At 62.1% G+C, this 57,671-nt stretch carries 43 protein-coding genes and 8 pseudogenes (1 of these 51 running past the window's edge); 25 read left to right on the forward strand and 26 right to left on the reverse strand.

What is annotated here, in order from left to right:
* Positions 1-149: 149 nt before the first annotated feature.
* On the forward strand, positions 150-533 hold the full coding sequence (locus NLN62_RS51140) for a hypothetical protein (protein ID WP_254114267.1): 384 nt from the start codon (positions 150-152) through the stop codon (positions 531-533).
* Positions 534-574: 41 nt separating this feature from the next.
* A pseudogene (locus tag NLN62_RS51145) lies at positions 575-994 on the forward strand (hypothetical protein); the annotation flags it as partial.
* A 66-nt stretch (positions 995-1,060) separates the two neighbouring features.
* Here the strand turns inward: NLN62_RS51145 and NLN62_RS51150 are convergent.
* Complete coding sequence (locus NLN62_RS51150) at positions 1,061-1,411, reverse strand: hypothetical protein (RefSeq protein WP_254114268.1); 351 nt, start codon at positions 1,409-1,411, stop codon at positions 1,061-1,063.
* A gap of 92 nt (positions 1,412-1,503) precedes the next feature.
* Between NLN62_RS51150 and NLN62_RS51155 the strand changes: the two genes are divergently transcribed.
* Both NLN62_RS51155 and NLN62_RS51160 read left to right on the forward strand, forming a co-directional pair.
* A complete protein-coding gene (locus NLN62_RS51155; RefSeq protein WP_254114269.1) occupies positions 1,504-2,082 on the forward strand; it encodes a hypothetical protein in 579 nt (192 codons plus the stop codon).
* 127 nt (positions 2,083-2,209) lie between these two features.
* Positions 2,210-3,553: a hypothetical protein gene (locus NLN62_RS51160; protein WP_371933185.1), complete on the forward strand. Its 1,344-nt coding sequence runs from the start codon at positions 2,210-2,212 to the stop codon at positions 3,551-3,553.
* An 8-nt stretch (positions 3,554-3,561) separates the two neighbouring features.
* Here NLN62_RS51160 and NLN62_RS51165 read toward each other — a convergent pair whose 3' ends face one another.
* The 7 genes from NLN62_RS51165 to NLN62_RS51195 form a co-directional block, all read right to left on the reverse strand.
* A complete protein-coding gene (locus NLN62_RS51165; RefSeq protein ID WP_254114271.1) occupies positions 3,562-4,257 on the reverse strand; it encodes a hypothetical protein in 696 nt (231 codons plus the stop codon).
* Entirely contained in the window at positions 4,254-5,852 is a 1,599-nt protein-coding gene (locus tag NLN62_RS51170) for an adenylosuccinate synthetase (protein ID WP_254114272.1), read from the reverse strand. Before NLN62_RS51170 ends, NLN62_RS51165 begins: the two co-directional genes overlap by 4 nt.
* 217 nt (positions 5,853-6,069) lie before the next feature.
* Entirely contained in the window at positions 6,070-6,930 is an 861-nt protein-coding gene (locus NLN62_RS51175; RefSeq protein WP_254114273.1) for an Abi family protein, read from the reverse strand.
* Positions 6,931-7,155: 225 nt separating this feature from the next.
* Positions 7,156-8,496 carry a hypothetical protein gene (locus tag NLN62_RS51180; protein ID WP_254114274.1) on the reverse strand — a complete coding sequence of 447 codons (1,341 nt, stop codon included), beginning with the start codon at positions 8,494-8,496 and terminating at the stop codon, positions 7,156-7,158.
* The gene (locus tag NLN62_RS51185) at positions 8,493-8,921 is read right to left on the reverse strand and encodes a Mov34/MPN/PAD-1 family protein (RefSeq protein WP_254114275.1); all 429 of its coding nucleotides are present in this window, start codon (positions 8,919-8,921) and stop codon (positions 8,493-8,495) included. Before NLN62_RS51185 ends, NLN62_RS51180 begins: the two co-directional genes overlap by 4 nt.
* Positions 8,905-9,423 (reverse strand): hypothetical protein, encoded by a 519-nt coding sequence (locus NLN62_RS51190; protein ID WP_254114276.1) that lies wholly within the window; start codon positions 9,421-9,423, stop codon positions 8,905-8,907. The genes NLN62_RS51185 and NLN62_RS51190 overlap by 17 nt, the downstream gene beginning before the upstream one ends.
* Positions 9,424-9,426: 3 nt before the next feature.
* On the reverse strand, positions 9,427-9,927 hold the full coding sequence (locus tag NLN62_RS51195; RefSeq protein WP_254114277.1) for a hypothetical protein: 501 nt from the start codon (positions 9,925-9,927) through the stop codon (positions 9,427-9,429).
* 206 nt (positions 9,928-10,133) lie between these two features.
* On the opposite strand from NLN62_RS51195, the gene NLN62_RS51200 reads away from it, so the two are divergent.
* The 3 genes from NLN62_RS51200 to NLN62_RS51210 all read left to right on the forward strand — a co-directional run bounded on the left by NLN62_RS51200 (position 10,134) and on the right by NLN62_RS51210 (position 12,725).
* Entirely contained in the window at positions 10,134-10,430 is a 297-nt protein-coding gene (locus tag NLN62_RS51200; RefSeq protein ID WP_254114278.1) for a hypothetical protein, read from the forward strand.
* A gap of 185 nt (positions 10,431-10,615) precedes the next feature.
* Positions 10,616-11,575 (forward strand): ImmA/IrrE family metallo-endopeptidase, encoded by a 960-nt coding sequence (locus NLN62_RS51205; protein ID WP_254114279.1) that lies wholly within the window; start codon positions 10,616-10,618, stop codon positions 11,573-11,575.
* 148 nt (positions 11,576-11,723) lie between these two features.
* Positions 11,724-12,725 carry a phospholipase D-like domain-containing protein gene (locus NLN62_RS51210; protein WP_256576124.1) on the forward strand — a complete coding sequence of 334 codons (1,002 nt, stop codon included), beginning with the start codon at positions 11,724-11,726 and terminating at the stop codon, positions 12,723-12,725.
* A 298-nt stretch (positions 12,726-13,023) separates the two neighbouring features.
* On the opposite strand, the gene NLN62_RS51215 is transcribed toward NLN62_RS51210, so the two are convergent.
* Positions 13,024-16,419, reverse strand: a complete 3,396-nt coding sequence (locus tag NLN62_RS51215) for a TM0106 family RecB-like putative nuclease (protein WP_254114281.1) — start codon at positions 16,417-16,419, stop codon at positions 13,024-13,026.
* A gap of 139 nt (positions 16,420-16,558) precedes the next feature.
* Here NLN62_RS51215 and NLN62_RS51220 point away from each other — a divergent pair, with 139 nt between their 5' ends.
* The 4 genes from NLN62_RS51220 to NLN62_RS51235 are packed head-to-tail and all read left to right on the forward strand — an operon-like array spanning position 16,559 to position 26,659.
* On the forward strand, positions 16,559-18,385 hold the full coding sequence (locus NLN62_RS51220) for an AAA family ATPase (RefSeq protein ID WP_371933195.1): 1,827 nt from the start codon (positions 16,559-16,561) through the stop codon (positions 18,383-18,385).
* A gap of 2 nt (positions 18,386-18,387) precedes the next feature.
* Positions 18,388-19,050: a 4Fe-4S single cluster domain-containing protein gene (locus tag NLN62_RS51225; protein ID WP_254114283.1), complete on the forward strand. Its 663-nt coding sequence runs from the start codon at positions 18,388-18,390 to the stop codon at positions 19,048-19,050.
* A gap of 2 nt (positions 19,051-19,052) precedes the next feature.
* Positions 19,053-25,310, forward strand: coding sequence for an AAA domain-containing protein (locus NLN62_RS51230; protein WP_254114284.1), 6,258 nt, complete (start codon positions 19,053-19,055; stop codon positions 25,308-25,310).
* Positions 25,307-26,659, forward strand: a complete 1,353-nt coding sequence (locus tag NLN62_RS51235; protein ID WP_254114285.1) for a hypothetical protein — start codon at positions 25,307-25,309, stop codon at positions 26,657-26,659. Before NLN62_RS51230 ends, NLN62_RS51235 begins: the two co-directional genes overlap by 4 nt.
* Positions 26,660-26,803: 144 nt before the next feature.
* Here NLN62_RS51235 and NLN62_RS51240 read toward each other — a convergent pair whose 3' ends face one another.
* From NLN62_RS51240 to NLN62_RS51260, 5 genes and pseudogenes are all read right to left on the reverse strand, one after another.
* Complete coding sequence (locus tag NLN62_RS51240; protein ID WP_254114286.1) at positions 26,804-28,144, reverse strand: type II toxin-antitoxin system HipA family toxin; 1,341 nt, start codon at positions 28,142-28,144, stop codon at positions 26,804-26,806.
* Positions 28,128-28,487: a helix-turn-helix domain-containing protein gene (locus NLN62_RS51245; RefSeq protein WP_254114287.1), complete on the reverse strand. Its 360-nt coding sequence runs from the start codon at positions 28,485-28,487 to the stop codon at positions 28,128-28,130. Before NLN62_RS51245 ends, NLN62_RS51240 begins: the two co-directional genes overlap by 17 nt.
* A gap of 334 nt (positions 28,488-28,821) precedes the next feature.
* On the reverse strand, positions 28,822-30,924 hold the full coding sequence (locus NLN62_RS51250; protein ID WP_254114288.1) for a metallophosphoesterase: 2,103 nt from the start codon (positions 30,922-30,924) through the stop codon (positions 28,822-28,824).
* A gap of 194 nt (positions 30,925-31,118) precedes the next feature.
* Positions 31,119-31,463, reverse strand: a complete 345-nt coding sequence (locus NLN62_RS51255; protein WP_254114391.1) for a hypothetical protein — start codon at positions 31,461-31,463, stop codon at positions 31,119-31,121.
* Positions 31,464-31,651: 188 nt separating this feature from the next.
* Positions 31,652-31,753: pseudogene (locus NLN62_RS51260) on the reverse strand (ATP-binding protein); the annotation flags it as partial.
* Between the two features lie 511 nt (positions 31,754-32,264).
* Between NLN62_RS51260 and NLN62_RS51265 the strand changes: the two are divergent.
* On the forward strand, positions 32,265-34,367 hold the full coding sequence (locus NLN62_RS51265; protein WP_254114289.1) for a recombinase family protein: 2,103 nt from the start codon (positions 32,265-32,267) through the stop codon (positions 34,365-34,367).
* A 15-nt stretch (positions 34,368-34,382) separates the two neighbouring features.
* On the opposite strand, the pseudogene istB reads toward NLN62_RS51265, so the two are convergent.
* The 7 genes and pseudogenes from istB to NLN62_RS51300 all read right to left on the reverse strand — a co-directional run.
* Positions 34,383-35,009: pseudogene (gene istB / locus NLN62_RS51270) on the reverse strand (IS21-like element helper ATPase IstB); the annotation flags it as partial.
* Positions 34,906-36,508: pseudogene (gene istA, locus NLN62_RS51275) on the reverse strand (IS21 family transposase). The pseudogenes istB and istA, both read right to left, overlap by 104 nt.
* Positions 36,509-36,600: 92 nt before the next feature.
* Positions 36,601-38,808 (reverse strand): AAA family ATPase, encoded by a 2,208-nt coding sequence (locus tag NLN62_RS51280; RefSeq protein ID WP_254114291.1) that lies wholly within the window; start codon positions 38,806-38,808, stop codon positions 36,601-36,603.
* 692 nt (positions 38,809-39,500) lie between these two features.
* Positions 39,501-40,733, reverse strand: coding sequence for a plasmid replication protein RepC (repC, locus tag NLN62_RS51285; protein ID WP_254114292.1), 1,233 nt, complete (start codon positions 40,731-40,733; stop codon positions 39,501-39,503).
* A 156-nt stretch (positions 40,734-40,889) separates the two neighbouring features.
* On the reverse strand, positions 40,890-41,888 hold the full coding sequence (gene repB, locus NLN62_RS51290; protein WP_254114293.1) for a plasmid partitioning protein RepB: 999 nt from the start codon (positions 41,886-41,888) through the stop codon (positions 40,890-40,892).
* A 79-nt stretch (positions 41,889-41,967) separates the two neighbouring features.
* Positions 41,968-43,161: a plasmid partitioning protein RepA gene (gene repA / locus NLN62_RS51295; protein ID WP_254114294.1), complete on the reverse strand. Its 1,194-nt coding sequence runs from the start codon at positions 43,159-43,161 to the stop codon at positions 41,968-41,970.
* Between the two features lie 485 nt (positions 43,162-43,646).
* Positions 43,647-43,835 (reverse strand): annotated as a pseudogene (locus NLN62_RS51300) (transposase); the annotation flags it as partial.
* A gap of 154 nt (positions 43,836-43,989) precedes the next feature.
* On the opposite strand from NLN62_RS51300, the gene NLN62_RS51305 reads away from it, so the two are divergent.
* The 4 genes from NLN62_RS51305 to NLN62_RS51320 all read left to right on the forward strand — a co-directional run bounded on the left by NLN62_RS51305 (position 43,990) and on the right by NLN62_RS51320 (position 45,806).
* Positions 43,990-44,235: a transposase family protein gene (locus NLN62_RS51305; RefSeq protein ID WP_254114295.1), complete on the forward strand. Its 246-nt coding sequence runs from the start codon at positions 43,990-43,992 to the stop codon at positions 44,233-44,235.
* A gap of 59 nt (positions 44,236-44,294) precedes the next feature.
* Complete coding sequence (locus tag NLN62_RS51310) at positions 44,295-44,720, forward strand: hypothetical protein (protein ID WP_254114296.1); 426 nt, start codon at positions 44,295-44,297, stop codon at positions 44,718-44,720.
* A gap of 451 nt (positions 44,721-45,171) precedes the next feature.
* A complete protein-coding gene (locus NLN62_RS51315) occupies positions 45,172-45,405 on the forward strand; it encodes an AbrB/MazE/SpoVT family DNA-binding domain-containing protein (protein ID WP_247313977.1) in 234 nt (77 codons plus the stop codon).
* Entirely contained in the window at positions 45,402-45,806 is a 405-nt protein-coding gene (locus NLN62_RS51320; RefSeq protein ID WP_254114297.1) for a type II toxin-antitoxin system VapC family toxin, read from the forward strand. Before NLN62_RS51315 ends, NLN62_RS51320 begins: the two co-directional genes overlap by 4 nt.
* 66 nt (positions 45,807-45,872) lie before the next feature.
* Here NLN62_RS51320 and NLN62_RS51325 read toward each other — a convergent pair whose 3' ends face one another.
* Genes NLN62_RS51325 through NLN62_RS51335 form a run of 3 tightly spaced genes read right to left on the reverse strand, consistent with a single transcriptional unit; the run spans position 45,873 to position 47,631 of the window.
* A complete protein-coding gene (locus NLN62_RS51325) occupies positions 45,873-46,973 on the reverse strand; it encodes a tyrosine-type recombinase/integrase (protein ID WP_254114298.1) in 1,101 nt (366 codons plus the stop codon).
* A complete protein-coding gene (locus NLN62_RS51330) occupies positions 46,970-47,377 on the reverse strand; it encodes a type II toxin-antitoxin system VapC family toxin (RefSeq protein ID WP_254114299.1) in 408 nt (135 codons plus the stop codon). Before NLN62_RS51330 ends, NLN62_RS51325 begins: the two co-directional genes overlap by 4 nt.
* On the reverse strand, positions 47,377-47,631 hold the full coding sequence (locus NLN62_RS51335) for a type II toxin-antitoxin system Phd/YefM family antitoxin (protein WP_254106533.1): 255 nt from the start codon (positions 47,629-47,631) through the stop codon (positions 47,377-47,379). Before NLN62_RS51335 ends, NLN62_RS51330 begins: the two co-directional genes overlap by 1 nt.
* A 303-nt stretch (positions 47,632-47,934) precedes the next feature.
* On the opposite strand from NLN62_RS51335, the gene NLN62_RS51340 reads away from it, so the two are divergent.
* Positions 47,935-48,213, forward strand: a complete 279-nt coding sequence (locus NLN62_RS51340; RefSeq protein ID WP_254114300.1) for a DUF1778 domain-containing protein — start codon at positions 47,935-47,937, stop codon at positions 48,211-48,213.
* Complete coding sequence (locus NLN62_RS51345) at positions 48,210-48,737, forward strand: GNAT family N-acetyltransferase (protein ID WP_254114301.1); 528 nt, start codon at positions 48,210-48,212, stop codon at positions 48,735-48,737. The genes NLN62_RS51340 and NLN62_RS51345 overlap by 4 nt, the downstream gene beginning before the upstream one ends.
* 371 nt (positions 48,738-49,108) lie before the next feature.
* On the opposite strand, the pseudogene NLN62_RS51350 reads toward NLN62_RS51345, so the two are convergent.
* Positions 49,109-49,624 (reverse strand): annotated as a pseudogene (locus tag NLN62_RS51350) (recombinase family protein); the annotation flags it as partial.
* Positions 49,625-50,167: 543 nt separating this feature from the next.
* On the opposite strand from NLN62_RS51350, the gene NLN62_RS51355 reads away from it, so the two are divergent.
* The 7 genes and pseudogenes from NLN62_RS51355 to NLN62_RS51380 all read left to right on the forward strand — a co-directional run bounded on the left by NLN62_RS51355 (position 50,168) and on the right by NLN62_RS51380 (position 56,896).
* Entirely contained in the window at positions 50,168-51,808 is a 1,641-nt protein-coding gene (locus tag NLN62_RS51355) for a Mu transposase C-terminal domain-containing protein (protein ID WP_254114302.1), read from the forward strand.
* Entirely contained in the window at positions 51,799-52,740 is a 942-nt protein-coding gene (locus NLN62_RS51360; RefSeq protein WP_254114383.1) for a TniB family NTP-binding protein, read from the forward strand. The genes NLN62_RS51355 and NLN62_RS51360 overlap by 10 nt, the downstream gene beginning before the upstream one ends.
* Positions 52,737-53,111 (forward strand): annotated as a pseudogene (locus NLN62_RS53865) (TniQ family protein); the annotation flags it as partial. The gene NLN62_RS51360 and the pseudogene NLN62_RS53865, both read left to right, overlap by 4 nt.
* A 96-nt stretch (positions 53,112-53,207) precedes the next feature.
* Positions 53,208-54,275 carry a hypothetical protein gene (locus NLN62_RS51365; protein WP_254114303.1) on the forward strand — a complete coding sequence of 356 codons (1,068 nt, stop codon included), beginning with the start codon at positions 53,208-53,210 and terminating at the stop codon, positions 54,273-54,275.
* Positions 54,276-54,301: 26 nt separating this feature from the next.
* Positions 54,302-55,243 (forward strand): DUF1403 family protein, encoded by a 942-nt coding sequence (locus NLN62_RS51370; protein WP_254114384.1) that lies wholly within the window; start codon positions 54,302-54,304, stop codon positions 55,241-55,243.
* A 1-nt stretch (position 55,244) separates the two neighbouring features.
* Positions 55,245-55,937, forward strand: a complete 693-nt coding sequence (locus tag NLN62_RS51375) for an SMC-Scp complex subunit ScpB (RefSeq protein ID WP_254114304.1) — start codon at positions 55,245-55,247, stop codon at positions 55,935-55,937.
* Between the two features lie 476 nt (positions 55,938-56,413).
* Complete coding sequence (locus NLN62_RS51380; protein WP_254114305.1) at positions 56,414-56,896, forward strand: DUF433 domain-containing protein; 483 nt, start codon at positions 56,414-56,416, stop codon at positions 56,894-56,896.
* Between the two features lie 374 nt (positions 56,897-57,270).
* Here NLN62_RS51380 and NLN62_RS51385 read toward each other — a convergent pair.
* Positions 57,271-57,671, reverse strand: a pseudogene (locus NLN62_RS51385) (ATP-dependent RecD-like DNA helicase); its annotated part runs 343 nt beyond the window's last position; the annotation flags it as partial.

The following is a 57,671-nucleotide window of genomic DNA, read 5'->3' on the forward strand; positions in this document are numbered from 1 at the left end:
TTAGGCACTGTCGGCAATTTATTGAGGCCCGCGTAATATTGATTATGAATATTGCGTGGAGTGCTTACAAATTGCGCCTTGAAAACTTGAGTTGATGACAATTGAGTTCGCGGCCATTATTGGCCTTTCAAGATTCTCCGGCGGCAACCATGGAAAAGAAGCGCGGGTTAACGCCAGGCGATCCTCATCGAACTCCAATTCTGCCAAGCGACTTAGAGGGATCGCTACGGCACTTAGATGAAGCCACCTTTGCACGTCTGTTGGCCGGTGTATTGCAGGAAGCAAAGCGCAGAAGTATTTCCTGGTCCAACCCGATAGAAAAGAAGATCCCGGCAACTTCACAAGTCGATACTTCTTCTTCCCAAAAAGGTGACTCGGCATCTGATTCATCAGGCTTGTCTCTACGACAAGGACAAATAAATGCTATCCGTGCTGCATTTAAAGCGGGAATAAAAATTCCAACAATTGCACGTCAGTTCCGCCTACCACAGTCTACTGTAAGGCAGGTTGTTGCGTCCCAGCACCAATCTTAAATTCCCACAGTCGCGAGGGCTGGATTGTTCGCGATTGCAGACAGACGCTGGTCACCTCGCGCCTGCAACGGGACCTCACCGACTCCTCGACACAACGCAATATCGGCGTCGCCTTCGGACACTCGCTGCTTGCCCTGGACAATCTGCAGCGCGGGCTCAGCGAGATCTCCGTCGCGGAGACGGTGCTCGCTGCCGACCTCGATGCGAATTGGGAGGTGCTCGCGGAGGCGATTCAGACGGTCGTACGTGCCGAGATCGTAGCCGGTCGCTCGCACATCACCGACCCCTACGCCCTGCTGAGGGACCTGACCCGCGGTCGTCGCGTAGGCGCAGCCGAGTTGGCGGAATTCGTGCGCGGTCTCGATATCGGGGAAGCCGCGAAGACTCGCCTCCTGGCCCTCACGCCTGCGAGATACACCGGATTGGCGTCCGCCATCGTCGACGAGCTCGGACGCAAATAGCCCGGGCCCTCGCGCAGCCCGATCAAGCCTATCGGCTTGCCGATCGCCTTCCGCGGCGCCGTACCGTCAGGTTCTGCGGCGCCGGCCTTTCGTCCGCCGCGAACGGTCGAGGGAGGACAACGCCTCCTGAAGCAAATGCAACAATTCTGTTGCAAATGAAACATCGATCGGCGGCCGCTCGCCGCTGCCCAGGCGATCGAGACCCTGCCCGATCAGCTTCGCGTTCGCATCCGTCACGGGGCGCCCGGCCAGTGCCCTGGTGACCAGCGAGCGCTTCAGGTCCAGCCTGCGTGAGAGTTCCCGCAAGCTCCAGTGAGGACGCTCGCCGGCGAACTCCCGCAGCCGCGCGATAGCGGGGTGATCGACCTTTCCTCGGGGCATGACCGCATTGTGAGAGGAGGGGGAGAACACCTCCATTTGCGACATTTTTGTTTTATATGCAACAACCATTGATATAGGCTGCGGACGATGGCGCTGCGTTGCGCGCCGATTTATATTGACGGGGTCCGATGTCCTGGAAGAAGAGCGCGATGGTCGCAGTCAAGGTCGAAGTGGGACCGTCGATCATGCTCCATAGCGGCGCATGGTTCGATTTCGCCTCGCCGCATACCAGCGACTTCACGGCCGAGGACATCGCCCATGGACTCGCGCACATCTGCCGGTATTCCGGCCAATGCAGCATGTTCTACTCGGTGGCCGAACACAGCCTGCTGGTGAGCGACGTCGCCGAAGGATCCGAATTCGAAGCGCTTCTGCACGACTCGGCCGAGGCCTTCATCGGCGACATCACGCGCCCGCTCAAGCAGATGCTTCCCGACTTCAAGCGGATCGAAGCCGCGGTCCAGGATGCCGTCCTGAAGCGGTTCGGCATCGCATCCCCGCTTCCTCCTCAGATCAAAGAAGCCGACCTGCGGGTGCTCGCGGCGGAGCAAAGGCAGATCATGCCGCCGGGAACGGACGGATGGCTTGCCGGGCTGACCATACAGCCGGCCCCGATCGTGGTCCGGCACCTTCAACCGGAAACCGCCAAGCGGATGTGGCTCGATCGGTTCGAGACCCTGCGGCGAGAGAGGATTGTCAAGGGATAATCCCAGGTCCGGTGAAACGCGGTGATATTTCTCCGGAACGGCTGGAGCGCGCGGCCGTTTGCGCCTTTATGCCGAAGCTGGACGCGTAACAGGGGCCGGGTCGATGTCATTGCGTAAGGACGTTTCGTTGGACGAGCTCGCCCGCGTCGGGAATGTCGCGCAGTTCGTGAGCTTCTCCCCCGATGCGAACCGACCGCGTCAGGAATTCTGCCGCATCGCGGGTTTCGACGCCAACCACAAGTTCCCGACTTTGCCGGACGCGCTCCGCAGCCTGATCGAGCAAAGTCCCGACGGGACGATAAACCTCCGCAGCTTCACGCCAGACAGTCCGAGGAGCCGCGACTTCCATTACGGCCTGTCCGATCTGACGAAGGCGGAAGCGCTGGTCCGAAGCATGTCGGCCGAGGGTCTCTTCGTCATCGCGAACGAAACGGTCGACGTGTCCGATGGCGGCGTATCCGGCGTCATCCAGGGCGGCGTGGCCGAGTTCGCGCCCGACGATACGCCACGCTGCGTCGAAAAGGGCGGCACGGCGTCGCTCCCGCTGGACTGGGCGCTCGCCCTGATCGAGACGGTGTACGGCATCCCGGTCGAAACGGTCGACGCCGGTCGCGGGCGACTCGAGTTCAGTATTCATCCCAAGCCGCGTGGCTGGCGACGGACTCACACCCTGATGTGGGAGTACGAAGGATCGGACAGCGCGCCCGCCATGGCGGCCGTCAAATGGCCGAACCGCTTCAGCCGATTGATCGGCGACAAGACGTTCGGTCTGTTGATCGCCCACGCCATGGGCCTGCCCATTCCTCGGACGACCTGCATTTCGCGGCGCATCGCACCGTTCACGTTCGGCGAAGCGACCTCGTCGAAGGAAGTGTGGACCCGCACGTGCCCGCGCGAGCAGGAGCCCGGCAGATTCACTACCATCAAGGGCTGGCTCGATCCGTTCCGCCTGCTCAACGCGGAGGACCCGAGCGGCGAAGCGATCTCGGCGGTTCTCTCCCAGGCCGCAGTCCCTGCTACTTTCGCCGGCGCCGCCATCACGGATGCGCGTGGTGAAGTCATCGTCGAAGGCGCCGCCGGCGAAGGCGATCGCTTCATGCTCGGCCAGAAGGTGCCGGAACGCCTGCCGCCAAGCGTGGTGGGCGATGTCGAGGCGATCTATCACCGGACGAAGGAACGGCTTGGACCAGTGCGGTTCGAGTGGGTCCACGACGGCAAGCGCGTCTGGATCGTCCAGCTTCACAAGGGCGCCACGGATAGCGCGGCGTCCACGCTCGTTCCGGGCGAAGCCGACCGCTGGGAGACGTTCGACGTGTCGAGCGGCCTGGAAGAACTGCGCAATCTGCTGCACCGCCTGCCGTCTGGCGTCGGCGTCCGCATCCGCGGAGAGGTAGGCTTGACGTCGCATGTGGCCGACTTGCTGCGCAAGCATCGGCGCCCCGCGCGTCTGACCGAGACCTCGGCGGCGTAGGCCGCCGCCTACGGTCCCTCGCCGGGATCGCTGCCTTTGCGCCTCCAAAGCTCTTTCCTCTCGCCTTTGAAGATGCGATGCGCCGCCAGAGCGTGAGCTTCGATGTCGGGCACGCCACCCATCACGGTCAACTCGACCACCGCGTCCTTGATCGGCTTCTTCAGCTTCTTGCGGCGGACGGCGAAGGGAAAGTCGGCGATAGCCATGAACGTGCTGCGTCCTCTCGGCACCGGATTGTAGATCGTGGCGCCGCTGTTGATCGGACTGAGCGTGATGGCATCGCGATGTGCGGCGACCAGGCTCGCCGTATCCAGCGTGATGACGGTCTGCGGTTTGTCGCGATAGGCCCGGGCACCGAGGAGTCCTTGAAGCCGATCCTTGGAGAGCCAGAAGAATACCCGCGCGTTCAACGTTTCGAACCACTCTTCGGGCGTCGTGCCGTCCGTCAGGCACTTCTCAAGCGCGGAGCGGGTCATCGGCTTCTGGTCGCGAACCATGGCCACCGGCAAGCCGTCCCGCGATATCTTGACCGATTCCGGTCGGCGCTCAGATTCCAGCCTGCGTCGTTCCTCGCCCTCGAGTTCGTAGAGGTCGAGCAGCGCAGTCGTCGACAGCAGGCCGTGGCGGGCGACCGACTCCCAACTCGCGTCTTCCGCCATGTGGTACAGACGCGGATAATTCTCCAGCAGCTCTTCTTCCGTCACTGCCAATCCCTTCGATCAATGACGCCAAACTTGGCGAACCGCGTCGATATCAGCGACACCGGTGCGTTCGCAACCGCCTCGACGGAAGCGATGAACCGGCGCGTTTCGTCCGTGAGCTGATCGAAAGTCTGGGCCTTGCGGTTGTCGATGCTGATGTAGTCCGAAAAAGACAACGCGATGTCGGTCGCCCCGTTGAGGATCGACGAACGACGAAGCTGTTCGAAATCGAACTCGGCGATCCGCCGCTTGTTTCCCGACACCGACCCGACTTCGGTGTCCTCGATCTCCTTCACGGGCACGCCCGACCGTTTCGATATCGTTTCGAAATCGAGCAAGATCCCCATGGGGCCCGACTCGCCGCCGACCCGGATCGGATATCGCCTCATGACCATGACGACCCTGCGCACGCGCGACGGAGCTATTCCGGCGTCTGCGAGACAGCCGGCCGCCGTCGTCTCGCGCGCAGTGACGTTCGGGTAATGACCATGATGGATGCTCAGATCGGTGCCTTGCGTGCCCTCGAGCATCACGCGCGTCCCTGAGGAATACGCCTTCTCGAGCTCTCGCCCGACCGAGCCGACGAACGGCAGCAGGTCGGGATGATGCTTGGCCAACCGGACGGGTCCGCCCAACATCGGCTCTTTCCCTCGATTCAATATCTTACGGGCCAGCGCAGAGCCGGCGCCCGACTTTGTCGAACCGATCGTTCCGAGACCGCCTTCTTGGCTTTCGAACGCCACATCGGCGTCTTCGATCACCATGGCCTGCTCGTCGATGACGATGCGGCGTGCGGCGTCGCACTGGGCGATCTCGCGAAGAATGCGCGTGGGCGAGATCGTCGATCCCGCAGCGATCAATATTTTCGCATCCGGATTGGACTGGGTACCGGACGGCAACTGCCTGTAATTGTACTCGGGTTCCGCGACCTTGTGGCCGGCATTGGGGCCGCCCACCCTCACCAGGATGCCGTAATCCGTAGCGATATGAGCGCAGATATGCCCTTTGCCTTCGCTCCCGTACTGGCCGCTCACGATGACGTCGACGAGCGGAACGGCCTTGCCCGGGAAGAGTTCGAGCCCAGCCACCGCCAAGGCAAGCAGCGACGCGGGCTCCTGATTGTGATTTTCGACGACCCTGTCGGCCGTGTCGCCCAGCGACCAGACGCCGGACTCGGTCGGATCAGCTCTGACCTGGTCGTACGTCATGCCGGTGTCGGCGAAAGAGCCGCGATCTTCGTAGCGCTTCTTGACCACCTCGAACGGTGCGGTAACATGCACGTGGACGAGCTGATCGCCGTATGTCTCGCGGAGGTGCGCGACCTGCCGGGCGGTCCTGACCGCATCGACCAGGATCACGTCCTTGCCTTGGTGCTCGGCGACGTATGGAGCTATGCCGTCGCGGACCCAGCGGCCGTCGGTGTCCACGTCCAACTGCTTGCCTGCCTCGATCAACGCATCGCGCTCGTTCGGGCAACCACTATCCAACAACAAAGTTCGCGTCGAAATCCGATGGGAACTGAATCTACGAAGTAGCTCATCAGCGAACGCCGACTTGCCGACCGCAACCGGTCCCGAGATCGCAATGATGTAACGCACGCATAAACCTCTGATTGAAATGCCTCGCGCAAGGTAAGTGTTGCGTGCCGCCCTTGTCCACACCGAACCGATCTTCCCGACGAAGTATCAAGGAATCTGAGCGGCCGAAGCCGCGGCAGCGGTGCGCCGCGTTACCGCCCAGCGCTGCAGGATGCAGAACCGATTTGGACGGCCGAACGGACTTCGCCGCCCTCGGCCCGGTGCGCGGCCGACCAGATCAGCTTTTCCAGATCGCGCGCGTCTTCCAATCTCGAGGAAAACCCATTTTATCGATGGGAGTGTCGGGAAACTCGTCGATCAGGTCCTTCAACCTCTGAGCCCAGTTCGATGGTCCCGAGCATTTGTCGAGCATGATCTTGAGGCTCACTGCCTGGGCATACGTCCGGTCGTTCGGATTCAGGTCGGCATCGTACTGCCTGATGGTCGTGGGCTTCAGCGTGTAAACGCGATTCCAGATGCGGCTGTGATGCGCGCAGAGGTTTCGCAAGTAGGAGAGCGAAAGGCACCAGGACTTCAGTGCAGGCTCCTGGAGTCCGATCAGCCACGCGACCGACTTCGAATTCGCCAAGTTGAGATTTCTGACCAAGTTCGCGAGGCTACCGAAAGATATCGCTTCGACGATCATCCACGACGGCGGCATGTCCGGCTCGTCGTAGCTCGCGTAGTAGTGAGCGATGTGCACCGCCCTCTTCCGGGGATCGGAATGTCCGATCTCGTCCCTCAGCTTCTGCAGAAGCTCGGCATGGTTCGTCGAAGCAGCAAAATGCTTCGGATCTAGAAACCAGTGAGAGTCATGCTTGATCCCAAGGGACTCGGTGAGGGCCGAGCGGATCGCGACCTCGATGCGATCGATGGCGTCAAGGAAGATTACGCGAAGCTTCCGGTCAAAGGAGTAGAGAGTCGCAATCTGATCGAACGTGGTTCCAGCCTCGAACCTGTGTGTTCCATCCGTCGATTGGAATGGCCGCATGTACGCTGACAGTCGGTAATAGCCTATGTGTCTGAGCGACATCTGGGCCGCCGCCCGGTCCGGAATCGACAGGCCGCGGCCTTCCAAGAGGGCCAATTGGTCGGGCACCGACAGCGCCGGCTTCGTAAACGTTCGCGACTGTCCGGACAAAAGAAAACCCCCCTGGTGCGCATCGTTGAGAGGCGTGGGGGGTGTTGATGCGTCTTACTTACTGATTCGATCGAATGTAGTCAAGGCGTCCCACAACTCGAGGTTAACAGATTGTGGCGACACACTGCAACCGGCCTAAGACCCTCAATCCACTTGGATTTTGCGCGTCGTTGGGGTGCCATGCTACCTCGCAGTCGTTTCCCGCCTGGCCCGTACGAACGGAAGGACCCCGGGTCTGGCCAACCTATGGCGGCGGCCGGCAGCGCGACGACAGTTCCTCAACGCCACGTCGGCGAGATCGACGAAGGTGCCGTCGCCGACGGCCCGGCAGGCTTGCGCCACCTGGATCGCGGCCGCGACGACCGCTGTCGACGGCACGCCGAGACTGCGGCCGGCGATCATCAACGCCCCGCAGCGATCGATGCAACCGGCGTCGACGAGCTCTTGGAGCGCCGGGACGAGCGGAACGTCCAAGTGGCCGTCCTGCTGGGGCCAAGCCTGCTCGGGCGAGCGCCTTCCGGGGAAGCCGTGGAGGCGAATGTCGAAGATCTCCGAGGGCGTGGCACCGAGGCCGGCATCGACGACGAGATCGAAGTTCGAACCAGCTGCGGCGCGCCGAGCCGCGAGATTGTCGACGCCGACGAGCGCCAGCCCGGGCTCGTCCGCCGAGCGGTTGGTGCCATCGACGAACCTGCTTTCGATGACCGTGGTGCCGAAGCCACGCGCCTCCGCCCACGTCGCCACGTTGCGGGCCTTCTTGCGGCCGATCCAGTCCGGCCTGGTCAACAACTGGATGGCGAGATTGCCGACTTCGGACTTGTCCGCGTCCTGAAGAAACAGGGAGACCATGCCCGGATCGGCATACGGGAGAAGTCCAATCGTCCACAGCGCGGCCTGACCGAGATTGCCGAGCCCCAACATCCAGTACGCCGCGGGCAGGTAGGCGAGATCGATGCCGGCGGCGTCTTCGCAGCCCGGCGACAGCGCCGACAATCTCGAAGTCCTACGACAGGCGAGCTTGTCGCCGAGCACGACACTGCGGAAGACCTCGCCGATGCCCATGGCGGCCGCCATCACGCCGCCGATTTCGTTGCCGGCCGGTGGCGGATCGGCCGGGGTCTCGATGCCGACGAGGCCTGCCCAGCCATCGGCCCAGCATAGCGCCCCGCCCTGCATGCGCCGGCGCTCGGTACCGACGTGTAAGGCGACGGCGTGCGCGGGCGCACCCGTAGAACGGCAGCCCGCGAGTTCGAGATGGCGACGGAGGGGCCATCTGCCGAATTGCCCGACCACGGTGGTGTCACCGAAATCGGAGCCGAGATAGACGCCGCCGGGGAACATCCGCAGGCCGCATTCCGCCGCGGTCAGCAGCGCCGCCTGGATCCAAGGCACGCCAGTCACGTCATCGGCGGTCAGAACAAGCGCGGCCTGATCGAGCCTTCGCCGCGCCTCGTCGTAGCTGATATTGCCGTCGCCGCGCATGAGCAGTTGCGCCAGGCGATCATCTTCGATCGAGAGGTTCATGCGAACCTCCTGACCGCGAAGTACCCACCGGCATCGTTGCTGCGATCGGCCCACTGCCGCCGTCCGCGATATTCATAGATGCCGATTTCGCCCGGCAGGTACGTCCGATCCGCGAAGTTCGGCACGATGATCGCGACGTGCCCGACTTCCGGGATCATCGGGTTGTCGCGATCGGTCTGGCTCTGACCGATACCGCCGGGATGGGTGTGGACGTCGGCGACGACCTCCAGTCCTTCGCGGCGGCAGAGATCCCAGACGACGTCCATCTTCGAACCGTCGAACAGGATCGCACCCCGCAACGCGTGCGGATCGACATCGTCGTACGGCAGAAACGCTTCGATCGTCCTCAGGCCGTCGACCCGACGGCCGAGAAGGAAGCCACCGCTCTCGCGATGACCCCGGCCGCGCTTACGCAGCAGTGCCAACGTTTTCAGCCACAAACTCCTGCGGCAGTTCAAGCGCCGCGGCGGGAAGACTAGCGCCCGAATATTCCGTAGAATCGAGAAGGCCATGTACGGTCTCCAGCAGAAACACGATCGTCTTGTCGGCAGCCCAGCACAGTTCCTGGTACTGACCGGGCCAATGGCTCCGCGCCAGCCGGTCGACAGGGTGATAGAGGCACGGCGTCGACCAATGGGCGAACGAGACCATCGTTCCGCCCTGCTTGTTCTTGGGCCGGTGCGCATCGGCGAGTGCTTGGTTGTCGCGGCCGTGCCAAAGCTGCGAGGTCGGCGCCGTCGCCGGGTATCCGTTGCAGTCCGAGCGCAGCAGGAAACCAGTCGGGCCGCCCAGACGAACCGGTGCTGCGACGAAGAACATCGCGATCTGGAACTTGATGCCGAGCAATGCCCAGCGACCCCGGCGCACGCCGACCTTGAAGGTCGGCGATGCGAGATCGCGCATGAGCGCGTTGTGATCGGGTCCCATGGTCTAGCCCTGCGGCTTCACCTTGAAGACGAGATCGAGGACGATCGACTTCTCGCCGCGAGCCGCCTGGCCCAGATGCGAGTCCGGCGGCAGCACCTGGCCGTCGTGCTTCAGCTGGAAGTCGATCGGATCCTCGGTCGGTGCAAGCTCGCCGACCGCCCACCGCGTCACCTTCGCGGCCGTCGCCGATGGACGGAAGGGATGCTCGACGTGACGGCCCTGGTAGCGGACCGTGGTCGCGATCTTGCCCGGCTTGGCGACGTGAAGCGGCGCGAATTCGACCGACAGATGCTCGATCAGGACCGAGTCGTGGCCGAGCGGCTCTTCGGCGTCCTCGACGTAGACCTCGAGCAGGCCTTCGATCCCCGTCTTGGTGACGGCGATCTCGACGAACTCCTTCACGGTGGTAGCGGGACCGATCTCCGCGTCGTGATGGCCGGCCAGGCCCTCCGCCGCGAACACGACGGTGACCCGCTCGATATCCACTTCGACATACTGAGACATTTGCAGCTCCATTGCTCACGGGCTGTCGCCCGCACGAATGCTCCGGATCCGCGCGCGGGAGGGCGGAGCCAAACCCCTTGGCCCGCGCGATTCGGCGTGTTAGTCCCACATCTGGGAACGCTGATTCTCATATGCCACGGCACGGGTTCGGATGCAATAGCACGTCCCACATTTGGGAACCATTTTCGGTGGGGCCGTCGTTCGCCATGAAGCTGATGGGAATATCGAAGTTGGCCGAACTCGCGCGAAATGCACGCGACGTCCTCGACGGCGCGATACCGGCGCTCGTCGCAGAGCTGGAGACAGGTACGTGGCAGTCGACGGAAGAAATGGCGGAATTCTTTCCCGCCGCGGTCGTCGACGGCATGAAGGTCCTGATTCGGCTCGGCGCCGGCTACCGGGTCGACCTTCTGGCCGACTGCGAAGCACAAATGATTCTCATCGAATATGCGGGTTCGGAAACCGGGGCACGCGCTGACAAGACAGGGAGCAAAGCGGCATGACAATCCGCCCAATTCGCACCAATGAGGACTATCAGGCCGCGCTAAAGCGAGCCAAGGCGCTGTTCGGGAAGAGCGGTCAGAGCGAGCTCGATGAGCGGGAGGTGCTGCAGGCGCTCATCGAGAAATGGGAGAGATCTCAACACTCCATCGAGGCAGCGACGCCGGCGCAGGCGATCAAGTTCCGTATGCAGCAGACCGGCCTGTCGCAACGCGATCTGATTCCGTATCTCGGGAGCAAATCGCGCGTGTCGGAAATACTCAACGGACAGCGGCAACCCACAGTCGACCAGATCCGGGCTCTACATCAACACCTCGGGATACCCGTCACTTCGCTCATCGGCTCGTTCAAGCATGAGCCTGCGGCCGGTCCTTCCAGCAGTTCGATGGCGGCCGAGGAGGCCCTTCGCAAGCTTGGCGTGATAAAGTCGAAGGAGAACCTTGCCGGCTTCGTGTCGCGCTCGAAGGTCTCCGCTCCGGCCGTCGCCATGCTGCGCAAGACAAAAACCGAGCGCACCAACGCAAAGACGGATCTAGCTGCACTCGAGGCATGGTGCGCGGCCGCCTTGGGGCGTGCGGAAAAGGTCGCCATCAAAAAGATCAAGATCAGCGATCCGAAGAAGGCGGCGCGTCAACTGGCTCAGTTGAGCGCATTGCCCGACTGGCAAGACCAGATCGTGGCAGCGCTACATGGTATGGGAATCATTCTGATCATCCTGGAGCATCTACCGGGAACATTTCTCGACGGCGCCGCGATGTGCCGCAGCGACGGCGTTCCAGTGATCGCTCTGACCTTGCGGCACGACCGATTGGACAATTTTTGGTTCACGTTGTTGCACGAATTCGCACACGTCGTTTGCCACCTGAGCCCCGATCGGCAGCTGATACTCGACGATCTCGACGTGGCCAGCTCCGAAACCATCGAAGCCGAGGCGGATGCGTTCGCGCGCAATGCGCTCATCCCTCCCACGATCTGGAAGCAAATCGTCGAGGACAGCAGCACGGAGGAGATCATCGATGCGGCCGAGAAAGCCGGAGTTCATCCGGCGATTGCCGCGGGCCGCTGGCGGTTCGAGCATTCGGACTATCGCCGGTTCTCGAAGCTGATCGGTCGAGGCGAAGTCAAATCCATTCTCAAATCAGCCTAGGCATGCTGCCGACGAGCGGTCGCCGGTCCTTGACCACGATGCGACATTTCGCGCATCGCATCTTGCCGGCAACGACGAAGTCGCGAGCCTTCGTACCTGGGTCCACAAGTCCACGTTTCCCGGAAGGCGAAACAACGGAGTCGAACCGATGCCTCCCCTTCACGGTGCTTCGATCCAGCAGGCCATCAAGGAGGCAGCATCCGCTTCGAGAACGGTGCGTATCGCCGCGCCATTCTGGGGCGCGGACGCGATAAAGCGATTGGGACTCGAACGTAGCGGGAAAATCGGAGGCAAACCGGCGTTCCGTCTCCTTTGCAATCTCGAGAGCGGAGCTTGCAATCCCGCGCCGATCAGTACGCTGAGATCCGCATTGAAGTGGGGAGCCAAGAGCAACCCGCGACTGCATGCGAAGGTCTATATCTTCGACGAGGTCGCGATTGTCGGTTCTGCGAATCCTTCCGCGGATGGGCTTGCGTTGGAGGGCATGGAAGCGGCTTCCTGGCACGAGGTGTGCGCTCGAACCAAGGATCGTAAGGAAATCGCCGCGCTCGCCGCCTGGTTCGACAAGCTTTACGGCGATCCGGAATCTGTTGGCGTCAACAAGAAGATGCTCGCGGCCGCAGAGGAGCTGTGGAGACGGAGACGCCGCGACAGCGCCGAAATCAAGACCATGGCTGCGCGCTCGTTGAAGGCTATGGCGAGCGCCTCCGACGGCAAGATCGTCAAGGAGAATACGCATATCTGGATCTACAGCCAGGATAAGGTTTCGGACGAGTCCACCGCGCATAACTCGCAGCTTCGTACGACTCATGGGAGCATCTCGGACGTGCCGTACGAAGTGGAGAGCGACCCTCGGAAGTACGGGTTCGACCGGATCATCGACTGCTTTTACCGGAAGAGCGGGAGCAAGCTGGAATGCGATCCGGCGCAATACCGAATCTACCCGAGCCTGACGAAATTCATCGATAGCGGTTCCAGCAAGGGACTTTGGACGCTTCCGAATTCGAGGATCGGAATCGCATCGCCCGGTGGCAAGTTGCTCGATCAAGCATCCAAGCAGTGGCTTCGGACAATGGTCCGACGGAAATTGCTCGATGCGATGGAGGACTGGGGCGGCACGCTAGGCGAGCTCATCGAGCAGACTTCGTAGCGCCGCGTGGTCAGCATTAACCACTAATTAACCGGTGGAGAGTGCTACACTCAAGTGCTACACTGTCGAAAGTCGGCCGTTCTCGAGCCCCTTGATTTTGAAGGACTTTTTCGTCGCCGACATTTGGTGGCGGAGAGAGTGGGACTCTCACCCAGCGAACCAGCCCCTCAAGAAAGCACTTTAAAATAAGGCTTTTTGCAACGGCCGGCGAAGGCTGTGTACCACCCGTGTGTACCACCTTTGGGCAAAAAAAACGAACTTTTTCGAGAGAAAAGAGCATTTCTGCCTACGATCCCCTTCACAGCACCGAGGCCAGCTCGGCGTAGCGACAGAACGCATTCGCGAGCTGCATCTGGCGAGGGGTCCGACACTCGGCCTCGAACAGGCGCGGCGAGGCAACCACGATGCAGACGCACTTCGCTCGCGAAACCGCGACGTTCAGTCGGTTGGCGCTGTACAGGAATTCCATTCCGCGTGGCGCATCCGCATGACTGGAGGTCGCCATGGAATAGATGACGATTGGCGCCTCTTTTCCTTGAAACTTGTCCACGGTTCCGATTTCTGCGCCGGGAATGCGCTCCTGCAATTCGAAAACTTGCGCGTTGTACGGCGCGATAATCAGGATGTCGGCGAGCGTGAGAGGAGATTCCTTTCCCTTGCGATCAACCCAGGTCGCGCCGGATCCCGTGATATCGGCAACTAGGTCGCGTATCGCATCGGCCTCCTCGGGAGACGAACTTTGATTCCCCTCATGGCGGACTGGAAGATATCGAAGGCCCGAGCCGTTTAGTGCGGAATTGATTTTCAACTCCTGCCGTTCCAGCCCTGCCAGAGACTTCAAGCGACCTTCGTAGAACAATTCCGAATTGAAGGCGCAGATGAGCGGGTGAAGCCGCCACGTCTCATCGAGGAAGAGACCTCGGTCGGCCGGAATGGTGGCATGATTTCCGAGGACGTGATCGAGAGCGGAAACGCCGACGCCATCAGGATGGCTTCCCTGAATGGGCTGCTCCAACTGACGCGGATCTCCTAATAGCACCACACTTTCTGCGGCTTGCGAGACCGCCAAGACGTTCGCCAGGGCCATTTGCGCGGCTTCGTCGATGACCAACACGTCGACGCTCAGACGAGCGTCCGGCCGAGCCCAGAAATACGACGTTCCTCCACCTACGGCACACGTCGTTCCAAGCGCATCGAGAGCCTGCTTGTTGTCCTTCACGAACTGCAAACCGGCGAGGTTCGCTTCCTTCTTTTCGTCGACCTTCTGAACGCACTGGATCGGGAGACCTTCCTCGGCTGCCGCGATCAGCACCGCGTTAAGCAGGTTTCGCACCACCGCGTGGCTGTTCGCGGTGATTCCCACTCGCTTCCCGGCCCGTACCAGTGAGCAAATCATACGAGCACCGGTAAAGGTCTTGCCGGCCCCAGGCGGCCCTTGAACGGGGAAGACGGTTAGGTCAAGCGCGAGCGCTACCCGTCGGGCGCGTTCAAGCATCGACTCGCCCTCGACCGCCAAGCTTTCTCCACGCAGCCGCGGTGCGATCGACATGAGAAGATCGCGTGCGGCACGGTGTTCGCCAGATCCCTCCATTCCGTTCTCCGCCACGTGCTGTCCGAGGCGAAAAAGGGATTCGGGGCGCCCGTCACGATCAATGGATTTATGAGCGAAAACGGCTTCCGGATGGAATGCCGCGGTGTCGCCGCGCTTCTTGATGTCGATCGTCCGATCTTCATGCGAAATGGCGACGACGCTACCGAATTTCTGCCCGCCAACGCTCCTGAGCTCGCTGTCGGGCCGAAGATCGGTATCTTGAAGGACGAAGCTGTACCTATGAACCGGCACCTTTGCGGTGCCACCGGCCGCTTCCTCGAACGTAAGCCCGGATAGACCGGCGCGTTCGTGGAGAAGATCCTCCGCGGAAAGATCACGTAGCCGAAAGAATTCCCACCAAACGGCCTTCTTCTCCCGGCCGTGAAAGTCCAGCATGAATGCCAGCAGCCAGCGGGCCTGCTGCTCGACCGTCCGTTCGGCGACGTCATCCGGAATGCCTTCCGTAAGCCGACCGACGAGCGCTGCCACCCTCTTCTGCCAATCGCCGAGTTTTTCGCTGACCTCCGCGGGCTTTGGAACGGGCCGCTCGATCACTTCGCCGCTGGCAATGAGACTGGCACGCAGCGCTTCGAGCCACTCCCGCAGCGCGGCCGTCGAGTCGCAGTCATCCTTGTTGTAGCCGCGGATCGCGTCCTTGTCCGCATCGGGAATGCCGGCGGCATCCGCCATTTCGAGGCGCGCCTGAATCCTGGCCATCACCGCCCCGACGTCCTCCAGCGGAACGCTGCGGGTAAACGAGTACAAGGGCTCCAGTTTCTTGATCGAATAGCTCTCCACGCTGGCGCGAATCCCGTGGCGGACGACGGCGAACAGATCGACAAAGATCTCGGCACGCAAAAGGTTGTCGACTTCATTCTCGCGCGAGGCGTAACGGCCCATGAGGCGCTTCATGGTGGCCGGTTCGTACGGCGCGAAATGGTAGATGTGCAGGTCGGGGTAGGATTTGAGGCGCTCTGTCACGAAGTCGACGAAGCGCTCGAATGCGGCCCGCTCTTCCCGCCGGTCCGAAGCCCAGTCGCCGACGTAGGTCGGCTTCCCTTCGTGATCGAGGAACGAGTAGCCGAACAGGAATTCCAGGCCGCCTTCCCCAACAAAAAGATCACCCTCGAAATCGAAGAAGATGTCGCCCCGAGACGGCGCGGGAAGCCGTGACAGGCCGAAGCCTGCGATCGGCGGTAGCGCCTCGTACTTCATCGAGCCGCTCGTTCTGCCTTCGACCTGAATTCTCGCCTGCTCGCGTACCTTTTCGTAGCTTTTGGCAGCTCCGCGTTCCGGCCTCCATTCCAGGGGGATGGGCATGGCGGCGAGCGCGGCCGTGGTGCCGACTCCGCGTCTGGTCAATTCTCCGATCTGCGACTTGCTGATGCCGGCCACCAGCGACAAGTGGTCGTCCCGCCGCCTTCGATCGTCGCAATCGCGGCGCCACCGGCAAATGTCGCAATGTTCGATCGGTTCGGGATAGGCGGCGCCGGCGCCGTTGGTGATCGCCGTTTCGAGGCTGGATCGCACATGCCGGTAGTAGGCTGAGTAGTCGGCGATACGGTAGGTTTCCGGCTCAAAATTCGTACCCGGGGTTACGACGTGGGCCGCAGTCGGCTCGACACCCTGCATCGCGGAAAGCATGTCCGAATACAGCGATATCTGCAGAACCGTATTCCCCTTCGTTTCGCGCGCGAGCTTCGTATCGGTAACTTCGTACGACCAGGCGCCGAACCGACTCGGCGTTTCCACGCGGCGGAGCACGTCGGCCCGGCCGTTCCAAGTCCCCGATTGCAATGCTCCTTGAACGATGACCGCATCGCCGCGGGTCATGGCTTCCAAGGTCGCCGAAATGGACTTGGGATCGAGCCCTACTCCATCGATCACCGTCACGGCCATGCCGAGCGTCTTCAGGTGATCGATGAAGGCTTGTTCGTGCGCGGCACCACGCTCGGCAAGGGTCTCGAGAACCGGGTCCCAGACCTTGGGCTTCTGGAGCTCGCCCTTGGCCACCTTGAGGTCGAGTTCCGTCAAATACGTACAGTTCAGGTGCCCGACCAGATCGGTCGAACTCAGGTGCAAATTCCCACCGACGTTCTGCATTCCCCACCACAATGCCGTTCGCCGGCGACCCTACTCGGCCGTCTAGCGTGCGCCCATTATGCCATTTTCCTAGGCGATCGGGCTCGAAAGAGGCGAGTAATCTACTATAGTCGCGCAAAGAGTGTGGACGGGGGTTGAGCTGGTGGGGGCTGGTACGGTCGAGAAGGCGAGATGGCTGCGCGATTTGCTCCGGTTTCTGCCCTTGCGAAGCCAATTCGTCCTGTCGGGCAATACCAGGGATCTCCAGATCCATGAGGCCGCGCCCGGCCAGTTTACATCCGTGTCCCTGACCAGAGCCCTGCCGGACGCGCTGAAGGACGCCGGCTATGGCCGGATCGCGAGCTTCGATCTGTTGAACGGCTTTCGAGCTTTCGAACCGTCCGACGATACCTTTCTGACGCATCTTGGACTGTCGCCCGCGAACGGAACCGCTGCCGGCGGTATCGATCTGTTGGCCTCGGCCCTTGAACGACATGTTCCATCCGACGGCCCGCCCTCGGCCCTCATCATCGACTTCGCGTCGCGCTTGATTACGCGCAGCGAGGCCCTCTCTCCTGCCGAACATCAGCTATTTTCGCGCGCATTGATCCTTTCCCATTCTGCGCGCGCGCGGCCGGCCGGCGATCGTCGTCAGCCATTCTTCAACACGGTCATCTGGATCGTGGACAAGGAAGGAGACCTTCCCGACTGGTTCCTGATCGGCAATCCACGTATTCGGCACATACCGATCGGTCGGCCCGACCACCTGGCCAGGCGGACCATGATCAGCTCGTTGATGCGGGGACTGCCCGGCGCTCAAAATGCCGCGCCGGCCGACCTGGAGAAGTCGACCAATGGATTCGTCGACGAGACTGAAGGACTCCTGCTTCTCGACCTCAGCGCGATCGCACAGCTCTCCCGAAGCGAAAACGTGTCGTTCGATCGCATCTCCGATGCGGTCCGGCGGTTCAAGGTCGGCGTCACCGAAGACCCGTGGCGCAAAATAAGCCACGACAAGATCAGCTCGGCGGACGAGTTCGTAAGGCGCCGCGTGAAGGGACAGGCGCACGCCGTCACTCACATGCTCGACATCGTGAAACGCGCAGTCACCGGCATCGGGCAATCGCCGAGGGGAGGCCGACCGAGGGGCGTCGCCTTCCTTGCCGGCCCCACCGGGGTCGGCAAGACGGAACTCGCGAAGACCATCACTAGCCTGCTCTTCGGCGACGACAGCGCGTACATCCGCTTCGACATGTCCGAGTTCAGCGCCGAGCATTCCGATCAGCGCTTGATCGGTGCCCCACCCGGCTACGTTGGATACGACGTCGGTGGCGAGCTCACGAACGCGATCCGGGAAAAGCCATTTAGCGTCGTCCTTTTCGACGAGATCGAGAAGGCCCACCCGCGAATCCTCGATAAATTCCTTCAGATCCTGGACGACGGCGTTCTCACCTCCGGACGAGGGGACCGCGTCTACTTCTCCGAAGCGTTCATCGTCTTCACGTCCAATCTCGGTATCTACACTCCCGGCCCAACGGGCGAGCGGATCGCGAACGTGACGCCCGAGGAGACGTTCGATGCGGTCAAGCGGAAGGTCCGCACCGAGATCGAAAAACACTTCAAGCAGGTGCTCAACCGTCCGGAAATCCTGAATCGCATCGGCGAGAACGTGATCGTCTTCGATTTCATTCGCGGAGATGTCGCCAACGAAATCTTCGATCAGATGGTGGACAACCTGCTGAACGACGTCAAATCGCTAGGCTACGACGTGACACTGTCGGAGCAGGCCCGCGCGACGCTGCGTGGTCTGTGTCTCGCGGATCTTTCGAACGGCGGCCGCGGCATCCGCAATCAGGTCGAAGCCCATCTCATCAACCCGCTTTCGCGCGGTCTATTCGATAGCGGCGCAGAAGCAGGAAGCCGATTTCGGGTTCTGGAAGTGCAAACCGGGGCATCGTCGACGCTTCGGCTCGAAAGCGAGCCCTAGAGATGACGGCTCGCATCTCGGTATCGCGCATCCATTTTCCCGTGACGACTTTAGGACCCGGACGAAGGCTCGGCATTTGGCTTCAGGGTTGCTCCATCCGTTGTCCGGGCTGCATTTCCATGGACACATGGGCCGAAGGACGAGGAAACACGACGGTCGAAGAAGTCGTCAATTCGGTCATTCCGTGGATATCGAAGGCCGACGGCATCACCATCTCCGGAGGCGAGCCTTTCGATCAGCCCGACGCTTTGTTCGAACTAACGGCACGAATTAGGTCGAAGACCGAGGCCGACGTACTCGTCTTCACCGGATATCCGTGGGCATCCATTCGCGACATGGTCGGCACGTCCCCTGCTACGATCGATGCCCTCGTTACGGGGCCGTTCGACTTCGAGGAAAAGCAGACACTCGCCCTGCGTGGAAGCGACAATCAGGAACTTCACTTCATCACGGAAAAAGGCCGCGCCCGGTTCGCCAGCTTCGAGCGCCTGGCCGACGAACGGGACCGGTCCATCGACGTCATGTTCGACGAAAACGGCGACGTCTGGTTTGCCGGGATACCCGCGCGCAATGATTTTCGCAGACTGCAGGAATTACTCGAAAGCAATGGATCGACACTCGACACCTCCGAGGACAAGCGCATTCTTCCCATGCGGACTCGCTAGGCATGATTAGACTTTGCCCGAACTGCCAAACCGAGCGTCCCGTCACCGAGTTCTTTTGCGAAGGCACGGTCGACGGTCACAATTGCGGATGGGACCTGTCATCGATCGACCCCACGCCACCTGGCACGTCGCAACCTGGGCCTGTCCCTCCGGGACCGACGCCATCCAATCCGACCTGCCGCAACGGGCACGTCAATTCGCCGGGCGACCTCATCTGCAGCACCTGCGGGGAAATTCTCGACGAACCTGCACCACCCGTACCGCTGCCCGAACCAGATCCCGAGCCGTCGCCGGTCGAGACCATCATCGACGGCTGGCGTCTTCTCGACAGGATCAAGTCGTCGAGTACCGTTCGCGAACGATACACTGCCGTGCAGGACACCAGCGGACGTCGCGGGGTGCTTACGCTATTTGCGGCCGCATCGGAGCCGGACGGAGCGATCTACGATCTGCTGCGAAGACTTCCGCGCGACCACGTCGCCGAAATAATCGCCACCGGTCGATGGTGCGAGCGCGCTTATGAAGTCGTCGAGGAATTTCCGGGCGGCACTATCGCGGATCTGTCGCTGGACGCGGGCGATCGGACGGCATTGGAGAGGTTCATCGGCGAACTGGCCCGAGCCGTACATTCGCTGACCGAGGCAGGCCTGCGCCACAGAGACCTTCGTCCTTCCACCATCTTCGTCCGCTCCCGGGATCCACTCGACCTCGCTATCGGCAGCTTCGGCTCCGCACGACTTTCGGAATTCGATCTCGATATCGCCTCTCCGCTTGAGACGACGCGCTACATGGCGCCTGAAGCGATTGCAGGCGGCGTAGCGGCGGCTTCTGACTGGTGGAGCCTGGGGATGATCCTGCTGGAGCGGATCACCGCAGGAGCCTGCTTCGAAGGCATCAACGAGCAAGCTTTCCTGATCCATGTGCTGACCAACGGCGTGCCGCTGCCGGAGAATCTGGATCCTACCATGGACCTGCTTCTTCGAGGCCTTCTCGCAAGCGATCGCCGTCAGCGGTGGCAATGGAAGGAAGTTCAGGCCTGGCTGGCGGGCGAAGCAGTGTCTGCGCCTCCAGGGCAGAAAGCCGGCGAAGCCGAGGGTCGGGCATCCATCACACTCGGCGGCAAGCAGTACAGGTCGGCCGGTTCGTTCGCACTTGCCGCTGCAGAAGCATCCAACTGGGATGAGGCAAGAGGTCTTCTCCTGCGAGGAGCGGTGGCGACCTGGGCTACGGAGGCGGGCTTCGATGCCAAAGTGCCCGCGGCGCTGCGACAGTTCACAAGGGTCGAGGAACTGAACGAAGATCTGAGGCTATCGATTTCGTTGAAGACGCTGAACCCGTCGATGCCTTTGATCGTCCGGGGAAACATCGTTACCCCCGGCTGGCTGCTCGACCATCCCGACGACGGCTTCAGCCTCATCACGGGCCCGGCTCCAGATCTTCTTCGAAAAGTCGATGCGGACGATCTGCTTTGGCGGCTGAAACTGCGCGCCGAGACCGTGCGGAAGCGCTTGGAACAACTCGATATCGACGTCGAGGAAGACCTGCTTCGCGTGCATCTCCTCTCGACGTCGATGGCCCGTTTGTCGGCTCTGTGGGAGGAGAAGCGGAGGCTGCTTCCCGACACCGACCATGCCGGCATCGTTTCGCTGGTGGAGCGGCGACAGTCGGCTGAAGAGGATCTGATAATTCTCCTCAGCGCATCGCCGAGCCAATTCCGCTCGGTGGAGGAGGTAATCGAAGAGGCGGCCAAGCAGGCTTCATCGGCAGGCTTGAGCGCCTTTTCGAAGGAGGAGGCTGCGGCGCGACTTGCGCGGCCTCGTCGTGAAATCTACCAGGCCGTCGACGAGCGTATACAAAACTTCGCCAGGTGCGATATCGCGACGGTCGACGAATGGGCCGACGAATTTCGTCTCGATCGACGCATGCCGATCGGTCGGGCGCTCGCACTTCTCTCGGTTCCGAAAGACGCGTGGAAGCCGCTTGCCAAGCAAGGCTACGTTTCGACCATTCTTGATTTTTTCGCGAAAAGGATATCAGGCGGCGTACTGCGCGGACCGCTGACGCGGATGCTCATCGGCAAGACCGCGCGGATAGATCTTACCGAGTTAAATACGCCGCGACTGCCGGGTTCAGAGATTCTCAGTCTTCTTTTGGCTAGAGCCGGCCGAGCAGTGAACGTCGATCCTGCCGCATTTTCGGAGAACGAGGGGCTGGAGCGAAGACTGCGGTCTCTCCATTCGCATGCACTGCTCTACAAGCGAGATACCGGGATCGACGGTCTATACATGGGATTTCCGTTCCTGCTCATGCGAGACGGGAAGCCGAACACGAAGCCGAGGATCGCGCCCGTCCTGCTCTGGCCGGTTAGCGTGTCGCCCGAGGTTGGAAACCGCGGTCACGTCACAATCGGGTACGGACGCGAAAAGAACGCCGAGACGGAAGCCGAACACGTCGTCGTCAACCCAGCCCTCGAAGGCATGGTGGGAATTCCCGAAGCAAGACGATGGCAGGAAGCCGCGGACGAGCTCCTTACCCGTGGCAGTCTCACGACTCAGGATGTCATGGACGCGTTCAGCCAGCTCGCCACGCCGATAGGAAGCGAGTTGACGCCCCTTCCCGGGAAAGACGTCAAGGTCGGCTCGCACGAACGACAAATCGTGCCGGCAGCCGTGCTGTTCCATCTCGCCTTTATGGGGCAGGCGGTCATGAAGGACCTCCAGCTCCTGAGAGGAATGCCGCCCACGGCGACCGCGCTCGAGGCAGCCCTCCGTCTTACGGATCAGAAGTCGGCGCCGCCGGCGCCGGCCCCGGTGCGGGAGATCGATCGCTACTTCACGGCCGACAGCGACCCCTCCCAGGAGGCGGCTGTGATCGAGGCTCGACAGGCACCAGGCCTCGTCATTGAGGGGCCGCCGGGGACGGGCAAAAGCCAAACCATCGTCAACATGGTGGCGGACGCGATCGGCAGAGGCAAATCGCTCCTTGTGATTTGCCAGAAGCAACCGGCAATCGACGTCGTCAGGAAGCGCCTCGAAAGAGAGCGGCTCGGTGACCGGTTCGTCATGATCACGGATGCGACGCGAGACCGCGAGGCTATCGTCGGCTCGATCCGTTCCCAGGTCGAAGCCCTGCATAGCCGTCCCGCGGGCGGCTCGCCCGCCTGGAAGCGCGATCGCGAACGATTGGCGGCTCGCATCGACGTGCTCGAAGCGGAACTCGATCGCCAACAGGCCGCCTTGCACGAAGTCGAAAATCGGACGGGTTTGACCTATCGCTCGCTGCTCGGTGAACTCCTGGCCATCGAGGAAAACGAGCCGAAGCCGATCGATGCGCCGGCGCTTCGTTCGCTACTATCGGATTTGCATCCGTCAGACATCGCAACGGTCGAGGAGAATTGCGGACCGCTTGCGAGATATTGGCTTCCGGCCAAATTCGAGGGCAATCCCCTATCCTCTCTCAAGGTCTTCAGCCCGGACCGCGGAACGGCGGAGGAGTTCGGTACATCCCTTCGTGCCTTCTCGGACTTGGAGGCAGGACGCGAGAACGCGGAATCGGAGACCGCGGACTCGTTGAAGATTTCAGATTTTGATGCCTTCAGACAATGGCTTCGGACGGCCGAGAACCTTCGCTCGATCAGCGAGGGCCTTTGCGCCAATCTCGGACGCTGGCTTCCTATGTTTAGAAGTCCCGAGGGCGGCGGGTCCAAGGGCACGAATATGCTCGCCGGCCTCGTTTGGCTTGAGGAACGCCTCGCTTCGCTTGATCCATCGGCTCACCAGCAAGAGCAGGTTCGGAAACTGGTGGGTGTCCACGACAACGAGCTAAGATCCGCTTCGGAACTGGCGGCAGCGGTACTCCAGCCAGCGAAGGGATTGGCAATGATCAATCCCATGCGTTGGCTTCGAAAACGTCGTCTTCGCGCTCTCCTGACGACCATGGGTTTTGCCAACGACGACCGGGCCATATCGTCTTTCCATCGCGGGGCCGAACTGGAGTTGGTGCTCAGGCCGCTGAGGACGCAGTTGGCCGGATATCTAACCGCGCTTTTCGGCAAGGCTCCGGATCACGACGTTGCACCTGGCAAGCTCGCCGAGTTTTCCAGAAACCTGCATTCGATACTTGCGGTGGTCCACAACCTCGTGACCGTCATCGATGACTGCCCCAACCGGGGTGAGCTCGACCGGGCAGCCATGACCGGCAAGGTCGAAGGTATCGACTGGTTCTTCGGGCGGGCGGATCGTGCCCTCCGAAGGCAGGATGTCCGGCAGCAAAGCCATGCGGCTTTGGACGATCTCACCCGATATATCAACGAGAGTTGGATCGAATCACGACGCGCGACGATCGATGGCGGCCGGTCCAACGAGGCCGCCCTCGCTGAAATACTCCAGGCGTTACCGATGCTGGCGCCCTACCAAGAGTTCCGGCTCCGCTCCGTTCGTCTCGGCGACAAGGAACGCTCGATCTTCCGCACTCTTCGCTCGAAGGAAGCTGAACTCTCCTTGATCGGTACCGGCGATCTCGATTCTTGCATCCGTGCAACCATCGGACGGGAGGCGCGGCTGGCCTGGAAGAGCGCGATGGAAGCCGCCAATCCGGAAGTCCTCCTCGATAGCGGAGCGGTCGAAGCGAAGGTGACGTCGCTTGCCGAAGCCGACGCGCAGATCAGGGATTGCAACAGGGAGCTCTTGATCCACGGCATCGATGCCGGCCGCGTCCACCCGACGCGGGAGTGGGAACCTATCACTCGACTCCGCGGACCGAGGGCGTTGCGTCTTCGAGAGTTCATCGAGAAGGCCGCTCCGCTTGGTCTTTTCGCGCTGCGACCGGTTTGGTTGATGACTCCCGACATCGCGAGCCGCGTGCTGCAGGCCCGTCCGGGCACGTTCGATACCGTCATTTTCGACGAAGCCTCCCAGATGCCGGTGGAATACGCGTTGCCATCGCTATTCCGAAGCAAGATCGTGATCGTGAGCGGCGACGAGAAGCAGATGCCGCCGACGACATTCTTCGCGAGCAAGGTCGAGAACGACGAAGCAGCGATCTTCGATGGCGAGGAGCCGGAAGAGGAAGCGACCGAAGAGGAACGCGAAGCCTTCGCGGAGACGTGGAACCGGCGGGAGATCAAGGATTGTCCCGACCTGCTCCAACTTGCGCGCTCCGCCCTCCAAAGCCGAACCCTGCAGGTCCACTATCGGTCGAAGTACCGCGAGCTCATCTCGTTTTCGAACGCCTCGTTCTACGCGAACGGTCTCAGCGTGCCGGTTCGTCATCCCGACGAAACCATCCGGAGGCTCAAGCCGATCGAGGTTCTCCGCTCGGACGGCATCTACAAGAGCCAGACCAATCCCAAGGAAGCCTCCGACGTGGTGGAGTATCTCAGCAGCCTCTGGGAGGACGCTTCGCCGCCGTCGGTCGGTGTCGTGACTTTCAATCGCAAGCAGGCGGACGCGATCGAGGATGCGCTGGAAGATCGTGCGGAAAACGACGAGGCATTTCGCGATGCCTTGATGCGGGAACGCGAGCGCGTCGAAGCCGGCGAGGATATGGGCTTCTTCGTCAAGAACGTGGAGAACGTTCAGGGCGACGAACGCGACATCATCGTGTTCTCGACCACTTTCGGACGCAATGAGCATGGCGTCTTCCGCAAGAGCTTCGGTGCACTCGGTCATGCCGGCGGCGAGCGGCGCTTGAACGTGGCCGTGACCAGGGCAAGGGAAAAGGTCGTCATCGTCACGTCCATGCCGGTATCCGAGATTTCCGATCTCCTGACACGGCGCAGCGGACCGCGTGTACCTCGTGACTATCTGCAGGGTTACCTCGAATACGCGCGTACCGTTTCGGAGGGATCGGCAGACTCCGGCAGGACCTTGCTCGAACGCCTCGTGACGGAAAAGAGCGCGGATCACGAATATGAAAGCCATGTAGAGGATGGCTTCACGAAGTCCGTCGAGAAATTCCTGGAGACCAATGGATGGAAGCCGGCCAAGGCGCGCGACGGCGGCGCGTTCAGTCTCGATTTCGCGATCACCGATCCTCGCACGGGTCTATATGCGCTGGGCGTAGAGTGCGACGCTCCGCGGCATTTGCTGCTCCAGAGAGCGCGAGCGCGCGAGGTCTGGCGTCCAAAAGTTTTGAATGGAGCGGTCCCGTTCATTCACCGGGTCTCATCCTACGCCTGGACCCATGCTGGGGACGAAGAACGTCAACGCCTCAAGGAAGCCGTCGAAAACGCTCTGCATAACGGAGGAGGATACCAATGAGTGGTCCGAAAGCCTTCCGGATAGTCACCCGAGCGGAAATCATCTCGATTTGCCGCCGCAGCTTGGCGCGCCTGGACGCGGCCATCGAATTTTGGACTTCGACCTGCAAACGCAATGGGACGATCGATCAGTCGGATGTCGACCGGGTCATCGCTCGACGCGACGAAATTCACCGGATGCTCGACGCGGACAGGTTCACGGACCTTCAAAAACAGGTCATAGCCGAGATCTCCTATTTGAACGCCGATGCCGAGCGACGCGCGGAAAAGGCGGCAGAATCTGAAGCTAAACGCAAGGGCGATCAGAGGCGTGCCAGATCCGCCGCCCAGGCACTCCTCGCGAAGTTCGAGGCCTCCAGCATCGAGATCCCGCTCGATCTTCGACGCGAGCTTACGACCTCGGCGGCGTCCGTAGAGAGCCTCAACAAGGCTGTAGGCAAGGGGCTGATGCTGCTTCAGCCGACCGACCGCTCCGAAGGCGTCACCGAGCGTCAGCGCGCGCTCGCCGACCGGCTCGGCGCCGGCGACCGTCGTATCACGCTCGAGGAGTGGACTTCCCAGCAGACCGGCGAAAGCGACGACCAGGCGCTTTTGAAGGTGGACAAGCTCCTCGGCGAACTAGCTGGCCTTGGGATCGATCCCAGTCCTTTTTCTGCCCGGATCGCGGCACTCGAGGCGGAGCCGCGCGCCCGGCAGGCTCTCGTTGCCGACAGTCTGCTCCTCGATCTCAGCGCTGCGATCAAGACCGGACGCGCGCGCGCGCGCCTCGAACGGGATCTTGCTGAGCGGCTTGCCGAACTGTCGGAGATGAAATCGGCCGAAGCGGCCGCGCTGCGCGTCGAGATCGAGCAAGCCATTGCGAAGGCCGGCAGCAATGACCAGGAACTGGTCAAACGCGCCGATTTCCTGATCGAGGCCGAAGTCCGCTCCATGGCTGCGGAGGAGCGGCGACGCGCCGTCTTGGAAGGGCTCGCGAGCCTCGGTTATGAGGTCTCCGAAGGGATGATGACGGCTTGGGTCTCGGGCGGCCGGATCGTTCTCCGAAAACCCGCCAATCCAGGGTACGGGGTCGAACTTTCTGGCGGATCGCAAGCGGACGTCATGCAGGTTAGAGCCGTCGGCATTGGAAATCCCGCCGATGCGCGAGACGCGGGCCGTGATCGGGACATGGAGACGATCTGGTGCGGCGAGTTCGAACGCCTGCAGTCGCTGGTCGCGAAAGCGGGAGGAAACGTCTCCATCGAAAGCGCCCGTCCGGTCGGGCAATATCCTCTCAAGGTGGTTGAGGACCTTGCGGCCCGTCCAGCGGATGTCGACGTTGCTGGGACACGACATCTTAGCCGGCAATAGATCTTCGATTGGTCGCCGCCGAGCGTCCCGCTTGCTGGCGCTGGTCAGCAGCAGCACCAGCATCGGCATGCCGATCATCATGCGGGGCCGGCCATGATGCTGGTCGGCATGACGCTGCTGGTGCTGCTGCTGGACTAGAAAAAATCAGCGCTTCATGCCGCCGGGCCCGGGATCGCCCTCTTCGGACTTGTGACCGGCAATCATGGTTGGGCGGATTTCCCGCGTCAGGCCCAGACTTTTCCAGCGCGTCGTCAGCCGGTCGGCAAAATCGGCCGGCATCGGCAGGTTCGGCAACATGCCGGGCCATACGTCAAAGATCTTCTCGACGGTGTGCCGCACCTCGCGCTTCACAGCGGGAAATTCGATGCCCGTATACTTCGCCAAGCGCTCGAAGCTTTTGAGGTCGACGAGCTTCGGATCCTTGCTGCCTGCGAATTCCAGGGCCATCTCGTCGTCGCCGAGATAGAACATCGGAACGATGTCGTAGGCGGGCGACAAGACTGCGTTGACCTCGTCCGGGAAGCTGAACGACCAGTTCTTGAGGTGACTGTCGGAGTTGCCGATCATCACATCGTTTACGATCCGCCGTACCGCCTGCAACGCCTGGCCGCGTCCCGGGACGAACCTGGTCACCAACCTCGCCAGCATCGTCTGGTTGGCGTCGTACTTCAGGTCGTGGACGACCCCGACGACCTGGGCGAAGTCCTCCATGTGGATACGCGTCCCGCCCGGACCGCGGTCGAACCGCGTGACCACAAGGCAATGTTCGCCGCCCACCAGATATTTCGGATCGACGTCGTGGACTTCGCGGTTGGGCACCAGACGAATTTCGGCGGTCTCGACCCCGGCGGCGCGCGCAAGCGTCATCGCCGCGAACTCGCCTTCAGGCAGCAGGGGATACTTCTCGCTCGGCGTCTTGAGAATGACGTCGCCCGCAGCGTCCTCCATCGGCAGCGTGATCGCGCCTCTGTTGTTCAGCTTCATTGAGAATTTCAACTGGACGCCCGCCAGCGAAAACCTGATCTTGCCGGCGGTCGTGTCTTGCTGCATCCGGACGGGCGGAGGTGGCTCCCCACCGGTCTCCGGCACGGCCAGCACTGCTCCCGGCAGATCGTGCCCCAGTCGACGTAGAACATCGAAGCTGTCGAATGCGCCGACGCCGAACTCCTTCTGAATGAGCTCCAGCAGCGCGCCTTCCGGCAGCAGATTTTCGAAGAAGACCGGCGCCTGCCCGGCATTGCTGATCTTGTCGCCGCGGTTCAACAGCCGCGCCTTCGTCCCCTTCGGGCCGTCTTCCGCCAAGTCCGCGCTTTTCCAAGCGAGACTGCAGACGGGACGCCCTGGGCCGAGCGCGATGTAGGACTGGTCGACGACGAAGGTCATGGCGCCCTCCGGATCGCGGTGGAGCGCGCCCACCCGCGTCCGGCGGTCCGACGTCGGCCTCAGGTATATGCCGAGCGTCGCCGGCTTATTTAGGACCCGCATGAGACGGCTCCTCCTCGTCGGCGTCCACGCTGTCGTCGACGAACACTTCATCGTAGACCGACGGCATAGGGCTGCCTGCCGTCGGCGACGCCGTCGGCTGCCCGATCATTTTCATGACCTCCTCGAGACGCTCGGTCGGCACGTAAACCAGCGACATGCCCAACGTCTCGCCAGCGTCGGTCAGCATGTCGATCGAGCTGTTGGCCGAACCCGTTTCCATTTCGCTGAGCCTTGCCGGATTCCGGCCGGTGCGCTGAGCGAAGTCCTGCAGGCGCCATTTGCGTTCGCGACGTGCAGTGTTCAGTTGCGAGCCCAGACGCTTTCTGACAGAATCTTTCGACATACCGAAAACCTCAATATTTCTTTCTATATATCGAAAGACACAATGAGTGTCAATCATATTTCGCTAAAGAGAAAATACAGCCATATTTTTCAATATACCGAAAATATATGCTGGTAAAAAGGCCTCAAGAACCGGAACTGGGAACCGACCGGGGAGGTACGTCCAAGACGCCGATCGGGAGAAAACGCTCCGATACCCATCCTGCGAGACTTTGCCGCTCAGCGGCCTGTTTCCGCCGACGGGAAGGGCAGACCAACTGGCCGCCGGGAACATCGGAGACGGGGGAAACCTCCCCCGCCCCTTTGGCCGGCCGCGGTCACGTCCCCTGCCGAGATTAGCGCCCCTTGGGCGGCCCACCATTATAGCGCCAGGCGTCGCCGTTCATCGACTTTGCCGCGACTGACGAGCTCGGCGCATACGCGAAGGCATCGTTCGGATTTGACTGGACCGCATGCGCCTTGGCTGCGCCGGCTTCGTTCATGATGCTGCGCCGAAATGAGCGAACGGCCGACGCGATCTTCGCAATGATCCGATATTTCTGCACTTTGACAGCGGAGCGGGCAAACAGGTCACGGCCATCGCCCAGAAAATTTACGCGATCGGATCGACCCACGGCGAGCCCCTGATCTCCAACGGCCGACAAGTGCAGGCGATAGAAATATCCATAACCTTGGGACATGACGTCTCCCAGAGTCGACGACGGGGCGGAGATAACCTGGATGGCTCCCAGTTGGCCACGATAATCCACATGTCGATGACCGTGCAGCACCACGCATGGTTGGCCGGAAATCTGTTCGATTAACTTCCGGCTATCTTGCAGAACCATGAACCGCTCGAACAGTCGTTCTTTGAACACGCGACTTCGTAAATCGTCCGGGAGCGCGACATGATGGTGAATGCAAATGAGCCTGCGCCATCCCCGGTACAACGCCATCAAGCTGATCAACTTGTCCATTTGGGGCTTTGACACTGCCCCAAATGCATTCTCAACGATCGTCGAGCCGATGACGTTGCTATCCAGAATGTAGATACATGTCTTGAATGCGGGCAGCGGAATGACCATCGGGAATGCTCCCTGCCAAATCTCGTTCGGCGATAGCCCCTTCTCATTGTGACGCGCCCGTTCGGAGAAGGCGATAAGATCTGGCATATGGCTACGCAAGTAATCCGAAAGCGTGTCAATGCCACCGTCGCTGGCGAGAACCCACGCGATTCCACCTTGGACTCTGTCCATAGCCGAGAGCATGCGGCAAACACGGACATTTCTTCCGACCCGGTCCATCGTTTCGGTCGCCCAAATCCTCCTTGGATCGGTGATATTGAGATCGTGATTGCCAGGTAACAGGATGGTTTTCTTGCACGTCTCTCCTTTGATTCCCTCGAAAAACCTCTGCCACTCTAGGTTCGCGCCGCTGTCGGTTATGTCGCCGCTAACGAGAACGATGTCGACGGTGTCTGCAATTTCCTCCAGCTTTGCCGCAGCGGCCCGAAATGCCTCGTTCGGGCGAATCTGCGTTGCTCCAGCATCAGAACCTTGCAAGACATCGTCATCGTCGTTTGACGTCAGATGGAGGTCGGACAGATGCGCGACGGAGAGCAATGGCCCGTCGCCGGAACTCGGGGAAAGAGGCTCCAATCGGGCTCCCCGAACCTTCATCGCACCGACAAGACGATACGAATTGAGAGCTTCGGCTAACGCCTGCCAGATCAAGATTGCCGACCAGCCAAAGAGAACAAGGGGCAAGTACATCGCGCTCATTAGTAGCAGCGACTGTCGAGAGAAGAAATTCGGCTCCCTTTCCAGGTGAATGGTCGGCTCAGAGGTCTCGGTCGGAAAGCCCGGCGGAGCGATCCCCCAACGAGTCAGGCCTGTTGGCGCGCGATTTTTCTGACGTTTTTGCTCATCTTCAGGGGACGAAGGTAGATAGCGACGAGCGGCATCGGAAAGCGATTTTTGTTTCGGAACCGGGCGGTCCCAGTCCGGCCTAGCGTGGATGGGAGCATGCGTAGGGTTACGAAAAGCTTTGTCGTCGGGCCAGAACCGGTAACCCAAAAACATCAGGGCGATCGCGAACACGACGAAGGAAATGGTCGCGACTACACGAAATGTCAGCTCCTTCCTCGAAGCAAAATACGCTTCTCCGAATGTCGCGATGATGCGATCGATCAAACTATGCCGAAGGATGGTCCCGAACCAATATGGAATCCCGAGGAGGCCCCCTAAAATCAGATGCGAGCGGCGAAAGACCTGCCACGACGCTAGAACCAGAAGCGCGATCCACAAAAAGTCCATCCAAAACTCGGACCAGCTCTGATCAAGGAAAAGAAGCCGGAAATGAACAGGTGCGGACAGCCAATTGGAAAGGTAGTAGACATATACGCCGATGATCGCTGAACCGACTGCCGGCGTAAGAACCAGAACAAGTGCGATCAGCAACAGACGCACGGCGAATGAAGAGGAAGATCGGACGTTGGGACGGATTTCCCACGGAGGGTAGCGATCTCCGAAGGATCCTCCGTGTTCGCCGGCACTAGCGTCGGTCGACGGATTGTTTGAGGATTCCAAAGCGCCGGCCCCGTCGCGATTGCATCGACAAGCCGTCAATCTACCTGAAATCTGCTGTGAGCAAACTACTTGCCCGCCAAACTCGCGATCCGTTCGCAAAGCCGTTCGTTAAGCGATCGGACTGTCGCGTTGTAAGGCGACGTATAGTGCCCGTAGGCGTGGCCCTTCCCGACCTTTCGGTCCTTTTCGTTCAGCCCGGCGTTGCTCGTCTCTTGGATCGCTCGAGCCAGCATCCCCGCGTCCTGCTCCGACAGTTGCGATGCAGCGGACTTTTTGATCGAGGCCATCAGCCAATCGACCCTTTCCCTCATCACCTTGTCGCTGATGTCGACGTCCAACGCTGCCTCGTCGGCCGGAAAGTCCTTCCGTGCTTCTGAGCGCACGCCGTCGAACAACTTGTCGATCGACAAATTCGCGAAAATGCGCCGAAACGTTCCCTCGACGACATCTGAGTGTCAATCGGCATTGAACTGGGACCCCGCGGATCGGCATCCAAAAGGAACCCCTTTGATCGGCGCGTTCTGCTGGTAGCGCTCGTCTCGTCGGAGCTGGCCGGGATAGCGGAGACGAGACGAGCGCGGGTAGCTTGATCGTCGTCTCGGCTTTTGAATCGCCAGCTGTCATTGCCGGTTCCAACGATGTCGCAGTGATGGGTCAGCCGGTCGAGCAGCGCGGTGGTCATCTTGGCGTCACCGAACACTACAGAGTGCCCCTATTCTTGACCGGGTCGTATCTCACGTCACGATCACCGACCCGCATCATTTTCTGTTCGGGCACCGGCTTGAAGTGCTGAAGGAGCGGTCGGGACGTGGTCCCGCCTACGTTGTTGTCGCGCTGCCGGACGGACGACGGCGGGGAGTTCGGATCGCGTCGACGGACCTTGCCGAGACGTCGATCACTTCCTGCCCGAACGCGGCCGATCTGCCGCGCATCAGTGTGCGTACGCTGATCCCATTGATGCAACATTTGAGCGCGAGTCTGGGCCTTCTCAACGAGAAGGTGATTCGCGATGCCCCACCGACCGCTTCCAGGTCACGTTGCGTATCGACCCCTGCCGGCGTTAGCAAATCCCTCCGGCCATCCGACAGCCGACATTCCGCGCCTTTGGCCGAATCTGTCGACCGCGACGCAAACGCAGATTGCTCAAACAATCGCCGCGCTGATGCGGCGAATGCAAGCGATCCCCGGCACGCCCGGAAGGGGACTGGGTCGTGCTGATCAGATCGAACATCGCTGACGAGCGGCTCACGACCGCACACCGAGCCAAGTTGGCCTACGTCTACGTGCGGCAGTCATCCGTGAACCAGGTGCGCCAACATCAGGAGAGCACCGAGCTGCAGTACCGCCTTGTCGATCGTGCCATCGGTCTGGGCTGGCCGCCTGAGCGCGTCCAGGTGATTGACGAGGATCTGGGCAAATCCGGCGCTGGCGGCGTGGATCGCCATGGTTTCCAGAAGCTCATCGCCGAGATCGGCCTTGGCAACGCAGGTCTTGTGGTGAGTCTCGACGCTTCTCGCTTGGCCCGCAACAACCGGGACTGGCATCAGCTTCTCGAACTGTGCTCGGTATTCGGTGTGCTCATTGCGGATGGCGAGCGGCTTTACGATCCACGCGCCTACCACGACCGCTTGCTGTTGGGCTTGTCCGGCATCATGAGCGAGGCGGAGTTGCATCAACTTCGGATGCGCCTTCACCAAGGGGAGCGCCAGAAGGCGGCGCGGGGCGAACTGCGGCTACCTCTGCCAGCCGGGCTCGCCTACGATCGAGCAGGCATGATTATTCTCAATCCCGATGAGGAGGTGCAGGCTCGTCTGCATCTCGTGTTCGCCAAGTTCCGGGAACTGCAAAGCGCTCGCCGTGTGATGCGTTACTTGGACAGGAACGGATTGTTCTTGCCGGCTCGACCGCTGCTTGGACCGTCTCCACACGAGATCGTCTGGCGTGCGCCAGATAGTACACGCGTCCTTAATATCCTTCAGAATCCGGCCTATGCTGGCGCTTATGTTTATGGCCGCCGGCAAAAGGATCCGAGCCGATGCCGGCCGGGATCGCTGACGGGAACGGTCAAGGTGGCGATCGCGGATTGGGCGGTATGCCTCCACGCCGCTCACCCAGGCTATATCGGCTGGGAGGAGTTCATGGCCAACCAGGGGCGACTGGCGGATAACATCTGCCGCTTTGAGGCAGGACACTCGGGTGTACCGCGCAAGGGGGCAGCCCTGTTGCAGGGAATTGGGATTTGCGGTCGTTGTGGACGGCGCATGAGCATGCGCTACACGGGCCCGAATGCCGACTATCCGGTCTATTGCTGCCGCTCGGATCGGGACCAGCAAGGCAGTGCGATGTGCCAGGAAGTCCGGGCCTTGGCAGTTGACGCGCTGGTTGAGCGGGTGGTCCTCGATGCTCTGGTGCCGGATCAGATTGAGATCGCAATCGCAGCCGCGGGCCAACTGGAGCAGGAGAGCCGTCAGCTCGAGCGCCAGTGGGCGCTTCGCGTGGAGCGCGCCCGCTACGACGCCGAGCGCGCTCGGCGTCAATATGACGCCGTAGAGCCCGAGAACCGTCTTGTGGCGCGCTCACTCGAGCGGGCTTGGGAGGAGAGGCTGCGCGTCGTCGAGGCGGTCGAGCAGGAGCATGCGCGTTGGCGCGCGCAAGAGCCGCTTCTGATTGGCCCAGTGGAACGCGCAGGGCTACAAGCGCTCGCCGAGAACCTGCCGCGGATTTGGAACGCGGCGACCACGTCGGCAGCTGATCGCAAGCGCATTCTTCGATTTGTCATCCGCCAAGTCGTTCTTGATCAGAAGCGAGCCCAAGGTCAGGTGTGGCTCAAGATCGTCTGGCAGACCGGCGCAATCAGCGAGCATCACGTGCAACGCCGCGTTCACACCTACCGCGATTACATCGACATTGCTCGATTGCGTCAACGGATCGTCGAGTTGAACGCTGAACACAAAATGGATGGCGAGATCGCGGCAATACTCAATCAGGAAGGCTTCGTCGCGGCTCGAGGCTGCGACTTCAAAGGCGAGAATGTCTGGCTATTACGTACCCGCTGGGGCATTCCCACCGTTAAAATCAACGGCGTGGACAAGAATCCGATGCGCTGGCCCGACGGCAGCTTCTCGATTCAGGGCGCAGCGGCTGAGCTTGGGGTGACCCCGCAGACGGTGTTCGATTATCTCGCGCGGGGATTGCTGGCAGGTCGGCAGCTAACCAAAGGCCAGCCATGGCAGATCGAGCTCTCAGACGACCAAATCAGTCAGCTTCGTAATCGGGTACGACGCACCAAGCGTTCGAAGAAGGAGGCATCATGAAGTCATTGGCTCGCCGAAGACGCTCGGCCATTCGCCAAAGGCGAGATTGGTGGTCAAAATGACGGAGGCGCGCTCATAAAGCCGGCTGACGAGGTGGAAGAGAAGCTGGCCGCCCGACTGAGCGAAGGGAAGATATCCAAGTTCGTCCAGAACGATGAAGTCCATCCGGGTCAGATGCTCAGCAAGCCGCTCCTGCCGTCCGCTGCGGGTCTCGGCCTCGAGCCGGTTGACGAGGTCGACGACATTATAAAATCGTCCCCGGGCTCCGGATCGGATGCAGCTCCTGGCGATTGCGATCGCAAGATGGGTCTTGCCGGTCCCGGTACCGCCCACCAGCACGACGTTGCGTTGTTGGGCGATGAAGCCACCGCCGGCGAGGTCATTGACGAGCGTCTGGTTGATCGGCGTGCCGTCGAACTGGAAGTCGGCGATATCCTTGGCGAGCGGGAGCTTGGCGATCGTGAGCTGGTATTTGATCGATCGAGCTTGCTTCTCGTTGATCTCGGCGTTGAGCAGGTCGCCGACGATGCGCTGAGGTTCATGCTGTCGCTTGACGGCGGTCGCCATGATCTCGTCGAAGGCGGCCTTCATGCCGTAGAGCTTGAGTTCGCCCATGAGGTCGAAGATTTGGGTTCGTTCCATCAGCTGGTCCTCCTGAGGTTGTCGTAACGGGCACAATCGGCGATCGGCGCATGGCGGAGCGTCAGTGCGGCGGGCGTCATGATGTTGGCCGGTGGAGCGGGTTCGCGTTGCCGGGCCAGGATGTTGATCACGACATCGGCGGAATGGACGCCATGACCGAGGGCTTCGGCACAGGCGGCTTCTACCGCCGGCAGGCCGTCAGTCAGCACGGCGTTGAGGATGTCGACCATCTGCCGATTGCCATCGTCGGTGCTGGCGAGCCTGCGCCGGATCCGCTCGATCGCTGCCGGCAGCACCCAGTCCTTGAAGGGAGCGCCATTGCGCAAGGCGCCGGGTTTGCGAGCCAGCACCGGCACGTAGTGCCAGGGATCGTAGGTCGTCTCGCCGCGGCCAAAAGATCGCGGGTGCTCCGCGACGATGCATCCATCCTGACGGATCACGATGCGGCCGGCATAAGCTTGGACCTCGACCGGGCGCCCGACCGCGCTGGCTGCGACTGAGTATTTGTTGTTGTCGAAGCGCACCAGACAGGTCTTCGAGACCGACGCCGTCACCGCATGGAAGCCGTCGAAGCGGCCGGCATAGGGAACGAGCTTGGGACGCTCGGCTTCGAACACCTCCCAGACCGTCTGCTCGGCAAACTCCGGATGGCGATGCGCCTTGGCGTAGGCGATGCATTTATCGAGCAGCCAGGCGTTCAACTCGTCCAGCGTCTTGAACCGTAGCCGAGGGGTGAAAAAGCGCTCCCTGACCAACCCGACCTGGTTCTCGACCTGGCCCTTCTCCCAGCCCGAGGCTGGCGTGCAAGCCACCGGATCAACCAGGTAATGGCTACACATCTGCAGAAAGCGGCGATTGTAGAGGCGATCCTTGCCAACGAAGATGGTCTCTACCGCGGTCTTCATGTTGTCGTAGATGCCGCGGCTGCAGGTGCCCTTGAACAGCGCGAACGCCCGGTCGTGAGCGTCGAACACCATCTCCTGTGTCTCGCGCGGATAGGCCCGCACGAACAGCATGCGACTGTGGCAGAGCCGGACGTGGGCGACCTTCACCATCACCGTGGTGCCGCTCAAAAGCACCACCTCGTGGCTCCAGTCGAACTGATAGGCTTCGCCTGGCGCAAAGCTCAGCGGGACATAGGCTGATGCTGTCGAGGTGCCGCGCTCCCGGCTCCAGCGTCGCGCGTAGCGACGAACCGCGTCATAGCCGCCGTTATAGCCCAAGCCGCGAAGCTCTTCGAACAACCGGATCAGCGTCAGCCGTTCCCGTGCCGCCTTGCTCTCATTTGCCGCCAACAGCCGGTCAAGCTCGGAACTCCACAGCCCCATCTTCGGGAGCGGCTGCGTCTCCCGTTCGTATCGGAACTCCGTTGCTTGAGAACGAATAACCTTGCGGACCACCTTCCGCGACACGCCGAGTTCTCGGCAGATCGCCTTGATCGGACGACCATCAACAAAATAGGCGCGACGGATCTTGGCAATCGTCTCCACTACCTGCATCCCAACCTCGGCTTCCATGACTCAATGGAAGCCACTGTGGACCCTTGCCCCGGGGTCCCGATTGGATGCCGATTACCCCGAATACGGGGTCCTTATTCCATGCCGAAACACAGAAGTTCTTCCCTTTCGCGCCTGGCCTCGTTGAAATCCGCAACGATATCCGGACGCACCGCAAGTCTCTGTGCCTCCGACATTCCTGCTCTTTTTCGATTTGTTGCTTCGATGTGGTCATTTTGCCGCTTAGCCCGCTGCCGTTCAGCAAGTCCCTTGGGGCGATAGTCGCCCATCCGCAATCTGTCTCCAGCTCGCGGTTGGTTCACGGACGGCCCGTCCTCATCGACAAGAGGACTCGGCTTACCGGCGGCGAGGTCCTCGTACTGCTTTCGCGCGGAGGCCTCACGTTCGCTGGCTTCGCGCAGCTCGCGCTCCGCTTCGCTTCTTTGCCTTGCGACCGCCGCATAATCCCGAGCAGCTTGGTCCTTCCGGATCTTCTCGTTTTCCTGGCCGGCCAGTTTCGTGACAAGCTCGACCACATCGTCGTCAGAAAGGCGCGACAGTCGAAGATGGCACGCGAAAAGCTTCTCGATCTGCTCGTAAACGATTTCGTTCGTCGCATCGTCCTTCGTAATGCCGCCCGCTCCTTTGGCACGATCTTCGATCATCGTCTCGTAGCGAAGCGCGATGGCGTGGTTGAGGACGTTTTCGTCCACCAGCATCAGCACCTGCAATCTGCTGTTTATACTTTCATCGTCCAGAAGCAGCCGGACGTTCTCGATGACGCTCAGCATTTCCGGCGGCGAACAACGGTCCAAATCGTCGACGACGAGGAGAATCTTGTCCGGCCTGCGTTCCCGAGCCATTTTCGGCAGGATCACCAAGAGCTGTGCGAAGGCGATCCAGGTTGCGAGGACGAGCCAGTGAGTAATGTCCACCGCTGATGGAACCGAAGCGGCATCCTTCCAGGGTATACCGAACCATCGCGCGATCGTCGCAAGATCGAACGGGGCTCCGCGCGCGAGCCCGATCGCCCAGATGATCGCGACTACCGCAATGCAGACGATTGGTGCGATCGGATCGCGCCAAGACCACGACGGATCCCGATCCTTTGTCCAACCCTTGAGGAGAAAGCGAACGTCGTCACCGATCAGAGCAAGCATGCCCAGGTTTTCGTCACGGCCGACCAACCTGAGATTTCGGTGGAACAGCTGCTTTACCTTGCTGCTGGCTCCCATCCAGATTGCGGCAACATAGATAAGGGAGGAGAGGCCAACGGCAGAAGCAAGCAACGAGATCAATTGCAGCTTGGCCTGGATCGGTATGAGGGCAAGCGCGAGCAAGGCGAGCGAGGCCAATAGTGCGATGGACCCGTTTCTGTCGGCGGCAACTCGCAGAGCAAGTACCGAGCGCTCTATCGGACCGGCGGAAGCCGCCACGGCTGTCGCGAGGCTCTTGTAAAGGTAGACCCAGGATTCAGGGGGAGTTCGGTATTTCCAGTCGTTGTGAACAACGACCCTGTAACGCAGGTCCGGATAGGTTTCTTTCTTCGGCACAATCACGTTTTTTCGATATTGCGCTGGATCCTCCAGCAGCGGTTTCAGCAATCTCAGCAACGTCGTTTTGCCGCTTCCCCAGGTTCCGAACAGCGCGAAACTGAACTCGCCCTCCGACACACGATCGGATAGGCTTGTCCGGTCCTGGCACGACTTTTCTCGCGCAGCTTCGAAAATAACGCGAACAATCCCGAAACGTCGCCAGCCGACATCGAATATTTTGACATCTTCTCGCAACCCGAGGAACTTCGTATCCTGGCGACCATAACGCCTTTGGACGCCGATCACGGTTTGCATCAGATCTTTGACGCCCTTGATCGAATAGTCCTCCAGATAAATGGGGGCCAGCACATGCGACGCCGCGACCAAACAACCAACACTGCGCAGTCCAAGTGATGGCGGCGTATCGATGACGCAGGCATCGAACTGGTCCGACGCAATAGCGAGGTTCTCTTGCAGTGTCGTTATGGCGGCTGCAGTGCTGCGATCGAGATCAGTTAGCGAGCTATCGGCCGGTGCGAGCGTTAGGCCTTCGTCTTCGCGAGGCACGATTCGTATCCCCGGCTTGAACAAATCCGCGGCTAACGTTGAACCGGCGTAGTGCATCAACGTATCCGATGCATTGCTCTGCGCATCAACGTCGATCACGAGAACGCGGAAATTCGCTTCCGCCATGAACCAAGCCAAATGCACAGCAAGCGTCGTCTTCCCGACCCCGCCCTTTTGATTGTTGATGACAATGGTCTTCATCTCAAAATCCCGAATGGGTCTGGCGGCGCTGGGGTCATGTCCTCGTCCATCGTTTCCTGGAGGTGTTGGTTTGAACCAACAGCGATTGCGAATCCGATCAACGGAACGATCCCGAAATTCACCCGGCGAATCCCCTGCCAGAAGAGTCAGGTCAGTACATCGCCAACGTAAGGAACAAATTCCGGCAAGCGCGGCTGGGATCGTGCTCGTTGCTGGACCACTGCTGTCGACACCATCGCGAGCAGAGCTGTCCCCGGAGGAGCTCGCCCAAACGATTAACGCAGTATCACCCGTAGGCTGACCTTATTGGCCGGGAGCCCACTCGCCTTCTTAAGCATTGGCGCCTATTCAATTCGGCCAATTCGAGGGTTTCGCATGTATTGGATGAAAGTCGGTCTTGGGGCTTAACCGAGCTCGCATCCTCGGCCCCTCCGGTCGAGGCACGGCGCGCTCGCCCTCGCTCGTGCTCTCGCGCCATGCCCGCCCCCTTCACCCGTGACGCCTCCTCCTGTTGCGCAGCCTCCCGCCAGCGGACAACGCCCGGGTACGCAATCGCCGCACGACGATCTTGAGGGCGCCGGCGTTCTGCGCGGCGCCCTCCCCGCTGACGCCGCAGCCGAAGTCCCTCACCGCAGCTCAGACCACGACGCGGCGGCCCGAGCCGGTGGCCCAAAGCGACGCTTACCCATGCGTCAGGCCGTTCGTTTTTCCTGGAGCCGGGAGTTGATCTGCGCCATCAGGATGGGCCCGAGCGAGAATTCGCCTGCCTCAGCTTTTCGCGTCAGGCCGCGCAAATATCCGCCCGCAGAACGGATGGCGTCACCTCGCTGCAGGATGCAACCGACCACGATGGCAGCTTGGGTTTCGCCCATGACAGTCTGCGCCTCCTCCCAGGCGCTAGGACTAATTCCGAGCATGGATCGAACGATCGCCGCGGTCGCAAGAAAATCGCGCCAGTTTGAAATTCCACCCTTGGCGTAGTCGATGATGTCTGGGCATGCGCTCAAGACCATCCCCAAGGGATAGGATCCTTCCGCAAATCGTGATGGTTGAGGTTTTGGCTCCGCACCCGCCGCCTTGCCTTCCGGAAGGCTAGGTTCAAGATCAACAAGGGAGTCTGGTTTTGAATTCTGTAAGTGACGCTCAGTATGGGACTCACTGGCGCTCATATTTGCTGCTTTTACATGATTTTCCAACAAACTGAGGATGTCGTCCGCAAGCTGGGAAAGCTCGTCAGCGATCGCCTCAAGTTCTGCGCGTGTCGCGGTCCGCGGAATCGTCGCCACGATCGACCGGAACGCCTGGTGCACCTCTTGCCAGTCCGCAGGTCCCCGCCCTTCCCTGCGCGTCGGCACACCTTCCTCAATGCCCGTCGCAATCATCTTGGCGATGTCGCGCCGGCATAGCGTGACGCGCTCGCGCGCGAGTTTGAGTGCACGCGCCTCCGCCTCGATCTCGGCCGCCATTTTCTCGAACTTTTCAGAGCACACAACGAGTGGCGACAAGTCAAAACCAAAGGCGAGCTCTATTTCGCCGCCTTGGCCCTTCCGCGCGTAACGCTTGCCGTTTGGGCTATCACGCCGGATGAGGAGCCCAGCATCCACAAGCACGGCCAGGTGCCGGCGAAGGGTCGATGCCGGCATACCATGCGCCCGCAGCGACAGCTGGTGGTTCGACGGAAAGACGACCAGGTCGCCTTCGCCGGTGAGCGCCGTCTCCGGGTGGAACGTCAGGAGCGCGTTCAAAACTGAAAGCGAGCGCTCAGAGACGCCCAAGCGCGGCCGCGCCGTGCAGATGGCGTGAAAAATCTTCCATTTGTGCACGACCTTTTCGGGTGGCCGTGATGAGGCGACGACCTGCGTTGCCACATGGGCAAGCCTCAGCGATCGCCGCCCAAAGGGCGTCGTTGGGGTATGCGTGTTCATGGTTCTGCCCTCAGTTAGGGCAAAAGAAATCAGCTCGCCGAAAATGACGCCAAGAACTCTTGACAGTGATTCGCGGAAGTGTGATTCTCAGAGTGCCAACTTAGAGAAGGGGCTTCCGGAACGGCGACGTGACGGGGGCCTTTTTCTTTTGCTTGTCTAATCTCCGGTTTTCTTCGCCTGCCTGAAATCGTGATAAATCGACTCCAGGTTGTTCAAAATCCAAGCGCCAAGTTGCGGCCCGTCTTTGGCCGAGAGCGCGAGAGTGTAGGACTTTCCGCCGCCCCTGCCCGTGACCTTGACGGACTGATCGGGAGGCGACCAAGTCGTTGGCGTCGCGGCCTTCGGCCCGCCTCGCAGCTTGCGCTGGGATTGCAGGTGGCTCAGCAACGTGTTGAAGCGATCATCCGATTGCGCCTCGGCGAATTTCTCGCTGCTGATAAAGGCAACAGCCTTCGCGGCGCTCACCGGCGTCTGCACAATTTTCTTAAGCTCCTCCCAGCGATCGCGGCCGACCCCCTTTGCAGCGCCGATAGCCTCGAGCACGGTATCTGGAATTAACTCCGCAACAGAGAGCATGCGCGACAGCAAGGTGTCGTCGATTGCCAGCGCGTCCTTGATCGTGTCCTTGCCGTAGCCGAGATCGGACAGCCGCTTTGCAAAGCGAGACTTCTCTATGAAGGAAAGATTGGAACGGGCAGCATTCTCTTGTCCTTGGGCGACGATGGCCGTCGTGTCGTCCAACGCCTTGATGACAGACTTGACCTGCAGACCGAGCTCAAGCGTGGCTTTCAGCCGCCGGCGACCGAAGACGACGACATAACGGCCGGCCGATTTCGGATGCGGCCGCACAAGGATCGGGGTGTGCTGTCCGCGGGCTTTAATGGCATCCCGCAACTCCCTATACTCGTCATCATCCGTCTGAATTCGATCGGAGACCAGAGACTGGTCGACCAGCGCGGGGTCGAGGCTGACGATCGTTTCGCCTTCCATCATCCGTTGGGATGCTTCTGCGAGTTCATCCAAAGAGCGGCGCATCGCGCCGGATGCACCGCGCATCGCGTAATCGGCGCGAGCGGGCATAGCCCCAGCGGGAATCTCGGGACCCCGCTGAGCCGTATCGGCGCTCGAGAGGGTGCCTAGCAAATTCTTTCTCATGACCGGCCTCCCATTTCATGGCCTAGACGACTGATTCGCTTCGAAAACATCGTGTTCTGCACGGCTGTCAATTTCGTGCTCATCGCCGGCCCCAGGCGTTGTGAATGAGGCCGGCGATTTCGCTGTTCACCGCGTTCATGCTTTCGACGGCCCGCTCGTAAGTTGAGCGGATGAACTGCGCCTTCTCGACCTCGTAGAGCGATTGTTTGGTGATGCCGGCATCCGAGATAGCCGTGGATTTCAACATGTGATTGGACAACATGTTGCCCGCGAACATGGCCTGCATGAACCCAACCATCTGCGCCTGCGGCCCGTCGGTCGGCTCATAGCGCGTGACTAGGTAGCGGAACCACTTGAGTTTGACAGCCGCGCCGGCACCCTTGATCGATTGCAGGATGCCACCGAGCATCAGCAGAAACTGCGACATCGACAAGATGTCGAGCATCTGCGGATGAACTGTAATCAGGACCGAGGTCGACGCCATTAGCGCCGTGAGCGTGAGATAGCCAAGCTGCGGCGGGCAATCGATCACGACTACATCGTACCGGTCGTCGACTTCCTTCAAGGCCGAGGAGATGCGCGTGAAGAATGTTCGCCCTTCGCTCGAGCCGCGATCCGCCGCCGCCAGGGGCGTTTCGTACTCGTATTCCTGTAGTTCGAGGTTTGCGGCCACGATATCCAGCCCAGGAAAGTTCGTGCGGCGGATCGTTTCCGAGATCGACTTGCGCTCGGAATCGTAGCGCAGTGCCTCGTACAGCGACGGGTTCTTGTCGAGCTCCGGCTGGATCCCGTGCAGCGCCGAAAGAGAAGCCTGGGGGTCTAGGTCGATTACGAGAACTCGATGACCGGTTAGCGCCAAATATTGCGCGAGATGGGCGGCCGTCGTCGTCTTGCCCGAGCCGCCCTTGAAATTGACGACCGAGATGACCTGCATCGACTCCCCCGCCCGGCGATGCGGTACGTAGCGTTTGACGTCGGCCCGCCCGTTCTTGTCTAGGAACTGGCGAAGCTCCATCATCTGCTCCGCCGTATAGGTCCTCCGTCCCGACGGCGTGGTCGCGGGTTCGGGCCCCTTGCCTTCCAGATGGATTTTCTTGATGTGGCTGGCGGTAACGCCCAGAAACTCGGCCACCTCCGACAGCGAGAACCCGCGAAGCCCCTTCGTAGCATCAGGCGGGAATTGCTCGAATCGCAGTATGTTCAGCTTGTCGGAGACTTGCTCCCCTTGCTGAAGGATGGTCGCATCAAAATCGATCTCTACGTTCGCATCCATCAGAGCTATCCAAAAAACGCTTTTCCAGCGCAAATCACCCTCGAAGTGTGAATAATGCCCGATTCTTTCGATCCGGCAAGGAGTTTTCCGTTAACGAAAGGTTGCCGCTTCGAATCGTGGCCGGATCGACGGGCCCGCTGGCTGGTATGACACGGGTGGACGTGATCGCTTCCGATGACTGGGGAAAGAAGCCCACTAGGGAATGGCCCTAAGCGCCCGGATGTCGGGGGCGGAGAGCTGCGAGGTTAGGCGAGAGCGGTACTATTCTCCCGTATCGTCCCTGTTCCCCGAAGCGGAAATCGTATCGCGCGCAGGAAACTAGGTAAAGACGACCTTAACTCACTGACTTATAGAGGCTATTCGGCCTTCTGCACGGCTGTCAATTTCAAGGTTTTGCTGCCCCCTAGCGCGCACTTGTTCTGGCTCTCGACGCGGATGTCCTCCAGGTAGCTTTCTGGTTGGCGCATTTCGACACGAAATCCCGCTCATGCGGCCCTTGCGAGGTTAGCGAGCTTCACGAGGTTGTGGGCGGTGCAGATCATCGCCCATTCGGCACGCACGTTTGCCAGGCCCCGCAACAGGAACTGGCGGAAGCCGCGGGCCTGCTTGATCTGTCCGAACATCGCCTCCACGATCTGCTTTCTTAGCCGGTAGGGGGTGTCGAAGCCGGCGCGAAGGCAAGGGAAAGGCCGAGCCGGTCTTTCTAGCGATGCCCGGCAGACTGCAGGCCGCCGCGCTGCTCGACATTGTCGAGATCGATCACACCAAGGTCGACCTGACCGTCGTCGAACTGACGAGTCGAAGCCGATCGGCAGGCCGACCTTGACCTTGGCGGTCGACGTCGCCACGCGCGTGGTCCTGGGTTTCCATCTTTCGCTCGAGCCGCCGTCGCTGACCTCCGTGGCGCTGTGCCTGACCCACGCGGCGATGGACAAGACCGCCTGGCCTGCGCCGCGTGGCATTGGCGCGGAATGGTCGGCGCAGGGGATTCCGCTCGCAATTCACGTCGACAACGGCGCCGAATTCCACGCCTCGGCCTTTGAGCGGGCCTGCCCGAACACGGCATCAATCTGATCTACCAAACACCCGCGACGCCGCGGGTTGGCGGGCATGTCGAGCGGCTGATCGGCACGATGATGGGCGCCGTCCGCCTCATTCCCGGCTCGCATTTCTCGAATGTGATCGAGAGCGGAGACCTTGATGCTGAGGCCGAAACGACAATGACGCTCGCCGAGCTGGAGGTTTGGCTCGCCCTCGAAATCGTCGGCGTCTATCACGCGTGCGTCCATCGGGCGCTGGCGGCGCCGCCGAACGCGGTCTGGGTGGCCCAGATCGACGCGGTCAGCCTACGCCGGCCGGTCGATCCACGCCAATTCCTGATCGACTTCCTGCCGACCGAGCGCCGCGTGCTGCAGCGCGAGAGCGTCTTTGGCGCCCGCGGCCGGCTGAGGGCGAGCGGCTCGCCGCCCTTTACGGCGGTCGGCGCCTTGCTCGCCCATTGCGGCCTGGCCGGGGCTGCCCCTATGCCCTCGAGCGGAGCCTCGGGGCAGAGGAGGTGATGAGCAACATGCGCGCGTCGCCTGAGTTGGCGCGTCGACCGAGCCTGAATTCGTAAGCGGCGAGGGCGCGGCGTCAGAGACAGGCTGACCCAGTGGGCGGCCTCTTTCGATTTCCGCCCTTACCTGGAAGTTGTCTCACCCTGAGACATAAAACCTTGGCATATGTTGTGCAGATCAATGAGAGCCGGGATTTTGCATCACCCTCCCGGGACTGGATAAGCGCCGCCTGCAAGATATTTCGAGCAGGCGGCGTTTTTAGCAAATGTCCCAATTCGATTTTGCGGGTGTCCCAATTAGACAGCACCGATATGGTGCGTCCGCCCGGCATCTTTGATCTTCAGAGCCGATGACCAGCATCGGCGCGGTCGCGACAATTTCGATCGGCGCGCGCTTGAAAATCTCCACCGGGGGTAATACTTTTAGAAAAAGTGGTATTACAGTCGGTGTGCCCATGACCACGACAGTCACAGCCAAGGGACAGGTGACCATCCCGAAGTCGGTCCGCGACCTTCTCGGCATCGTCCCGGGCAGCAAGGTTGATTTCCGGCGCGCCGCCGATGGCAGCGTGGTGCTGGCGCGCGCTGACAAGAAACAGCCGGCGAGCCGCTTTGCCAAACTGCGTGGCCATGCCGGCAAGGGGCTTGATACCGACGCGATCATGGCGCTGACGCGTGGCGAAGGGTGACGCTCGTCGACACCAACGTTCTGCTCGACCTGGTCACCGATGATCCGAATTGGGCGGATTGGTCGGTGGCCCAGCTTGAGGCCGCGAGCCTTAAGGGACCGCTGCTGATCAACGATATCGTCTATGCAGAGCTTGCGGTCCGGTACGCCCGGATCGAGGAGCTGGATGCCTTTATTGACCAAGCCGGTCTCGAAATCGCACCAATTCCCCGCGATGGGCTGTTTCTGGCCGGCAAGGTGTTTGCGCTGTATCGCAAAGCGGGCGGATCGCGCACCGGCGTACTCCCCGACTTCTTCATTGGCGCCCATGCCGCCGTTGCCGGTCTGCCGCTGCTGACCCGCGACGTCGGCCGCTACCGCACCTATCTTCCGTCATTAAAGCTAATCACGCCGAACGGCTGAAGCGTCTCGTCGCCACAACACACAAAGTTCCTGGCTCACGCGGGGAGGGGAGGGACTTTTTTCGCTTCAGAGCCCCGCTGCTTTGGTCAGATTGACCCGGAAGCGGTCGCGCCGCCGTTGGTAGCGGCGGGTCATCTCGGCGCTGGCGTGGCCGAGCTGCTTCTGGACGTAGCGCTCGTCGACCTCGGCCGAGGAGGCGAGGCCGGCGCGCAGCGAATGTCCGGCGAACTTCGTCTCTCGCTCGCCTTCGGGCAGGTCGGCGCGCACCCCGGCGGTGAGTGCCGCGCGTTTGACCAGTCGGGCGACCTGCTGGTCGTTCAGGCGATCGGGCCCGACGTCTTTGCCTTGGCCTCTCACGCGCCGAAACAGCGGGCCGTGGCCGATCCGGGCCAGTTTCAGCCAGATCTGCAGGGCAACGATTGGGCAGGTCGCATCGGACGAGCCGCGGCCGATCTCGATCTCGCGCCAGCCGGTTTTGCCGCGCAGGGTGACGATCAGGCCCTTGTCGAGGATCTCGACCCAGCCTTGGCCGTCCTCCGTCTGGTCGCGCTGGACGTCGAGGCCGACGATCTCGGAGCGGCGCAGGCCCCCGGCAAAGCCGATCAGCAGCATGGCGCGATCGCGCAAGCCCCGCAGCGTGCCGCGGTCGAGGGTCTCGAGCATGCCGATGACGTCCTCCGGCAGCACGGCTTCCTTCTGCCGGGGCGGGGCGGCGTGGGTGTTGCGGATGCCGGCGAGCACGGTCGCGATATGCCGATCCGTGCGGTCGAGCGGTGTCCCGCGCTGCGCATAATTCCAGGCGAGCGCCGAGAGCCGGCGCTCGATCGTTGCGACTGCATTCGGCTGGCGATCGGCGGTCGCCGCGCCCGAGGCGCAGGCGGTGATGTAGAGGCCGACGGTCTGCGGGGAGGGTGGCAGGACCTCGAGGCCCTGGCGCCGGCACCAGGCGGCAAAGTGCTTCCAGTCAGCCGCGTAAGCGCGGCGGGTGTTGGCCGAGCTCGCGGCGTCGACATAGCCGCGGGCGCGCTCGGCGAGGCGCGCAAGATGCGTCGGCAGGGCAGGGGAGGGGGGCTCGCCGGTCGGTTCGGGCGTCGATGCCGCCGCAGCCAATGTGGTCGGCAAGGTTTCCGTGACGCCAGCGGCGTCAGTGCTGTCAGGCGGCGTCATGTGCCGACCTCCCACGGATTGATGAGGGACACCCCGGTATCGTCGAAATCTCGCTCATTGCGGGTGACGAGGATGAGGTCGTGCACAATTGCTGTGGCCGCGATCAGGCCGGCGATGTCGCCGCGCGGCCGGATCGCGGCGATCCGGCCCCACTCGACCGATATCTGGTCGGTCACGGGAAGAATCCGATCGGCGTGGTCGTGGCGCAGTTTACGGAGCCACTCGAAGAGGTGTCCTGCCGCCTTCGGATCGGACCTTTGCCGGAAGGCGATGCCGCGCATGATCTCGCCCAGCGTCAGCGTGCTGAGATGAACGCTGCTCGGATCGACCGAGCGCAGCCACGAGGACGCCTGCGGCGAGCCGCGGCGCGCTTCGGAAATCACATTGGTGTCGACGAGGTACATCAGAGTGCGAGGTCGCGGCTCGGCGTCGTCGCCCGGGCGCCAGCGGCCTCCGCGAAGTCGTCGTCCCAGGCCGGGCCGGCCAGCAGATCGTCGACCAGGCTCGGCCGACCGGCGCGCAAGGCGTCGTAGTCGGCGGCCGACAGCACCACGGCGGCCCGCATCCCGCGCAGGGTGACGACCTGCGGCCCCTCGAGCCGGGCCTTCTGGACGAGCTTGGAGAATTGGTTCTTGGCGTCCTGTAGCTGCCATTCCATGAGCGTGCGTTCCTAGCTGGACTGTCTAGCTATATAGAGGCCTGGGGGTGGGTCCGTCAATCGGGTCACCCGAACTCGCCGCCGTCCCTGGGGCGCGATCGGCGAGGCCCGCAAGATACGCCAGCAGGGCAGGGGAGGGGCCTCGACAATGTCCCGAGCGGCGGCGACGACTTCGGGAAGATCCTCGTTTTCGGCGCCGGTCACAATCATGCCTGCCCTCCGTACATATTGTGTGCGTACGAAATTGACTTGGTCTGCAATCTCGCGTACATATTGTGGCTGCACAAGGAGTAGATTTGAGCCATGGCGCGCGTTGCCGTCGATGACACCAACCGCATGAATCTGCGGATCAAGCCGGAGGTGAAAGCCCGGCTGATGCGCGCGGCTGCGCTCCGCCATACCGATCTGACCAGTTTTGTGACGCAGTCGGCGCTGCGCGAAGCGGACGCCGTCATTGCCGAAGCCGATGCGATCAATGTGTCGGAACGCGATTTTGCGCGCATTCTCGACCTCCTGGACAATCCGCCCAAGGCGAATGCCAAGCTGCGCGCGGCCGCAGCCAGTCTGCCCAAAGACCTGTGACGCTTCCCGCCTGGCACGAGGAGCCGGTCGCCAAGGCCCATGACCGCAAGGCCTTCGACTGCGGCGATGACGCGCTGAACACCTTCTTGCTGCGCTACGCCCGCCAGGGGCATGAGCAGAACGCGGTCAAGACCTATTGCGCGATCGCCAACGACACGCCGAACCGGGTCCTCGGCTTCTACAGCCTGGCGCCGGCGTCGATCGCGCACGACGCCGTGCCGGCCGCCATGACCAAAGGCCTGGCGCGCCACAAGGTGCCCGGATTCCTGCTGGCGCGGCTCGCGGTCGACAAGACGGTCGCGGGCAGGGGGCTGGGTGGCCAGCTGCTGCTGGCGGCGGCTTTGCGCTGCCTGCGGGTGACGGAAGAGGTCGGCGGCGTGCTGATGGTCATCGAGGCCAAGACCGCGCGGGCGGCACAGTGGTATCGCAGTCTTGGCGCCGAGCCGCTGGCCGATCAACCGCTTGCCTTGGTCACCCCGCTTGCGACCTTCGCCGACGCGTTGCGGGCGGCCGGACGTCTCTAGCCTGCCTCCAGCGCCCTTTGCCGACACCTGCACAACGTTACCGGCAATTTCGGAAGCCCGGCCAAGAGGCGGCCGGGAGCCCGATTGCGGGCGATTTTCGATCGTCTGGGCGCCGAAACCGGGTGTCATTCGGCCTTATTCACCGGATTGCATTTGATTGATTTTTAACATTTTCGGCTCACCCTAATTCGGTGGATTCGGCCGAGTTCGCTGGAATCTTGCCCTTATTCGGTGGATTCGGGCGAGTGCAAAGGTCGGCGACGTGCGGCGCCATCGAGACAAGCTCGATATCAACGACGCCAAGTGGCAGGACGCGGTTGCGCGGGAAGCGATCGTCAGGCCGCTTGCGAGCGCGACGCGATTGTCGCCGGTTGATGGCGCGCCTCCGATGCGGCCCGAATCGCCTCCGGCCGCCGCTCACGCAGGCCCGGATTGCCAGGCAGCCGGCCGCGCGCCTTGGCGGCCTTCATGCCCGCTTTGGTGCGCTCCGCGATCAGCGCCCGCTCGAGCTGGGCCACGGCGCCGAGCACCTGCAGCGAGAACATGCCCTGCGGCGTCGAAGTGTCGATCGGATCGCGCAGCGACCGGAAATGCGCCCCGCGCGCCTCGAGATCCTCGATCACCGCAAGCAGGTGGCTCACCGAGCGCGCCAGGCGGTCGAGTCGCACGACCACCAAGACGTCGCCGGCGCCGATCTCGCGCATCAGGCGGGCCAGCACCGGCCGGGCCCGTGAGGCGCCGGATCCGTGCTCCTGGTGCAGGAGCTGGCAGCCGGCGGCCCGCAGCTCGTCGACCTGGGCGTCCGTCGCCTGCTCCTCGGTCGAGACGCGAGCATACCCGATCAGGCGACGAATCGGCGGGGGAGGGAAGGGGGAAGCGGTGGCCATGGGCTTTTCGGGGGCGATTCAGGCCCTTTTGTACAATATCGACAAATTGGGAGAAAGGACCCTTTGCAGACGTGTTTTATCGATCGCGTCAGGGAGCCGCAGAAGCCAATCGAGTGTCTCAGATGGCCCTAACCACCAGCCAGGCCCCCAAAGGGCCGTCTACGGGCTTCTGAGGCGAAATCAGGCGTTTTCGGAGGGTTGGCGACTGAAGGAGGCCCAGAACGGCATGCGCGGCTAAATGGCGGCCGCGGCGCGAGGCTAGCGGGCCACGCGCGATCGAGAGTCCACCGATTAAGGGTGAGCTGTCCGCTCAATAAGGACGAAAAATCCACCGATTAAGGGTGAGCGGGGCCGAAAAATCGCGCGTTTTCAGGCCGAATCCAGCCAATAAGGCTGAGCGACACCGGGTGTCGTTCGCGTTTCATCGGCGGACGATAAGTCGTTGATCTGGCGCGAATCATCTTTGGAGTTCATGGGCGGATTCTAGCCGAATCACCGGATTTTTCGTAGCAATCGAGCGGACGAACTTTACGGCGAGGCGCTGTGGTTCATGGGCGCGACAAGGACACGATCGATGATGCCGCCTGGAATGAGGCGGTTGCCAGGGAGGCCGTGATCCGGAGGCTGGCGTCGCTCGACCGCCCCAGCCGGTCTGATTTCTTGCGGGCTTGCGGTGAACTCGGCGTCAGGCGAACCCGCCTCTATGAGCTGATCAGGGCGTACCGGCAGCATCCGATCACGAGTTCGCTGCTGCCGCGAACTGCCGGCACGAGACAAGGCAGCCGCCGGCTGCCGGACGAAACCGAAGCGGTGATCGCCGAAGCGCTGCGGGACTTCTACAAGACACGCCAGAAGCCGAGCATCAATCGGCTGCACAAGGAGATCCGCAGGCTCTGCCGGTCGCGGGGCCTCCGCGCACCGTCCTGGCAGGCGGTGAAGGCTCGGATCGCGGCCATGGACCTCGCCGAACTGACCAGGGCGCGGGACGGCGCGAAGGCAGCACGCGATCGCTTCCGGCCGGTGCCGGGCGAATATGCCGCTGGGTGCGCGTTCGAGGTCGTTCAGATCGACCATACGCTGGTCGATGTCATTGTCGTCGATCGCCAGCATCGACGGCCGCTGCAGAGGCCATGGCTGACACTCGCCGTCGACGTCGCAAGCCGCATGGTCGCGGGCTTTCATCTGACGCTCGAGGCGCCGTCGACGGTTTCGGTTGCGCTCGCAATCCAGCACCTTGTGCAGCCCAAAGCGCCATGGCTTGCCGGGCTGGGGATCGATGTGGACTGGCCGATCTGCGGATTCCCCGACGCGGTCCACCTCGACAACGCCAAGGAATTCCGGTCGCATGCTCTGCGGCGGGGCGCCGAGGAATATGGCATTAAGCTGATCCACCGTCCGGTCGCCACGCCCCACTATGGCGGCCACATCGAACGGCTGATCGGCACCATGATGGGCGCGGTCCATCTTCTGCCAGGTACGACATTCAGCGATATCGCCGAGCGAGGCAGCTACGATTCAGCCGCCCATGCGGCGATGACGCTGGACGAACTGGAGCGGTGGATGGCGCTCGAGATCGTGCGCTACCACGCCGACCGGCACGGAGCGCTGGGAATCCCGCCGCTGGCCGCCTGGCATGAGGCCGCGACCCGCCGTGTCGGACCCGTGCGCCAGCCCCATGACCTCGCCGCTTTCACGATCGATTTCCTGCCCAGCGTCGACCGATTGGTGCGGCGTGGCGGCATTCACCTGTTTGGTCTTCGCTACTGGGATGACGTGCTGAGCGTCTGGGCCGGCCGCCTCGATCGGCCGCTGCGCGTGTCCTACGACCCACGCGATCTTTCCAGAATTTTCGTGCGCGGTCCCGATGGCACGCGCTGGCCAATCCGCTTTGCCGACTTGCGGCGGCCGCCGATCACACTCGGAGAGCATCGCCGCGCCCGGGCAGCCTTGCGCGAGCGCGGTCTGGCGCTTGTCGACGAACAACTGATCTTCGAAACGATCGAGGCGCAGCGCGCATTGGTCGAGGCCGCGACCCGGCGCACCAAGGCGGCGCGTCGGCTGGCCGAGAAGCGCGACCGCGCGCTTGCAAACACGCCAGCTCCGGCCGAGCCTCCGCAAATCGAGGACGACCGGCCGATCGATTGGAGCAAGGTGCCCACCTTTCCCGTCGAGGAATGGTCGTGAGAGGGGAGGGCACACTCGAGCACCTCGACGAGCGCTATCGCCGCTATGCCGCGCTGCCCGACGACGAGCGCATTGCCTGGATCACGGCCGATCGCTGGATCGGCTTCGATCAGGCGACGGCGGCACTTGTCCGCCTGAACGCGTTGCTGGCCTATCCGCCGCGCGATCGCATGCCCTGCCTGCTGATCTATGGCGACACCGGCATGGGCAAGACCAAGATCGTCCGCAAATTCGAGCGGGCGCACCCGGCCACCTTCTGCCAGTCGACCGGTGTTACCAACAGGCCGGTCGTCGTGGCCCAGGTGCCCTCGGAGCCGGTCGAGCAAGACCTTTATCGGGAATTGCTGGCCAGCCTGCAGGCTCCCGCGCTCGTCGGCGGGACGCTGGCCCGGGAGAAAGACATCTGCCGTTCGCTGCTGCGCACCGTCGGCGCCAGAATGATCGTGCTCGACGAGGTCAACGGCATGCTGGCGGGGACCTATCGGCAGCAGCGGATTTTCCTCAATGCGCTGCGGTTTCTCGCAAACGACCTGAGAGTGCCGCTTGTGTGCGCCGGTACTGACCTGGCGCGGCAGGCCTTGCTCACCGACGCACAGCTCGCCGAACGCTTCGAGGCGCTTCATCTCAAGCCCTGGAAGAACGACCACGCCTTTGCGCGGCTTTTGAAGAGCCTGGCTGGCATCCTGCCGTTGCGTGCCCGGTCCGATCTCGACAGCGCCGCGGTCCGCGACCGGATCCACAGCCTCACCAGCGGCGTCACCGCGCGGATTTTCCGATTGATCGAGACGGCTGCCGAGGAGGCCATCCGGTCGGGGAGGGAACGGCTCGACCTGATGAGCTTCGGCGACGATCTGATGCTGCCGCTGGTATCGATGACGCAATCTGCCGGCGGACGGGCGGCTCGCGCGACGGCTCAGCCGGCGGGCCGATGACGGCGGGGCGTCTGCCGGTCGCGCCGCGGCCCTATCGCAACGAATTGCTGTCGTCGTGGCTGGCGCGGGTGGCATGTCGTTACGGCCTTACGGCGCAGGAGCTCGCCGGCCATTTCGGCGACGGCAATTGCTTTTCCTCGCCGCAGCCGATCGACGACGGGGATCCGGCGGCGGATCAGGCGAGGATGTGGGCACAGGCCTGCGGTATTGACCCCGAACGGCTGCGGTGCCTGTCCCTGAGCCGGCGGTTCCCGCGGCGCCCGCGATCATGGTACGTGAGCCAGGGACCGGAGTGGGCGCCGTCCACCGGATCGGCTCCAGTCTGTCTGGCCTGCTTCGCTGCCGATCAATCCGCAGGCCGCGACAGCTATTTGCGCGCCGGCTGGAGGCTTGCCGAGCGCTGCATCTGCCCCGTCCACGGCCAGCTGCTTCACGATCGGTGTGTGTCGTGTCACCGGCGCCTTTCCATGGCTTTCCGCCTGCGTGACGGTCGCGCGCGGCCCGTCTGCAGCCATTGCGGCGTGATTCTGGCCGAAAGGGAAGGGGAGGGCGGTCAACCGCCGGATCGTGCCCTTGTCAGGACGGCGCTGGCTGTCCAGCAACGGATCACGGCAAGCGTCCACGGCGAAATTCCTGAGCGGGAGCAGCTCGAGAAGGCGCTTGCGACGCTCTGGGCGCCGCTCGACCACCCGGCCGCCGCGCGACCCGTTCTGGCGCTGTGGTTCAATGAAGTCGGCTGGCGCTGTCCCTACGAAGCCAGGCATGCCGTCGGCGCCGAAGCGCCGCTTGGCCAGTTGCCGATCAGCTGGCGCTTCCTGACGCTGCTCGCCCTCCACGAGGTCTTCGGCAGCGATCCGCGCGTCGACGGTGCGTTGCCGGCCGCCGTGCTTCTGGCCCGGCGGGCCGCGCCACGGCAGATACGCCTCTCAAGCCGACGACCGCGGGTCTCGGCGCTGATGCGCTCATCGGCCGAATACGAGCGCCTGGCCCATCAAGTTCTGGCCGATCCGCGCTGGCGCGCCGCGCAAGAGCTTCCGTTCCGAAAGCGGCAGCGTGTTTGCGCCCGACTGATCGAGGCCGCGCTGTCCAAAAACCCGGTTACGGTCAGCCGACACAGGGGGGCGCCGGCCAGTCTCAAAAACCCCGGCGCGAGTCTCACAAATCCCGGTCAGTCCTGTCTCACGAATTCCGACTCGGAATCTCACAAACCCTGCGCCAAACGGGCGGCCCGCCCGCTGAATCGCATCAATTCCGGCCGCCCGACACGCACGCCGGATTGGCGTGAATTTCCGCATTCTGCGCCGACGAGAGAGGCCATCCTGGAGGCCGCTGTCCGGGGATTAAGCGCAAAGGCGGTCCGCTTAATGAACGCGAATTTTCGTCGATTTGATGCCAAAACGGGGCTGTCCGGCGGTGAACCGCCAGCGACACCGGGCATCCTCTCTATAAAGGCAAAAACGACTGATAAGGCAACATTATCACGCGTTATTATCCACCGACAGGTGCGGCGGTTTTGGCGATTTTTGATGCCATAAGCGCCGCAATCGGCATAAGCTTCGCCATGCCCCCGCGCGCGCGAACCCTCCCGGAAGCCCCGCCGACCGTCCCGCCCGTTCCTAGCTGGGCGCGCCAGGTCGCGTCCGCACAAGCCGCTGATGATGCGATGTTTTTGGCCGGTGGCGCGCTCGCCGCACTCCACCCCATCGCGCGCAGCGAACACCCGCTCGGCCAGCTCTGGCGATATCGATTAGCGCTCGCCAGCGCCGCCGTGCTCGCCCGGAACAGTGGGCGCCGCGAGGACGAGGCTTCCCTGCGCGACGCCTGGTATCTGCGCCGCACGACCGATGATCCCGGCCCGGGCGGGCGCATCCTCGCGGCCTGGCGCCAGCTCGGCGCGCGCGCCGCCATGGCGCCGGACGACTGGCTGATGACGCTGTCCGTTCGGTTCGAGCTGCGCGTCGACGCTGCGCTCAAGGACGTCGTCACAGCCGCGACACAACTCGCGGCCGGACAGGGCAGCGCCGTCGCGGCCGCCGCCGAGATCGCGGCGCTGAGCCTGCGCTTCGTGCCGGCAAGCGAGCCGCTGGCCCTGTGGCTGGCCGACGTCGTGCTCGCCCACCGCCTGAACTGGCCGATCGCCGTGCCGCTCGTCGCCGGCCAGGTCCGCCGCGCCGATCTGCGTGCCGCCGGCAAGGCGGGCGGCGTTGACGACGCCTGGCTTTCGGCCTGCGCCCTGGCCTATGCGCGCGCCGCCGCGGCCGCAGCGGAGCTCTACGCCGACCTCGTGCGGCGGGCCAACCGGCTGCTGGCGGCGGCGCCAAAACTGCGCGGCAAGGACGCCGACAGGATGGTGGCGATCCTGCTGATGGAGGACGCGCAAGCCGCCGGCGCCGGCCAGTCCGCGAGCGACCGTTCGACGCGGCGGCTGTTCGAGCGGCTGGTGGCGCTCGGCGCCGTGCGCGAACTGACCGGCCGATCCACCTTCCGACTCTACGGGCTCTGAGATGGGGCGGCGCGCGCGAGCCAAAGCGGATCTCGACACGGAGCTCACCGAGCTGCCGCCGGAGCTGCGCTGGCGCGAATGGATGGGCCGGGTCGAGGCCGTGATCTTCGCCGCACCCGCGCCGGTGACCCGCGAGACCCTGGCGCGCGTCGTCGGTCGCGACTGCAGCCTCGATCTGATCATCGACGACATCCGCGCCGAGCTGCGCGGCCGGCCCTACGAGCTCGTCACGGTCGCCGGCGGCTGGCAGCATCGCACCCGGAAAAATTTTGGCGATGCGATCCGCGCGGCGATCGGCGGCGCGAGCGACGGCAAGGCGCTGTCGCAGTCCGAGACGCTGATCCTCGCCTGCATCGCCTATTACCAGCCGATCACCCGCAGCGAGCTGTCCGCCTTCTTCGGCAAGGAGGTCAGCCGCGATACCATCGCCCGTCTGCGCGGATTAGACTTCATCGCGCGCGGCCCGCGGAGCCCGCAACCCGGCGCGCCTTACACCTATGTGACCACCAAGGGGTTTTTGGTGCAGTTCGGCCTGGAGACGTTGCGCGATCTGCCAAACATGGAGGCGCTGGAGGACGCCGGCCTGCTCAGCAAGGACAAGATGTTGGCGGGAGAATTGCCGGATCCCTTGCCGGCAGATGATGAAAAGCATGACGATGACGAAGAAGCTGCAGATTGGACAGAGACAGGCTAGGTGCCTCTGTGGGCGGCCGCTTTCGATTCTATCCCCAACCCGCAAGTGTCCCGCCCCGAGACATAAAACCTTGGCATAGGTTGTGCTGACGAATGGGAGCCGGGATTTTGCATCACCCTCCCGGGCTCGATAAGCGCCGCCTGCAAGCTATTTCAAGCAGGCGGCGTTTTTATTCGGTGTCCCAATTCGATTTTGCGGGTGTGCCAATTAGGACAAGAACTGACGGGCGGGGGCGGTGGCCTCGCCCGGGGAATTCTTTAACGCTGCACCTTGCCGATCTCATTCATCCCTAAATTGAGGGTGAGTTACCGATGGAGGTCCGCATGTCTTCCGCCCAAGCGTTGACTCTCACGGAGGCAGGTTACGTGCTGAACCGGTCGGCGGCGGCGCTCAACAAGGCCGTCGATACCGGCATCATTCGCGCACGTCAGCGACGGGTCGGAAGCGGAGTTCCGCGCCTCTTCGGCCGGGCGGAGATGCGCTTTCTGCTGGTCGCCGACAGATTGGAAAGAGACCTTACCCCTGCCGGCCGGCGCAGGCTCTATGAGGCGATCCGGCACTTCGACGCGCCCCGAGTCGCGTTTGGCGAAGTGGAGCTTGATCTCGGCAAGGTCGACGCCGACGACCTCAAGAGCCGTCTTCATCGTCTCGACGAATTGCGCCGATGGGGACAAATCGGAAGTGACCGCAACGAGTCCCTCATTAAGGGCACCAAAATTCCTGTCCACATGGTGGCGGCCCTGGCCCGTGGGCAATCGGTTGAGCAGATTGTCGACGATTTTCCGTCGCTCAAGCGCCATCAGGTCGAGGCTGTGATCGAATATGCCAACGCGTATCCAAAACAAGGACGACCCTATCCTCCGCGGAGCCTGAAACGGTCGCTTGCGGAGCTGGCCGGCCTCGGCGCGTTTGATGAAGAAGCCGAGGTGGGCGAGGCTGCGCCGCACCGGATTCCGTAACCGCGGATTTGGTCGACGAGAACGTGCTTCGCGAGTTTGGTGCGCGGGGCAACGCGAACGTGTGTCGCGGCTCCAAATATTGACCGGGTGGCAAAAGCCACGCCGATCTACAGCGCGGTTCTGGTTCAGCTCCAGCCCGCATAAGCTTCCCGAATGCAATAAGCGCGGGAGCCAACGTCTCGACGTCCATGCTGTGATTGTTGTTGTCGTCATCGCCGACATAGGCGACTTGGAACCGCTCACGGTTCTGTTCGCTCTCACTGACGGCGAACAGCAGTTCGCGCTCCACTATTGCTCGGAGGCAATCATTCCCATCTCGAATTCGCGCTGGCAGGTTGACGATGGTCGGCTCTGTTGCGGCTCGCGCGCCGAGATCAAATGATCGTGCCAATCGGCGCATGGTCGGATGAAGCCTCGCGCAGCCACTCGGCGAGCTTGGACCACCGTCGCCGCCCGGAAACATTCCGTACCGCGATGGCAACGGCCTTCTTCTGTCCAACCAGAACGACCAGCTTCTTGCCGCGGGTGACGCCGGTGTAGAGCAGGTTACGTTGAAGCATCGCGTAGTGCTGGGTCATGATCGGAATCACGACGGCGGGGTATTCCGATCCCTGGCTCTTGTGTATCGTCGCCGCATAGGCCGGGGCCAGAATGTCGAGTTCGCCGAATTCATAAGCAACAATGCGGCCATCGAATTCTGCGGTGAGCTCACCTTCGGCAGAATCGACGTCGACCACCGTGCCTATATCGCCGTTGTGGACCTCCTTATCGTAAT

Origin of the sequence: Bradyrhizobium sp. CCGUVB23, from assembly GCF_024199885.1 — a bacterium.
GTDB lineage: Bacteria > Pseudomonadota > Alphaproteobacteria > Rhizobiales > Xanthobacteraceae > Bradyrhizobium.

Excerpts from the sequence above, each read along its gene's own strand:
- NLN62_RS51140 (WP_254114267.1), top strand. The coding sequence starts at position 150 with ATGGAAAAGAAGCGCGGGTTAACGCCAGGCGATCCTCATCGAACTCCA.
- NLN62_RS51150 (WP_254114268.1), bottom strand. The coding sequence starts at position 1,411 with ATGGAGGTGTTCTCCCCCTCCTCTCACAATGCGGTCATGCCCCGAGGA.
- NLN62_RS51155 (WP_254114269.1), top strand. The coding sequence starts at position 1,504 with ATGTCCTGGAAGAAGAGCGCGATGGTCGCAGTCAAGGTCGAAGTGGGA.
- NLN62_RS51180 (WP_254114274.1), bottom strand. The coding sequence starts at position 8,496 with ATGAACCTCTCGATCGAAGATGATCGCCTGGCGCAACTGCTCATGCGC.
- NLN62_RS51190 (WP_254114276.1), bottom strand. The coding sequence starts at position 9,423 with ATGGGACCCGATCACAACGCGCTCATGCGCGATCTCGCATCGCCGACC.
- NLN62_RS51195 (WP_254114277.1), bottom strand. The coding sequence starts at position 9,927 with ATGTCTCAGTATGTCGAAGTGGATATCGAGCGGGTCACCGTCGTGTTC.
- NLN62_RS51200 (WP_254114278.1), top strand. The coding sequence starts at position 10,134 with ATGAAGCTGATGGGAATATCGAAGTTGGCCGAACTCGCGCGAAATGCA.
- NLN62_RS51205 (WP_254114279.1), top strand. The coding sequence starts at position 10,616 with ATGCAGCAGACCGGCCTGTCGCAACGCGATCTGATTCCGTATCTCGGG.
- NLN62_RS51210 (WP_256576124.1), top strand. The coding sequence starts at position 11,724 with ATGCCTCCCCTTCACGGTGCTTCGATCCAGCAGGCCATCAAGGAGGCA.
- NLN62_RS51215 (WP_254114281.1), bottom strand. The coding sequence starts at position 16,419 with ATGCAGAACGTCGGTGGGAATTTGCACCTGAGTTCGACCGATCTGGTC.
- NLN62_RS51225 (WP_254114283.1), top strand. The coding sequence starts at position 18,388 with ATGACGGCTCGCATCTCGGTATCGCGCATCCATTTTCCCGTGACGACT.
- NLN62_RS51230 (WP_254114284.1), top strand. The coding sequence starts at position 19,053 with ATGATTAGACTTTGCCCGAACTGCCAAACCGAGCGTCCCGTCACCGAG.
- NLN62_RS51235 (WP_254114285.1), top strand. The coding sequence starts at position 25,307 with ATGAGTGGTCCGAAAGCCTTCCGGATAGTCACCCGAGCGGAAATCATC.
- NLN62_RS51240 (WP_254114286.1), bottom strand. The coding sequence starts at position 28,144 with ATGCGGGTCCTAAATAAGCCGGCGACGCTCGGCATATACCTGAGGCCG.
- NLN62_RS51245 (WP_254114287.1), bottom strand. The coding sequence starts at position 28,487 with ATGTCGAAAGATTCTGTCAGAAAGCGTCTGGGCTCGCAACTGAACACT.
- NLN62_RS51280 (WP_254114291.1), bottom strand. The coding sequence starts at position 38,808 with ATGAAGACCATTGTCATCAACAATCAAAAGGGCGGGGTCGGGAAGACG.
- repC (WP_254114292.1), bottom strand. The coding sequence starts at position 40,733 with ATGAACACGCATACCCCAACGACGCCCTTTGGGCGGCGATCGCTGAGG.
- repB (WP_254114293.1), bottom strand. The coding sequence starts at position 41,888 with ATGAGAAAGAATTTGCTAGGCACCCTCTCGAGCGCCGATACGGCTCAG.
- repA (WP_254114294.1), bottom strand. The coding sequence starts at position 43,161 with ATGGATGCGAACGTAGAGATCGATTTTGATGCGACCATCCTTCAGCAA.
- NLN62_RS51310 (WP_254114296.1), top strand. The coding sequence starts at position 44,295 with ATGATGGGCGCCGTCCGCCTCATTCCCGGCTCGCATTTCTCGAATGTG.
- NLN62_RS51315 (WP_247313977.1), top strand. The coding sequence starts at position 45,172 with ATGACCACGACAGTCACAGCCAAGGGACAGGTGACCATCCCGAAGTCG.
- NLN62_RS51325 (WP_254114298.1), bottom strand. The coding sequence starts at position 46,973 with ATGACGCCGCCTGACAGCACTGACGCCGCTGGCGTCACGGAAACCTTG.
- NLN62_RS51330 (WP_254114299.1), bottom strand. The coding sequence starts at position 47,377 with ATGTACCTCGTCGACACCAATGTGATTTCCGAAGCGCGCCGCGGCTCG.
- NLN62_RS51335 (WP_254106533.1), bottom strand. The coding sequence starts at position 47,631 with ATGGAATGGCAGCTACAGGACGCCAAGAACCAATTCTCCAAGCTCGTC.
- NLN62_RS51340 (WP_254114300.1), top strand. The coding sequence starts at position 47,935 with ATGGCGCGCGTTGCCGTCGATGACACCAACCGCATGAATCTGCGGATC.
- NLN62_RS51360 (WP_254114383.1), top strand. The coding sequence starts at position 51,799 with ATGGTCGTGAGAGGGGAGGGCACACTCGAGCACCTCGACGAGCGCTAT.
- NLN62_RS51365 (WP_254114303.1), top strand. The coding sequence starts at position 53,208 with ATGGCTTTCCGCCTGCGTGACGGTCGCGCGCGGCCCGTCTGCAGCCAT.
- NLN62_RS51370 (WP_254114384.1), top strand. The coding sequence starts at position 54,302 with ATGCCCCCGCGCGCGCGAACCCTCCCGGAAGCCCCGCCGACCGTCCCG.
- NLN62_RS51375 (WP_254114304.1), top strand. The coding sequence starts at position 55,245 with ATGGGGCGGCGCGCGCGAGCCAAAGCGGATCTCGACACGGAGCTCACC.
- NLN62_RS51380 (WP_254114305.1), top strand. The coding sequence starts at position 56,414 with ATGCGCTTTCTGCTGGTCGCCGACAGATTGGAAAGAGACCTTACCCCT.